51 protein-coding genes, 1 tRNA gene and 3 pseudogenes (2 of these 55 cut by a window edge) are annotated in these 57671 nt (G+C 62.8%); 36 read left to right on the top strand and 19 right to left on the bottom strand.

All coding sequences use genetic code 11. From position 1 onward, the window contains the following. From LJ655_RS12870 to LJ655_RS12860, 3 genes and pseudogenes are all read right to left on the bottom strand, one after another. Nucleotides 1-221: pseudogene (locus tag LJ655_RS12870) on the bottom strand (hypothetical protein) (its annotated part extends 208 nt beyond the left edge of the window); the annotation flags it as partial. Nucleotides 222-293: 72 nt separating this feature from the next. Further along, a pseudogene (locus LJ655_RS12865) lies at nt 294-842 on the bottom strand (tetratricopeptide repeat protein); the annotation flags it as partial. Between the two features lie 313 nt (nt 843-1155). Then, nucleotides 1156-2085: a LysR family transcriptional regulator gene (locus LJ655_RS12860; RefSeq protein WP_230561624.1), complete on the bottom strand. Its 930-nt coding sequence runs from the start codon at nt 2083-2085 to the stop codon at nt 1156-1158. A 97-nt stretch (nt 2086-2182) separates the two neighbouring features. Between LJ655_RS12860 and LJ655_RS12855 the strand changes: the two genes are divergently transcribed. After that, nucleotides 2183-3196 (top strand): zinc-binding alcohol dehydrogenase family protein, encoded by a 1014-nt coding sequence (locus LJ655_RS12855; RefSeq protein ID WP_230561623.1) that lies wholly within the window; start codon nt 2183-2185, stop codon nt 3194-3196. A 21-nt stretch (nt 3197-3217) separates the two neighbouring features. Continuing rightward, nucleotides 3218-3643 (top strand): GlcG/HbpS family heme-binding protein, encoded by a 426-nt coding sequence (locus LJ655_RS12850; RefSeq protein ID WP_230561622.1) that lies wholly within the window; start codon nt 3218-3220, stop codon nt 3641-3643. Nucleotides 3644-3670: 27 nt separating this feature from the next. Here LJ655_RS12850 and LJ655_RS12845 read toward each other — a convergent pair whose 3' ends face one another. Beyond that, the gene (locus LJ655_RS12845) at nt 3671-4609 is read right to left on the bottom strand and encodes a LysR family transcriptional regulator (protein WP_230561621.1); all 939 of its coding nucleotides are present in this window, start codon (nt 4607-4609) and stop codon (nt 3671-3673) included. Nucleotides 4610-4767: 158 nt separating this feature from the next. Between LJ655_RS12845 and LJ655_RS12840 the strand changes: the two genes are divergently transcribed. Then, the gene (locus tag LJ655_RS12840) at nt 4768-5751 is read left to right on the top strand and encodes a DMT family transporter (protein ID WP_230561620.1); all 984 of its coding nucleotides are present in this window, start codon (nt 4768-4770) and stop codon (nt 5749-5751) included. Nucleotides 5752-5827: 76 nt separating this feature from the next. Here the strand turns inward: LJ655_RS12840 and LJ655_RS12835 are convergent, their stop codons facing one another. The 3 genes from LJ655_RS12835 to LJ655_RS12825 are packed head-to-tail and all read right to left on the bottom strand — an operon-like array spanning nt 5828 to nt 8560. Beyond that, on the bottom strand, nt 5828-6691 hold the full coding sequence (locus LJ655_RS12835; protein ID WP_230561619.1) for an ABC transporter permease: 864 nt from the start codon (nt 6689-6691) through the stop codon (nt 5828-5830). A 16-nt stretch (nt 6692-6707) separates the two neighbouring features. Then, complete coding sequence (locus LJ655_RS12830; RefSeq protein ID WP_230561618.1) at nt 6708-7502, bottom strand: ABC transporter ATP-binding protein; 795 nt, start codon at nt 7500-7502, stop codon at nt 6708-6710. A gap of 38 nt (nt 7503-7540) precedes the next feature. Beyond that, nucleotides 7541-8560, bottom strand: coding sequence for an ABC transporter substrate-binding protein (locus LJ655_RS12825; protein WP_230561617.1), 1020 nt, complete (start codon nt 8558-8560; stop codon nt 7541-7543). A gap of 292 nt (nt 8561-8852) precedes the next feature. Between LJ655_RS12825 and LJ655_RS12820 the strand changes: the two genes are divergently transcribed. From LJ655_RS12820 to LJ655_RS12800, 5 genes are all read left to right on the top strand, one after another. After that, nucleotides 8853-9530, top strand: a complete 678-nt coding sequence (locus tag LJ655_RS12820; RefSeq protein ID WP_230561616.1) for a response regulator — start codon at nt 8853-8855, stop codon at nt 9528-9530. A gap of 2 nt (nt 9531-9532) precedes the next feature. Then, a complete protein-coding gene (locus LJ655_RS12815) occupies nt 9533-10912 on the top strand; it encodes a sensor histidine kinase (protein ID WP_230561615.1) in 1380 nt (459 codons plus the stop codon). 126 nt (nt 10913-11038) lie between these two features. Further along, nucleotides 11039-12079, top strand: a complete 1041-nt coding sequence (locus LJ655_RS12810; protein ID WP_230561614.1) for an ABC transporter substrate-binding protein — start codon at nt 11039-11041, stop codon at nt 12077-12079. 50 nt (nt 12080-12129) lie between these two features. Next, nucleotides 12130-13512, top strand: coding sequence for a sensor histidine kinase (locus LJ655_RS12805; RefSeq protein WP_230561613.1), 1383 nt, complete (start codon nt 12130-12132; stop codon nt 13510-13512). Nucleotides 13513-13545: 33 nt separating this feature from the next. Then, the gene (locus LJ655_RS12800; protein ID WP_230561612.1) at nt 13546-14247 is read left to right on the top strand and encodes a response regulator transcription factor; all 702 of its coding nucleotides are present in this window, start codon (nt 13546-13548) and stop codon (nt 14245-14247) included. Here LJ655_RS12800 and LJ655_RS12795 read toward each other — a convergent pair. After that, nucleotides 14244-15032: a DNA-binding transcriptional regulator gene (locus LJ655_RS12795; protein WP_230561611.1), complete on the bottom strand. Its 789-nt coding sequence runs from the start codon at nt 15030-15032 to the stop codon at nt 14244-14246. The two genes, LJ655_RS12800 and LJ655_RS12795, sit on opposite strands and share 4 nt — an antisense overlap. Before the next feature lie 220 nt (nt 15033-15252). Here LJ655_RS12795 and LJ655_RS12790 point away from each other — a divergent pair, with 220 nt between their 5' ends. The 5 genes from LJ655_RS12790 (at nt 15253) to LJ655_RS12770 (ending at nt 22405) form a co-directional block, all read left to right on the top strand. Beyond that, nucleotides 15253-17073: a bifunctional 3-(3-hydroxy-phenyl)propionate/3-hydroxycinnamic acid hydroxylase gene (locus LJ655_RS12790; RefSeq protein ID WP_230561610.1), complete on the top strand. Its 1821-nt coding sequence runs from the start codon at nt 15253-15255 to the stop codon at nt 17071-17073. 1 nt (nt 17074) lies between these two features. Beyond that, complete coding sequence (locus LJ655_RS12785; protein ID WP_230561609.1) at nt 17075-18025, top strand: 3-carboxyethylcatechol 2,3-dioxygenase; 951 nt, start codon at nt 17075-17077, stop codon at nt 18023-18025. A gap of 18 nt (nt 18026-18043) precedes the next feature. Next, complete coding sequence (locus tag LJ655_RS12780) at nt 18044-18856, top strand: 2-keto-4-pentenoate hydratase (protein WP_230561608.1); 813 nt, start codon at nt 18044-18046, stop codon at nt 18854-18856. A 23-nt stretch (nt 18857-18879) separates the two neighbouring features. Then, entirely contained in the window at nt 18880-19764 is an 885-nt protein-coding gene (locus tag LJ655_RS12775) for an alpha/beta fold hydrolase (RefSeq protein WP_230561607.1), read from the top strand. Between the two features lie 412 nt (nt 19765-20176). After that, complete coding sequence (locus tag LJ655_RS12770) at nt 20177-22405, top strand: NADP-dependent isocitrate dehydrogenase (protein ID WP_230561606.1); 2229 nt, start codon at nt 20177-20179, stop codon at nt 22403-22405. 175 nt (nt 22406-22580) lie between these two features. Here LJ655_RS12770 and LJ655_RS12765 read toward each other — a convergent pair whose 3' ends face one another. Both LJ655_RS12765 and LJ655_RS12760 read right to left on the bottom strand, forming a co-directional pair. Then, the gene (locus tag LJ655_RS12765; RefSeq protein ID WP_008920027.1) at nt 22581-22808 is read right to left on the bottom strand and encodes a hypothetical protein; all 228 of its coding nucleotides are present in this window, start codon (nt 22806-22808) and stop codon (nt 22581-22583) included. A gap of 410 nt (nt 22809-23218) precedes the next feature. Next, nucleotides 23219-24730 (bottom strand): DASS family sodium-coupled anion symporter, encoded by a 1512-nt coding sequence (locus LJ655_RS12760; protein ID WP_230561605.1) that lies wholly within the window; start codon nt 24728-24730, stop codon nt 23219-23221. Between the two features lie 96 nt (nt 24731-24826). Here LJ655_RS12760 and LJ655_RS12755 point away from each other — a divergent pair, with 96 nt between their 5' ends. Further along, complete coding sequence (locus LJ655_RS12755) at nt 24827-25033, top strand: hypothetical protein (protein WP_230561604.1); 207 nt, start codon at nt 24827-24829, stop codon at nt 25031-25033. A gap of 65 nt (nt 25034-25098) precedes the next feature. Here LJ655_RS12755 and LJ655_RS12750 read toward each other — a convergent pair whose 3' ends face one another. Then, nucleotides 25099-25809, bottom strand: a complete 711-nt coding sequence (locus LJ655_RS12750; RefSeq protein WP_230561603.1) for a FadR/GntR family transcriptional regulator — start codon at nt 25807-25809, stop codon at nt 25099-25101. A gap of 453 nt (nt 25810-26262) precedes the next feature. Between LJ655_RS12750 and gudD the strand changes: the two genes are divergently transcribed. Next, a complete protein-coding gene (gudD, locus tag LJ655_RS12745) occupies nt 26263-27612 on the top strand; it encodes a glucarate dehydratase (protein WP_230561602.1) in 1350 nt (449 codons plus the stop codon). A 259-nt stretch (nt 27613-27871) separates the two neighbouring features. Here gudD and LJ655_RS12740 read toward each other — a convergent pair. After that, a tRNA-Cys gene (locus LJ655_RS12740) sits at nt 27872-27956 on the bottom strand. Between the two features lie 192 nt (nt 27957-28148). After that, nucleotides 28149-29657: an MFS transporter gene (locus LJ655_RS12735; protein WP_230561908.1), complete on the bottom strand. Its 1509-nt coding sequence runs from the start codon at nt 29655-29657 to the stop codon at nt 28149-28151. Nucleotides 29658-29919: 262 nt separating this feature from the next. On the opposite strand from LJ655_RS12735, the gene LJ655_RS12730 reads away from it, so the two are divergent. From LJ655_RS12730 to LJ655_RS12720, 3 genes are all read left to right on the top strand, one after another. Continuing rightward, on the top strand, nt 29920-31080 hold the full coding sequence (locus tag LJ655_RS12730) for a porin (protein WP_230561601.1): 1161 nt from the start codon (nt 29920-29922) through the stop codon (nt 31078-31080). A gap of 620 nt (nt 31081-31700) precedes the next feature. After that, nucleotides 31701-32408: a dienelactone hydrolase family protein gene (locus LJ655_RS12725; protein ID WP_230561600.1), complete on the top strand. Its 708-nt coding sequence runs from the start codon at nt 31701-31703 to the stop codon at nt 32406-32408. Between the two features lie 194 nt (nt 32409-32602). Then, entirely contained in the window at nt 32603-33844 is a 1242-nt protein-coding gene (locus tag LJ655_RS12720; RefSeq protein ID WP_230561599.1) for a Zn-dependent hydrolase, read from the top strand. Between the two features lie 19 nt (nt 33845-33863). Here the strand turns inward: LJ655_RS12720 and LJ655_RS12715 are convergent, their stop codons facing one another. After that, the gene (locus LJ655_RS12715) at nt 33864-34487 is read right to left on the bottom strand and encodes a methylated-DNA--[protein]-cysteine S-methyltransferase (RefSeq protein WP_230561598.1); all 624 of its coding nucleotides are present in this window, start codon (nt 34485-34487) and stop codon (nt 33864-33866) included. Nucleotides 34488-34745: 258 nt separating this feature from the next. Between LJ655_RS12715 and LJ655_RS12710 the strand changes: the two genes are divergently transcribed. The 5 genes from LJ655_RS12710 to ilvD all read left to right on the top strand — a co-directional run bounded on the left by LJ655_RS12710 (nt 34746) and on the right by ilvD (nt 41234). Beyond that, nucleotides 34746-36113, top strand: a complete 1368-nt coding sequence (locus LJ655_RS12710) for a leucine-rich repeat-containing protein kinase family protein (RefSeq protein WP_230561907.1) — start codon at nt 34746-34748, stop codon at nt 36111-36113. Continuing rightward, on the top strand, nt 36110-37090 hold the full coding sequence (locus tag LJ655_RS12705) for a substrate-binding domain-containing protein (RefSeq protein WP_230561597.1): 981 nt from the start codon (nt 36110-36112) through the stop codon (nt 37088-37090). The genes LJ655_RS12710 and LJ655_RS12705 overlap by 4 nt, the downstream gene beginning before the upstream one ends. Before the next feature lie 129 nt (nt 37091-37219). After that, nucleotides 37220-37645 carry an NUDIX hydrolase gene (locus LJ655_RS12700; RefSeq protein WP_230561596.1) on the top strand — a complete coding sequence of 142 codons (426 nt, stop codon included), beginning with the start codon at nt 37220-37222 and terminating at the stop codon, nt 37643-37645. 305 nt (nt 37646-37950) lie between these two features. Beyond that, on the top strand, nt 37951-39096 hold the full coding sequence (locus tag LJ655_RS12695; RefSeq protein ID WP_230561595.1) for a branched-chain amino acid ABC transporter substrate-binding protein: 1146 nt from the start codon (nt 37951-37953) through the stop codon (nt 39094-39096). 275 nt (nt 39097-39371) lie between these two features. Then, nucleotides 39372-41234: a dihydroxy-acid dehydratase gene (gene ilvD, locus LJ655_RS12690; protein WP_230561594.1), complete on the top strand. Its 1863-nt coding sequence runs from the start codon at nt 39372-39374 to the stop codon at nt 41232-41234. 294 nt (nt 41235-41528) lie between these two features. On the opposite strand, the gene LJ655_RS12685 is transcribed toward ilvD, so the two are convergent. The 4 genes from LJ655_RS12685 to LJ655_RS12670 form a co-directional block, all read right to left on the bottom strand. Next, nucleotides 41529-42260: an immunity 52 family protein gene (locus LJ655_RS12685; protein ID WP_230561593.1), complete on the bottom strand. Its 732-nt coding sequence runs from the start codon at nt 42258-42260 to the stop codon at nt 41529-41531. 7 nt (nt 42261-42267) lie between these two features. Continuing rightward, nucleotides 42268-42651, bottom strand: a complete 384-nt coding sequence (locus LJ655_RS12680) for a restriction endonuclease fold toxin 5 domain-containing protein (protein WP_230561592.1) — start codon at nt 42649-42651, stop codon at nt 42268-42270. 366 nt (nt 42652-43017) lie between these two features. Next, nucleotides 43018-43197: a hypothetical protein gene (locus LJ655_RS12675; RefSeq protein WP_230561906.1), complete on the bottom strand. Its 180-nt coding sequence runs from the start codon at nt 43195-43197 to the stop codon at nt 43018-43020. A 701-nt stretch (nt 43198-43898) separates the two neighbouring features. After that, the gene (locus tag LJ655_RS12670) at nt 43899-45710 is read right to left on the bottom strand and encodes an FAD-dependent oxidoreductase (RefSeq protein WP_230561591.1); all 1812 of its coding nucleotides are present in this window, start codon (nt 45708-45710) and stop codon (nt 43899-43901) included. 39 nt (nt 45711-45749) lie between these two features. Here LJ655_RS12670 and LJ655_RS12665 point away from each other — a divergent pair, with 39 nt between their 5' ends. The 6 genes from LJ655_RS12665 to LJ655_RS12640 all read left to right on the top strand — a co-directional run bounded on the left by LJ655_RS12665 (nt 45750) and on the right by LJ655_RS12640 (nt 51188). Then, entirely contained in the window at nt 45750-46724 is a 975-nt protein-coding gene (locus LJ655_RS12665) for a GlxA family transcriptional regulator (protein ID WP_230561905.1), read from the top strand. 221 nt (nt 46725-46945) lie between these two features. Further along, nucleotides 46946-47395: an SDR family oxidoreductase gene (locus tag LJ655_RS12660; protein ID WP_230561590.1), complete on the top strand. Its 450-nt coding sequence runs from the start codon at nt 46946-46948 to the stop codon at nt 47393-47395. Nucleotides 47396-47550: 155 nt separating this feature from the next. Next, nucleotides 47551-48735, top strand: coding sequence for a thiolase family protein (locus LJ655_RS12655; protein WP_230561589.1), 1185 nt, complete (start codon nt 47551-47553; stop codon nt 48733-48735). A gap of 56 nt (nt 48736-48791) precedes the next feature. Then, on the top strand, nt 48792-49172 hold the full coding sequence (locus LJ655_RS12650) for a DUF302 domain-containing protein (RefSeq protein ID WP_230561588.1): 381 nt from the start codon (nt 48792-48794) through the stop codon (nt 49170-49172). 22 nt (nt 49173-49194) lie between these two features. Next, complete coding sequence (locus LJ655_RS12645; protein ID WP_230561587.1) at nt 49195-49857, top strand: response regulator transcription factor; 663 nt, start codon at nt 49195-49197, stop codon at nt 49855-49857. A gap of 14 nt (nt 49858-49871) precedes the next feature. Further along, a complete protein-coding gene (locus LJ655_RS12640) occupies nt 49872-51188 on the top strand; it encodes an MFS transporter (RefSeq protein ID WP_230561586.1) in 1317 nt (438 codons plus the stop codon). Nucleotides 51189-51221: 33 nt separating this feature from the next. Here the strand turns inward: LJ655_RS12640 and LJ655_RS12635 are convergent, their stop codons facing one another. Beyond that, nucleotides 51222-52448 (bottom strand): sensor histidine kinase, encoded by a 1227-nt coding sequence (locus tag LJ655_RS12635; protein WP_230561585.1) that lies wholly within the window; start codon nt 52446-52448, stop codon nt 51222-51224. 462 nt (nt 52449-52910) lie between these two features. Between LJ655_RS12635 and LJ655_RS12630 the strand changes: the two genes are divergently transcribed. The 7 genes and pseudogenes from LJ655_RS12630 to LJ655_RS12600 form a co-directional block, all read left to right on the top strand. After that, nucleotides 52911-53390: a DUF3331 domain-containing protein gene (locus LJ655_RS12630; protein ID WP_329959699.1), complete on the top strand. Its 480-nt coding sequence runs from the start codon at nt 52911-52913 to the stop codon at nt 53388-53390. A gap of 187 nt (nt 53391-53577) precedes the next feature. Continuing rightward, nucleotides 53578-53946 (top strand): response regulator transcription factor, encoded by a 369-nt coding sequence (locus LJ655_RS12625; protein WP_230561584.1) that lies wholly within the window; start codon nt 53578-53580, stop codon nt 53944-53946. 145 nt (nt 53947-54091) lie between these two features. Continuing rightward, nucleotides 54092-54946, top strand: coding sequence for an alpha/beta fold hydrolase (locus tag LJ655_RS12620; RefSeq protein ID WP_230561583.1), 855 nt, complete (start codon nt 54092-54094; stop codon nt 54944-54946). 97 nt (nt 54947-55043) lie between these two features. Beyond that, nucleotides 55044-55280: a hypothetical protein gene (locus tag LJ655_RS12615; RefSeq protein ID WP_230561582.1), complete on the top strand. Its 237-nt coding sequence runs from the start codon at nt 55044-55046 to the stop codon at nt 55278-55280. 48 nt (nt 55281-55328) lie between these two features. Then, nucleotides 55329-56382: pseudogene (locus LJ655_RS12610) on the top strand (alcohol dehydrogenase). Next, a complete protein-coding gene (locus LJ655_RS12605) occupies nt 56379-57098 on the top strand; it encodes a hypothetical protein (protein WP_230561581.1) in 720 nt (239 codons plus the stop codon). Before LJ655_RS12610 ends, LJ655_RS12605 begins: the two are co-directional and overlap by 4 nt. A 47-nt stretch (nt 57099-57145) precedes the next feature. Then, a protein-coding gene (locus LJ655_RS12600; protein ID WP_230561580.1) for an alpha/beta fold hydrolase crosses the window boundary here: on the top strand, nt 57146-57671 show its 5' portion. It continues 329 nt past the right edge of the window; only the first 526 of its 855 coding nucleotides appear in the window; its start codon is at nt 57146-57148; its stop codon lies beyond the right edge, outside the window.

The raw sequence follows: 57671 nt of genomic DNA, 5'->3' as shown, positions 1-57671 counted from the left end.
CCGATGATGCTGATCCACACGGCCCCCAACGCGCCAGCGATCACGTTGACGAGATCCTTGGTGGTGCCCGGCAGGGGCAGGAACGCCATCAGCAGCAGAATGCCGAAGAAGCCGGTTGCGACCGCCATCGCGAGGACCTTCGGAACCCAGTCGCGATTGGCGACGCCCACGGCCCTTGCGTTGGCGATATCGCCCGTGGCGAGCCGGGCTTCGACGCTGTCCATCGATCTGTCTCCTCTTCAGCGGTGTCGACTACTGAAATGGCGCATGCGCCCCGTTCAGGGCGATTGCGTCGCATGTCCCGCGAGCGCCCATTCGGTTTGCTCGGATGCGGGCAGCGCAAGGACTTCGTCATAGATTCCAGTGATCTCGCGATAGTCGCATTGCGCGTGCTCGCATCGGGTCTTTTGCACTTGCGCGAGCAGATGACCGGCGAGGATGTTCGGTTGTGCGTCGTTGCCGGTCATCGCGTCGTGTCGAATTGATTCGGCATCCTGTGCGATATCCGTCATGGCCGACATGATCCGCTCGGCGAGGAAGTTCGACGTATAGCCACGCGCGCTCAGCGTTTGCGGAGTCTCGACGGGCGGCACCAGCAATTGACGCGTGAGCACGCCCTTCAAGACGAGCCCGATGAAGACGATCGCAAGGATGACGAACACCCAAGGCAAGAGGTATGGCAACAGCCGTCTCGGTCCACCGCCGATCGTACCGGCGACGTGCCACCGGAATGGAACGAATCCGCTCGAACGACGAGGATGGCGGCGATGCGCGGCATTGCCGCGCATGAACGGGCCGCTGTACCCATTCGTTGACCGATGTTGACTCGGTGCACTCGACATGATCCACCTCGCTGTGCCTCGATCTGCGATCGAGGTTGGCAATCGCCTGAATTGCGCGGTGGTTATGCATCGAGCGTGCCATTGCCGCTGGCTCCGGCTGGTAGCCGGCTGTTGGCTTCGGGTGGGTGGGCCGAAGGAAAGAAATGTTGCGCGGCGGCCAACGTATCGGCGCAAACAGTTTGATGACGGGAGACAGGACGCGCACTGGTCAACACATGGATCTTCCCGGATTGCCGGGGACACAACTCGCGCACAGGCTGTAATCGCCCAGATGCGGCGGTCCGTCGAGACGATCGCGAAATGGCGAACCTCGTTAGGCAGTTCGGGAGCTACGGCAGGGGTAAGTGGCAAGCAGCGCCGAGCAACGCTCGCGCAGGAAGGCATGCAACTCGTTAATCGCCGGCGACAGTTGCGCACGGTGAGCACAGACCAGGTGCAGCGGCGCGGGCTCGCAATACTCCGGCGGAAACAACTCCACCAGTCGCCCTGCCTTCAGATCGTCGATCAGGTCCAGTCGCGACTTGTAGACAAGGCCTTCCCCGGCTATCGCCCAGCGACGAACTGCATCGGCATCGTCGCTGACGCGATTGCCGGTGACTGCGACGGTGCGCTCGCCGCCGGGCGGGGTAAAGCGCCAGCGTTCATGGATCTGCTCGCTCCAGACGTACCGAAGGCAGTTGTGTCGCCGCAGGTCCTCGACTTTGGCCGGTGCGCCATGCCGTTCGAGGTATGACGGCGCGGCACACAATGCGCGTCGGTTGTTGTCGACCAGTCTCATGGCCACCAGAGACGAATCTGGCAGCGCTCCGTAGCGCACGACTGCATCCAGCGGCTGGCGGATGAGGTCAGCCGCACGGTCGCTCATTTTCACGTGCAGCGACAAACCCGGGTGCCGGTGCTGGAATTCATCCAGCCACGGTAACAGCAGGTTTCGACCAAAGTCAGACGGAGCGGACAGCCGCAGCGGCCCGGCCAGCACCCCGCGGCCGTTGGCCAGGGCCTGCTGGCCTTGCTCCAGCGCCCCAATCATGACCCGCGCATGCGGCAGGTAACGCTCCCCGGCCTCCGATAGTTGCATGCTTCGCGTGGACCGCGTGAACAGGCGCGTGTCCAAAGCCTTTTCGAGCCGCTGAACTGACGCACTCGCGTGTGCGGGTGCGATATTCAGTTGGCGCGCCGCCTCCGAGAAGCTGCCGTAATCCACCGTGTGCACGAAGATCTGAACGTCATCGAGTCGAATCATCTTCTTTGAAACGCCGAAAGTGTTTGGTCGCGGCGGCTATTTATCCGCATATCGGCGAAAGATAACATGCGCTCAAACATCCTTGGAGAACCCGTACATGAAAGCCATTGGCTTCTATCAGAACCATCCCATCAGCCACCCGCAGGCACTGCAGGACATCGAGGTGCCGACGCCGGAACTGCGCGGCCACGATCTGCTGGTGGAAGTGAAAGCGGTGTCGGTCAACCCGGTCGATACCAAAGTCCGGCGCGGTGGCGACATTCCAGAGGGCGGTGCGCGCATCGCTGGCTGGGACGCCGCAGGAATCGTCCGCGCGACCGGTCCGCTGGCCACGCGCTTCAAGCCGGGCGACCGGGTCTGGTATGCCGGTGACATCAAGCGGCCCGGCAGCAACAGTGAACTGCACGCCGTGGACGAACGCATCGTCGGCCCCATGCCGACATCACTGGATTTCGCAGAGGCCGCGTCGTTGCCGCTGACGACGATCACCGCGTGGGAGCTGCTGTTCGACCGCCTGCGTGTTCAGACAGCGGACCCGGCCGACAACAACGTGCTGCTCGTGATTGGAGCGGCTGGCGGCGTCGGCTCGATTCTCACGCAACTGGCGCGCGAGCTGACGGGCCTGACAGTCGTCGGCACGGCCTCGCGACCGGAAACGCGCGAGTGGGTGCTGGCTCATGGCGCGCATCACGTCCTCGACCATCATCAGCCTTGGGCCCCCCAGTTGGCCGCGCTCGGCATCGAGCACGTGACCCACGTTGCCGGGTTGAACGACAGCGCAGCCTACGTGCCGCAAATCGCCGCCGTGCTGCGTCCGGAAGGCCAGTTCGCACTCATCGATGACCCGGTGGGTCTGGACATCGGACCGTTCAAGGGAAAATCCATCTCGATTCACTGGGAGCTGATGTTCACCCGCGCGATGTTCACCACCGACACAATCGCACGGCAACACGCCTTGCTGCGCCGCGCGGCGGAGCTGGTTGACCAGGGCCGCCTCAAACATACGCTGACCCGGCGCATCGACGGCCTCAACGCCACGAGCCTCATCGAAGCGCACGCGCTGGTCGAAGCGGGCAACATGATCGGCAAGGTCGTCGTTGCCAACCGCTGAACCCTTCTAACGAGCATCAACATGACACCGCACATCATCAGCACGGCAACGATCAGCCTGGAAGCCGCGCAAGCACTGCTGGCAGAAGCGCGCCGCGCCTGCGCCGCGCGCGGGTTCGCCGCGACGATCGCCGTTACCGATGCAGGAGGCCACCTGCGCGCTTTCGAACGCTCGGATACCGCCCCGTTCCTGACCGTTGACGTAGCCATCGACAAGGCATGGACCGCCGCGTCGTTCGGCATGGCCACGCATCAATGGAATCAGTACATGGCCGAGCCCGCTGTTGCCCCGCTGGCGCATCATCCGCGGCTGACGCCGGTCGGCGGTGGCGTACCGATCTTCCACGAAGGGCGTCTGGTGGGGGGTATCGGTGTTTCTGGCGGAACCTCGGTCCAGGACCATGAGGCCGCTGAGGAGGCACTGCGTCACGCGGGGTTTATGCAGTAAGCCTGGGCCGGTTCGTCGCGGTTCCAATCATGCTGTTGCCGCACGTTGCTCTATAGGGGGCAGCCGTTCAGCCAGCCAGTCGATCAGCACCCTGACTTTGGGCAGCAGGAAGCGGTTCGGCGGGTAGAGCAGCCAGATCGGGCCGCTGTATGCGCGCGGCTCGAACGACCAGTCGGGCAGGGCCTGCACCAGTGCGCCCGAGCGCAGATCGTCCGCGACGGCAAAGTCCGGCAGACTGGCGATGCCCAAATCGAGCAATGCGGCTTCGCGCCGCGCGCCCACGTCATTCGCCACGTAGCGGCCGCGTACCTCGACGGTTTGCGTCTGAGCGCCCTGCCTGAACGTCCAGCGGTGCTCGTCCGGCGCATCGCCGAGGCAGAGGCAATCGTGCTGCGCAAGATCGCCGGGTTCCCTGGGCGTGCCCCGCGCTTGCAGGTAGGCCCGCGACGCGCAGGGCATCCAGCGGACCGTGCCGAGCCGTCTCGCGGCCAGCCCTGACGGCGGCGTCGATGTGGGGCGCACGACAAGATCGACGTGATCGCGGATCGGATCGATGTCGCGGTCGTCGAACACGACCTGAACCTCGACTTCCTCATACGCGCTCAGAAAGCCCGGGATCAGCGGGTGAATCATGCTTTTCGCGAGCGAGATCGGCGCGCTGATGCTGACGCGGCCGCGCGGCTGTGCGCTCATCCGGCTCGCCGCGTCCACCGCGCCGGACGCCGCCTCCACCATCTCCCGGCAGTGGCGATAGACCTGCTCGCCGGACTCCGTCAGCCGGATACGGCGTGTCGAACGTTCGAGCAACCGTGCGCCGAGCGCGCGTTCGAGCCGCTGCATCTGCCGGCTGATGGTGGACGGCGCGGTGCCGAGCTGGCGTGCGGCCGACGAGAAATTGCCAGCTTCGACCACGCGCGCGAAGGTCGCAAGGTCCGGCAGGAGGGGAAGCAGATCGGCGGGGAGCATGGCGAGGGCGATAAGGGTGGTCGAGGCGGGGCGACGACGGGAGCCGTTCCGCGCAAAGCGATTTGTGCATTTGAAGCATGAAAGATGTACTTCGCAGGGGGATTATCGCCTCGAACGCCATACCGGACAATGCGGACATTCGTCGAAGGAGGGTTGTCATGCGTTCCCGGTTCAATGTTTCCGCCGACCTGCTGCTACTCGTCGTGGCATTCATCTGGGGTACGAGCTACGGCGTAGTGAAAAGCGCTCTGCTCGTCTACCCCGTGTTGGGTCTGCTAGCGCTGCGCTTCGGGATCACGTTCGTGCTGCTCGCGCCGGCGCTGCGCGCGTTGGGCCCATTGCGATGGCGGCAACGGTTCGGAATTGCCGGTGCCGGATGCGTGCTTCTTGGGATTTTCCTTGCCGAGACGTATGGCGTGCAGCTAACGCGCGCCTCGAATGCGGCGTTCCTCATCAGCCTGTGCGTGGTCATGACGCCGCTGGTCGAATGGGTATGGCTCAAGCGCTCGCCGCGCGGAATCGAGTGGCTGGCCGCAGGGCTGTCCTTGCTCGGTGCGTTCCTGATCGGCGGCGGCCGTCTCGCGTTGGCGCCCGGCGACGCGCTGGTAGTGCTGGCCGCGCTGCTGCGTGCAATCAACGTGTGCGCGACGAAGCGCGTGATGCAGGCGGGCGCCGTGTCGCCGCTGACGATGACTGCGGTACAGTCCGGTGTGGTGTCGCTCGGTTGCGCGGCGCTGGCGCTCGGCCTTGCGCGGGCGGGGATTCACTCGCAGTGGCAACCGTTGCCGCCGCTGCTCCGTCATGCGGGTTTCTGGGCGATCGTGCTGTACCTCGTGGCGGGTTGCACGCTGTTCGCGTTCTTCGTGCAGAACTATGCGGTGCATCGCAGCACGCCGACGCGCGTATCGCTGTTGATGGGCAGCGAGCCAGTGTTCGGCGCGCTGTTCGCCTGGGTGTGGCTGGGGGAACACCTGCCGCCGGTAGCGTGGGTCGGCGGCGGGTTGATCGTGCTGGGTTCGTGGCTGGCATCGTCGCTGACGGCGCATCATCCGAAGCGTATGGAAGCAGCGGCGCGTCCGGCGTCCGACGCCAGTCCAACCCACACAATCTCGCCGGACCTTCTGATGCAGCGAGAACCATAAAAAATGCCGCTCAGTCCGGAAGACTGAGCGGCATTCGTGAAGCGAATTTCTGTCGGGTGATTCGCGTCGCAGTGGTTTAGACCGAACTCGGCCGCCACTTCAGCAAACGATTCTCCACCGCGGTCAACAGATAATCGGCGGCAAGCGCGACCACCGCGAGCACGATCATCGCCGCGAACACGCCGCTCGCATTGAACGCGCCCTGCGCGGTGGAGATCAGCAAGCCGATACCCTGCTTCGAGCCGAGAAACTCGCCGACCACCGCGCCGACCAGCGCGAAGCCGAAGCTCACGTGCAGGCTCGCGAGAATCCAGCTCAGCGCGGACGGAATCACGACCGAGGTGGTCACCTGGCGGCGCGACGCGCCGAGAATCTGCGCATTGGCGATCATGTAACGGTCTGCCTCGCGCACGCCCTGGAACGCGTTGGCGAACACGACGAAGAACACCATCACGACCGCAAGCGCGACTTTCGACGCCATGCCGAGCCCGAGCGCGATCACGAACACCGAGCCGAGCACGACGCGCGGAATCGAGTTGGCGATCTTGATGTAGAGGCTGAATACGTCGGAGAGCAGCTTGTTGCGGCCCAGCACGATGCCGCAGAAGATGCCCGCGACCGAACCGATGATGAAGCCCAGCCCCGTTTCCTCGAGCGTGACCCATACCTGCGTGAGCAGCGGCCCTTGCGAGGTGCCGTTCACGAACCAGTCGACGATCTGTTCGAAGATCGCGCTCGGCATCGAGAAAAAGAACGGGTCGATCCATTTCAGGCGCGCGGACAGTTCCCAGCCGCCGAGCACGGCCACGAGCACGAGAATGCGCAGCGAAATCACGAGAACCTGGCGCTGGCGGATCTTCTTCTGCGCGATACGCTCGACGTGAGCGAGCGATGCGGCGTCGATGCCCGATGGCATCATCTGTTGAGAGGGTGTAGACATGTTTGCCGTTCCTTGATTAACCGATCTGCACTTCTTCGCGCAGGTCGTGCCAGATATCGCGCGAAATTTCTATGAAGCGCGGGTCGTAGCGGATCTCTGACGTGACGCGCGGCCGCGGCAGATCGATTTCGTAGACCTTCTTCAGCGTGGCGGGCCGTGCGGTCAGCACGAACACGCGATCGGCGAGCGCGATCGCTTCTTCGAGATCGTGCGTGACGAACACGACCGAGCCGACGCCGCCCCACAATTGCAGCAGCTCGTCCTGCATCAGCGTGCGCGTTTGCATGTCGAGCGCCGAGAACGGCTCGTCCATCAGCAGGATTTCCGGCTTGTTGATGAAGGTCTGCGCCAGCGCGACGCGCTTGCGCATGCCGCCGGACAATTGATGCGGATAGTGCTTGCCGAACTTGTCGAGGCCCACGCGGCGCAGCCATTCGTTCGCTTCGTCGTAGGCGGCCGACTTCGAGCGGCCGCGATAGAGCGGACCGGCCGCGACGTTGTCGAGCACCGAGCGCCACGGGAATACCGCGTCGGCCTGGAATACGAAGCCGATGCGCGGATCGATGCCGTCCACGGGCGCGCCCATCACGCGCACTTCGCCGGTGGTCGGCTTCAGCAGCCCGGTGATCATGCTGAGCGTGGTGGACTTGCCGCAGCCGGTCGGGCCGACGACCGCGACGAACTCGCCGCGTGCCACCGACATGCTGAAGTCGCGCAGCGCAATCGTGGCCTTGCCGTCCGGGGAAATGAAACGGCACGATACGTCGCGCATTTCGATCGCTGGCGTGTCGCGTGACATAGGTTGATTCATCGGCGGGTGCCTCGCAGTTCTGTGAATATAAAAAAGCGTTACTTCGACGCGGTCTTGACCGGCGCCGACAGGTAGTCGTTGCTGTACGTCTTGGCGAGATCGATGTGCTTGCCCTTCACCGACGGATTGAAGGCGGAGAGCACCTTCAGCACCGTATCCGGGCCGTCGGCGGGCATCTTGCCGTCCTTCGTGAACATCGGCAGCGACGCCTTCAGCGCGCTCACGTACAGGTCCTTGTTGTTTCCGTAGTAGTCCTTGGGCATCTGTGCGGCGATGTCCTCGGCGTTATGCGTGGCGATGAAGTTGAGCGTTTTCGCGAATGCGTGCGAGAGCTTGGCGGCCTCGTCCTTGTGCGCTTCGACCCAGGCGCGCTGCACGTAGAAGCTCGAAGCGGGGTAGGTGCCGCCGAGCGCCGCACGCGTACCTTCCACGTTGCGCATATCGACGAGCACCTTCGCGTCGCCGGTCTTCAGCAGTTGCGAGACGGTCGGCTCCGTGGTCATGCCGGCGTCGATACGGCTTTGCTTGATCGCGGCGATAAAGCTGTTGTCCGCGCCGACCGGCAACATCGTGTATTGCGTGGACGGCACGCCCGCGCGGTGCGCGAGGTACTGCGTGAGGAAGCTCGTCGAGGAACCGAGGCCGGTCACGCCAAGCGTCTTGCCTTTGACGTCGGCCATGCTCTTGAGCGAATCGGCCGCCTTGGTCGAGACCATTTCGACTTCGCCCGGCACCTGGCCGAAAATCACGAGCGCCTGCACTTCCTTGCCCTTGCTCTGCAGATCGATCGTGTGATCGTAGAAGCCGACCACGCCTTGCACCGCGCCTGCGAGCAGTTCGTTCTCCGCATCGACGCCGGCCGGTTGCGACAGGATCTCGACGTCGAGGCCTTCGTCCTTGAAATAGCCGAGTTGCTCGGTGAGCTTGGCCGGCAGATAGATGATCTTGGTGGCGCCGCCGACCATGATCGTGATCTTCTCGGCATGCGCGGCGGCCGAAGCGGCGGCAAGAGCGAACGCAACACCTGACACGGCGGCAATCTGGCGCAAGGTACGCATGAGGCAGTCTCCTAAAGTGTGTTCGCCGCGGCCGGGGCATGGCGGCGCTTTTCTGGGTGGATGGCGGCGATTATAGAAACGCGAAACCTTCTGCCAGCTTTCGGGGTTTGGCGTAAAACATGAGTGTTAACCCGACAGTGCGCCGACAGTGCGCCGACGCGGCGCGGAATCCGCGCGGGCATCGCCGCCGCGCTCGCGTCTGGCCCCGCACGTATGCGGCGAATCACACAGCACGCGCGCAGCCCCTTTGTTTTAAGGCACAATCGACGACCTGACTTTTGCCGTTGCCGCCATGAAGCTGCTGCTGATCGAAGACAACCCCACGCTTGCGCACTGGCTCGCGAAGATGCTGGAACAGGAAGCCTTCGCGCTCGACGCCGTCCAGGACGGCGACGAAGCCGACCGCCTGCTGCGCACCAACCACTACGACGTGATCCTGCTCGACCTGAATCTGCCGAAACTCTCGGGCAAGAGCGTGCTGCGCCGGCTGCGTCAGCGCGGCGACGCGACTCCGGTGCTGATCCTCACCGCGAGCGGCTCGATCGACGAGAAAGTCGAACTGCTCGGCGCCGGCGCCGACGACTACCTGGTGAAGCCGTTCGAAGTGCGCGAGTTGATCGCGCGCATCAAGGTGGCGATTCGCCGGCAGTCACCGTCGAAGGCGAGCGAAGTGGTGTGCGGTGATCTGTCGTTCGACATCGACACCCGCCAGTTCACGCTGAAGGGCGCGCCGCTGAACGTGACGCCGCGCGAGCGCTCGGTGCTCGAAGCGCTGATCCTGCGCCTCGGCAAGACGGTGACGAAGCCCGCGCTCGTCGATGCGATCTTCACGCTCGCGGACGAGCCGAGCGAGGATGCCGTCGAGATCTACATTTCGCGTCTGCGCAAGAAGCTCGATGGCAGCTCGGCCGCGATCGTCACGCTGCGCGGGCTCGGCTATCTGCTGCGCAAGAGAGAAGACGACCAGTAACGATGTCCAATAGCTTGCGCATACGCCTGCTGTGGTGGCTGCTCGTGCCGCTCGCGCTCTATGTGTTCGTGACCGGCAAGACCGAATACGACAACGCGCGGCGCACCGCGGATCTCGTGCAGGACAATCAGCTGGTCGCCTCGGCGCGGATGATCGCGGGCGAGGTCGAATGGCGGGACGGCTTTCTGAACGTCGACGTGCCGCCCGCCGCGCTCGAGATCTTCGCCTCGCCGTATCGCGACCAGGTGTTCTATAGCGTGCGCGCCGACGATGGGCGGCTGCTGGCGGGTACGCCCGATCTTCCGGCACGTCCGCTGCTGGCGCCCGACGTGCCGGATTCGTACGACACGCAGTTGCACGGCCAGCGGGTGCGTGCGGTCGACCTCGTGCGGCTCATGTACGACAACGGCGCGACCCGTCCCGTGCGCGTGACGGTCGGCAAGACCGTGCGCTCGCGCGATGCGATGACTCAACAGCTATGGCGGCCGCAACTCGTGCGCCAGCTCGAAATGATCGCGCTGGCGGTGGCACTCGTTTGCATCGGACTCACGTTCGAATTGCGCCCGTTGATGAAGGTGAAAGACGAGGTGGCCGACCGCGATCCGATGCAGCTCGAACCGATTCGCGTCGAGCGTCTGCATACGGAATTGCGGCCCATCGTCGACGCGATCAATCAGTGCATCGCGCGGCTCGGCGTGCAGGTAGCCGCGCAGCGGCGCTTCATTGCCGATGCCGCGCATCAGTTGCGCACGCCGCTTACGCTGCTCGGCACGCAATTGCAATTCGCGCGGCAGCAGGAGGGCCTCAATCCCGCGCTCGACGAAGCGCTCGCCGCGATGCATCGAAGCAATCGTTCGATGGTCGGGCTGACCAACAAGCTGCTGTTGCTCGCGCAGGCCGAGGCCGCCGACAACTCGCAGCTTGCAATGGAAGGCGTCGATCTGGTGCCGCTCGCGATGGAGGTCGTCGAAGATCTCGCGCTGCTCGCGCAGGCGCGCGAGATCGATCTCGGCGCGGAATTGCATGGCGCGGCGCCGGTGCTCGGCCATCGCGGCCTGTTGCAGGCGCTGATCGCGAATCTCGCCGAAAACGCGATTCGCTATACGGGCAGTGGCGGTCATGTGACGGTTGCTCTCAGCGCTACCACCGATACCGTGACGGTGAGCGTGATCGACGACGGCCCCGGCATTCCGGCCGAATCGCGCAGCCGCGTGTTCGAGCCGTTCTTTCGCGCGTCGAACGATACCGAGGGCACGGGCCTTGGCCTCGCGATCGTGCGCGAAATCGCGGACGCGCATCACGGCGAGATCACACTGAAGGCGGGCGAGGGCGGCAAGGGTGTGGATATCGCCGTGACGTTTCCGCGCGCGACGCCGAAGTGATCAGGAAAAACCCGAGGTTGGCGCCAAACACGCATGTCTGAAAGCATCGGGAAGGGTTCGCTTCTTCAGAATCGCGGGCAGGCGACCCGTGTGGCGCCCATAAGCAAGATCACGGAGACATCGGCAATGCAGCGTTCCTTGACGCGTTTCTCGCGGGCGGCCTACGCCGCCGTCGCCGCGTCGCTCGCGTTGTGCGCGCTCGCAAGACTCGCGACGCCCGCGCATGCCGCCGCGCCGGAGAAACTCGCGATCATGGTCGGCGGGACCAACAAGCTCATTTATCTGCCGGCGCGTCTTGCCGAACAGCTCGGCTATTTCAAGGCGGAAGGGCTCGACGTCGAACTGCTGTCGCAGCCGACCGGCATCGACGGCGAAAACGAAATGCTCGCCGGCGCGGTGCAAGGTGTGGTCGGCTTCTACGATCACACGATCGATCTGCAGACGCGCGGCACGGAGGTGAAGGCGATCGTCGTGTTCAGCCAGGTGCCCGGAGAAGTGCAACTGGTCGCCGCGAAGTCGGCCGACTCGATCAGGAGCATGGCCGACGTGCGCGGCAAAACACTCGGTGTGACCGGGCTAGGCTCGTCGACGAGTTTTCTCACCCAATACCTCGCGCGGCGCGCAGGCGTGCCGTCCACGCAATACACGCTGCTGCCGGTTGGCGCTGACAACAGTTTCATCTCGGCCATGCGGCAAGGACGGATTCACGCGGGCATGACCACCGAGCCGACCGTCACGCAACTTTTGAGGGCCGGTGACGCCAAAGTGCTCGTCGACATGCGCAACGTCGACGGCACGCGCGCGGCTCTCGGGGGCACGTATCCGGCCTCGAGCCTCTACGTGCAAAGCACGTGGCTCGACGCGCATCCCGACGAAGCCGCCAAACTCGCGCGCGCATTCGTGAAGACGCTGCGCTACATGCACAGCCATAGCGCGGAACAGATCGCCGCGCAGATGCCGGAAGAAGACATCGGTCACGACCGGGCGCTGTATATCAGCGCATTGCAGGCCTCGTTGCCGATGTACACCGTGGACGGCAAGATGCCCGCCGACGGTCCGCCGACGGTGCTCAAGGTACTGTCCAGTTTCAATCCGGCGGTGAAGGGGCGGCACATCGATCTGTCGCGCACGTTTACCAATCGGTTCGTCAATGACGTGAAGCCTTGAATGCGGTTTGACCGCGCAGGTTGCTTCGAACACCAAAGGATCGGCACATCGTGTTTTCAGGCAGTTTGCGCGGACGTTTGTTGTGGTGGCTGCTTCTGCCGCTGGCCGCGTTCGTCTCCATTTCCGTCGTCATTTCATATCGGTTCGCGCACACCACGGCTGATCTGGTGCAGGACAATGCGCTGCTTTCGTCGATGCGCATCATCGGCGAGGATATCGACTGGGACAACGGTTCTGTATCGATCCAGATTCCGCCGGCGGCGCTCGAGCTGTTCGAATCGCCGGAACAGGACACGGTTTTCTATCGCGTCGAGGCAAAGGGACATCGTCTGCTCGCGGGCAGTCCGGACCTGCCGCTGCCGCCGCATGTGAGCGACAGTCCCACGCTTTATTCGACGCATTTCGCCGATGGCCGCGCGGCGCGCGCTGTCGCTTACGTGCGGCAGCTCTACGATTCGGGACATACCGAGGAAGTGATCGTCGCGGTCGCGAAGACGGAGGGCTCGCGCGATGCGATGGTGTGGCGTCTGCTGCGACCGCAATTGTCCGGCGAAGTACTGACGCTGGTACTGGCGATGGTGTTCGTCTACCTCGGCCTGACCTTCGAACTGCTGCCGTTGATGAAGGTGAAGGACGACGTCGCGGATCGCAATGCGTCGCAACTCGAACCGATCCGCGTCGCGCGCCTGCACGTCGAGTTGCGGCCGATCGTCGAGGCGATCAACCAGTGCATCGCACGAATGGGCCAGCAGGCCGCTACCCAGCGGCAATTCATCTCCGATGCCGCGCATCAGTTGCGCACGCCGCTCGCGCTGCTGGCCGCACAGATCCAGTTCGCGCGGCAACGCGATAGCCGCGACGCCCCCCTTGCCGAAGCGCTCGCGGGGATGCACAAAAGCAGCCGCAAGCTGACCACGCTGACGAACAAATTGTTGCTGCTTGCGCAGGCCGAGTCGGCCGCGCCCTCCAACGCGCGCGAGCGGATCGATCTGAGCGCGCTGATCGCGGGCGTGCTCGAAGAACTGATCGCGTTTGCGCAGTCGCGGGAAATCGATCTGGGCGCGGAGCTGGAAGACGGCCTCTATGTGACCGGCGACGAAGCGTTGACGGCGGCGCTCGTGACCAATCTGGTCGACAACGCGCTGCGCTATACGCAGGCAGGCGGTCGCGTCACCGTGCAGACCCAGCGGCGCGCCGACATGGCGATCGTGCGGGTGATCGACAACGGACCCGGCATCACGGCGGATGCGCGCGAACGGGTGTTCGAGCGCTTCTATCGAGCGTCCTCCCACGCGGAAGGCACGGGACTCGGCTTGCCGATCGTGCGCGAAATTGCGCATCGTCAGGGCGGCAGCGTGGCGCTCGAATCGAATGACGGCGGCGCGGGACTTGTCGCGACCGTCGAGATGCGCTTATGGATGGGCGCGAGCTGACGCACCGCGCCACTCGCAATCGAAAGGACAACGATGAAACTGCTGCTCGTGGAAGACGACGCCGACCTCGCGCGCTGGGTGATGAACCTGATGCAGGCCGAGCAATTCCAGATCGACTGGGCGCAGAACGGCGAATGCGCACAGACGCTGCTCGATCTGCAATGCTATGACGCGGTGCTGATCGATATGCGCCTGCCCGGCATCGGCGGCAAGGAGGTACTCGCAAGGCTGCGCCGCAAGCGCAATAACGTGCCGGTGCTGATGCTGACCGCGAATGGCTCGACCGACGACAAGGTGGCCTGCTTTTCGGCGGGTGCCGACGATTATGTCGTCAAGCCCTTCGATGCGCGCGAGCTGGTGGCCCGCATCAAGGCGCTGATTCGACGGCAAGTTGCCGGCGACAGAGGGCAGTCGATCGAATGCGGCAATCTACGCTATCTGTTCGATTCGCGTGAGTTCGTGCTGCAGGACGAACTCATGCCGTTGCGCCGCCGCGAACACGCGATCCTCGAAGCGCTGATATTGAAGCAGGGCAAGACCGTTTCCAAAGCCACGCTGATGGATAAGGTCTTTACGCTCGACGAAGAGCCAAGCGCCGATGCGATCGATATTTATATTCACCGCCTGCGCAAACACCTCGCGGCATCCACTGCAAAGATCATGACGCTGCGGGGGCTTGGCTACATTTTGCGCGAAGAAGAACCGCGCGACGCATTTGCCGCGGCTCTGTCTTAAGACTCCGCCGCAAGCTCCTCGATCATCTCGCGCGCGGCCGTCTGCAACTCGGGCACATAGCGCCGCTTCGCTTCCGCGAGCGATACCGCCCGCGACAGAAACACCACGTTCAGGCTAGCGAGAACACGCTCCTCGAACACGATCGGGACGGCGACCGCGCCGATCTTGCCCTGGTCCGCCCAGTCTCCGTGATTCGAACCGAACCCATCCGCGCGTACGCGCCGAACCAGGCTGCGGATCAAAGCGTCGTTCGATGCGAGCGCCTTCTGCTCCTCGCCGCCCGCGCCCGAGCGCAACAGATCGAGGATGTCCTCGCGCTCTTCGTCGGGGCACATCGCGAAGTAGGCACGGCCCGCCGCGGTCAGCAGGATCGGCAAACGCCGGCCGACCATGGCGCGATGAAACGACAACGGACTGAAGCGATGCGTGGTCTCGCGGATGATCATCGCGTCGCCGTCGGGCGTGGTCAGATCCGACGGCCACGCGACGCGTTGCAGCAGACGCCCCATGACCGGCGGCGCGATGGTCGCGATCCGTTCATCGTCCGTAAAGCCTTCGCTCAGCGCGCGCACCTTCAGCGTGAGCCGGAAGCTGTCGTCCGACGCGCTGCGCCGCACGAAGCCTTCTTCCATCAATGTTTCGAGCAGCCGCCGCGCGGTGGTGCGATGCAGGCCGGTCAGCTCGCTGATCTGCTGGCTCGTGGCGCGGCCGCTGTCCATCGAGTTGAGCGCCTGCAGCACCTGCAAACCACGCGACAGGCCCCGCACGTTTGTATATTTGGTCACGCAAAACCTCAATTAAATCAAGTATGTGCATTGTATGCACAATTTCCAGATTTTGTTGAGCGTGCAAAGGGGCGGTTCTAGACTGCCAGCAAATCAACGATTTCATGGAGACGCAAGCTGTTGTGCGCGGGCGATATTTTCGCCGTGGCGGCAGCCGGTTCCCGCCTTTGCGCTCCTGATCGTCTCGATCCACTGACACTGGTCGAAACAAGGAGACAACATGCCCCAACCGCTCGACCCGGTGGCCGTCGAAGGCCACAGCGGAACGCTCACCACCGACGTCGCGATCATCGGCGCCGGCCCGGTCGGTCTGATGATCGCCAACTATCTCGGCCTCCAGGGCGTGCGCGTCGTGCTGATCGAAAAGCTCGACAAGATCATCGACTATCCGCGCGCAATCGGGTTGGATGATGAAGCGTTGCGCGTGTTCCAGTCCGTCGGTCTCGCCGATGCATTGCTACCGCACACCACCCCCGATCACTGGATGCGCTTCACGAGCAAGGGCCGTTGCTTCGCATCGATCGAACCGCGCACCGACGAATTCGGCTGGTCGCGCCGCAACGCGTTCATTCAGCCGCTGGCCGATCGCGTGCTGTACGACGGTCTGCAGCGCTTCGCGCACGTCGAGGTGCTGTTCGGCCATACGGTCAATTCGTTCACACAGGACGGCAGCGGCGTCACGATCGAAACCGAACACGCCGAGGGCGGCCGCCGGACGATCCGCGCTTCGTATATGGTGGGCGCGGACGGCGGCAACAGCTTCGTGCGCCGTACGCTCGACGTGCCGTTCGAGGGCCGTACGAAGCCGAATCAGTGGATCGTCGTCGACGTACGCAATGATCCGATCGGCTCGCCGCACGTGTACCTTCATTGCGATCCGCGGCGCCCGTATGTGTCGGCCGCATTGCCGCACGGCATTCGCCGCTTCGAATTCATGGTGATGCCCGGCGAGACCGAGGAAGAGCTGTCGAAGCCGGAGAACATGGCCGCGCTGATCCGCAAGGTCGTCGCCGATCCGGAGAAGGTCGACTACATCCGCAAGCGCGTCTATACGCACAATGCGCGGCTCGCGAGCAGCTTCCGCGTGAACCGCGTGCTGCTCGCCGGCGACGCCGCGCACATCATGCCGGTGTGGCAGGGCCAGGGCTACAACAGCGGGATTCGCGACGCGAGCAACCTCGGCTGGAAACTCGCGATGGTGGTCAAGGGTGTTGCCGGCGACGCGCTGCTCGATACCTACACCGCCGAGCGGCGTTCACATGCGCGCTCGATGATTCACCTCTCTGAAGTCGCGGGCGACATCTTCGCGCCGACGAGCCGCTTCGGCATCAAGTTCCGCGACGCATTCGTGCGTACGTTCAACTGGTTTCCGGCGGTCAAGCGCTACTTCGTCGAAATGCGTTTCAAGCCGATGCCGCGCTATGAAAGCGGCGTCGTACTGCTCGCACGCACGCCGCGCAAGCATGGCTGGCTCGCGCGCGTGCTCGAACGCTCGGGTCATTCGGCGCCGGGGCGTCTGCTCGGTCTGATGAGCGAGAAGCGCGAGTCGCGGCTCGGCCGCCTCGTGTATGGACGCGACCCGCACTGTCATTCGCCGGTCGGCCGCATGTTCATTCAGCCGCGCGTGCGCACGGTGAGCGGCGACATCGTGCGGCTCGACGACGTGCTCGGCAACCGCTTCGCGATCATCGGCTGGGGCGCGGAGCCGACCTTCGGTCTGTCGGAGCAAGCGCGCGCGATCTGGCAGCGGCTCGGCGGCTGCTTCGTGGTCGCGAAGCCGGACACGCAATTGTCTTTCCATGACGACGTGCCTGAACACGTCATCGCAATCGGCGACGCGAACACGCGGCTGAAGGACTGGTTTGCGCGTGTGCCTGAATCGGTCGTTCTATTGCGTCCCGATCGCTTCGTCGCGGGCATGAGCTCGCCGCAGCAGGTGTCGCAACTGATCATCGAACTCGCGCAGAAGCTGCATCTCGAAGCGGCGTTCGCGCCTGATGGCGTCGCTGCCTTCTCAATCCCTGAAACCGCCGGAGCCTGACATGCCGCTGCTGCTCGAATGCCTGTCACACACGCCCTTGCACGGCTACTACGATCCCGCGCCCGAAATCGTCGCGGAAGTGGAGCGCGTGCATGCGGCGGCGCGCGCGCGTGTCGTCGAGTTCGATCCCGAACTGGTCGTCGTGTTCGCGCCTGACCACTACAACGGTTTCTTCTATGACGTGATGCCGCCGTTCTGCATCGGCGCATCGGCGAGCGCGATCGGCGACTTCGAGAGCCTCGCCGGCCCGCTCGACGTGCCCGCCGATATCGCGCTCGAACTCACCGAAGCGGTACTCGCGAGCGACGTCGACGTCGCGCTGTCGTACCGGATGCAGGTCGATCATGGTTGCGCGCAAGCGCTCGAGATTCTGACGGGCGGCCTCGATCGTTATCCGGTCGTGCCGGTGTTCATCAATTCGGTGGCCGCGCCGATGGCTTCGTGCCGCCGTGCGCGTCTGCTCGGCGATGCGCTCGGCCGCGCGCTCGCACGCTCGAATAAACGCGTGCTCCTGATCGGTTCGGGCGGCATCTCGCATGAGCCGCCCGTGCCGGAGCTGGCCGGCGCGAGCGAGGAAGTCGCCGAGCGTCTGATCGCCGGCCGCAATCCGTCGGCCGAATCGCGCGCGGCGCGTCAGGCGCGCACGATCGCGGCGGCGCGCGCTTTCACCGCGGGCGACAGCCATCTGCATCCGCTCAATCCCGAATGGGACCGCGCGTTCCTCAAGCTGCTCGAAGACGGCGAACTCACCGCGCTCGACGGCCTGACGAACAACGCGATCACGCGCGACGCCGGCAAGTCCGCGCACGAAATCCGCACCTGGATCGCCGCGTTCGGCGCACTGAACGCGAGCGGCCCGTATCATGCGTCGCTCGATTACTACCGTCCGATCCCCGAATGGATCGCGGGCTTCGGCGCGATGCACGCGCGGCCCGCGACGGCCCACGTCTAACCCAATCAGGAACCCGCTATGAACACTCAGAGCAATGTCGACGCGCTGGCCCTGCGCCTGCGCGAGTCGGAACGCACGCGTCAGACCATCGCGCCGTTGCGCGACGACGCCCGCTTCGCCGAACTGTCGAACCCGGCCGAGGCCGAGCAGCTTGCGTACGCGGTGCAGCAGGCCAACGTGGCCGCGCGCGTCGCGGCGGGCGAGCGTATCGTCGGCCGCAAGATCGGGCTCACGTCGCCGGCGGTGCAGCGTCAGCTCGGCGTCGGCCAACCTGACTTCGGCGCGCTGTTCGCATCGATGGCGTATGGCGACAGCCAGCCGATTCCGCTCAACGAACTGATCCAGCCGAAGGTTGAAGCGGAGATCGCGCTCGTGCTCGAACACGATCTGCTGCAGGAGCGCCACACGTACGCCGATCTGATCCGCGCGACCGCCTATGCGGTCGCGGCCATCGAGGTGGTGGACAGCCGCATCGAAGGCTGGAACATCCGTTTCGTCGACACGGTCGCGGACAATGCGTCGAGCGCGCGCTTCGTGCTCGGCAGCCGCCCCGTACTGCTGCGCGAGATCGATCTCGCGGCTTGCGCGATGACGCTTTCAAATGATTCGGAAGTGTTGTCGCGCGGCAATGGCGGCGCGTGTCTCGGCAATCCGCTGAACGCGGCCGTATGGCTCGCGGACCGCATGGTCCGGCTCGGCACGCCCCTGCGTGCCGGCGACGTGCTGATGACAGGCGCTTTGGGCCCGATGGTCGCGGTCACGCAGCCGGGCACCTTCACCACGCAGATCGACGGACTCGGTAGCGTGCGCGCGACTTTCTCCGCAACTTGACCTTTGAAACAAAGGAATCCGACATGAGCAACACGAACACGCAGGCAATGGCGGTCACGGAAGCTGCAACCAGCCGGTTCGTCCGGATCATTGAAGACGGACGTGAGATGCAGCTCCACTACAACGATGTGGGGCAGGGCGCGCAGACGGTCGTGATGCTGCACGGTTCAGGACCGGGCGCGACCGGCTGGGCCAATTTCAATCGCAACGTCGAGCCGCTCGTCGCGGCCGGTTATCGCGTGATCCTGATGGACTGCCTCGGCTGGGGCAAGAGCGATCCGATCGTCTGCAAGGGATCGCGCTCGGAACTCAACGCGCGCTGCCTGAAGGCGCTGCTCGATGCGCTCGATATCGAACGTGTGCACATCATCGGCAACTCGATGGGCGGCCATAGCGCGGTCGCGTTCGCGCTCGCCGAGCCGCAACGTGTCGGCAAGCTCGTGTTGATGGGCGGCGGCACGGGCGGCCCGAGCCAGTTCGTGCCGATGCCGACCGAAGGCATCAAGCTGCTGCAAGGGCTGTACCGCAACCCGACCATCGAGAACCTGCAGCGCATGATGAGCGTCTTCGTGTTCGACTCGAAGGCGTTGACCGAAGACCTGATGCAGGCGCGGCTCGCGAACATGCTGGCCCGCCGCGATCACCTCGAGAATTTCGTCGCGAGCCTCGCCGCGAATCCGAAGCAGTTCAATGACTTCGGTCCGCGCCTCGGCGAAGTGGTCGCGCCGACGCTGGTGATCTGGGGCCGCGACGACCGTTTCGTGCCGATGGATATCGGTCTGAAGCTCGTCGCCGGTATGCCGAACGCGGATCTGCATGTGTTCGGCCGCTGCGGGCATTGGGCGCAGTGGGAGCATGCGGACAAGTTCAACCGCATGGTGGCCGAGTTTTTGGGGCGCGAGGCGTAAGCCGCGTCGTCGTTACGGGCGGCTGGCGCGACGCTGCTGGGGACGTTCCTGCGCCGGCCGTCGGCGGCGCCGGCGCGCGTCGCACGGCGGCAAATCGTGATTTGTCAATGCGAGAAATTCGCATTTAACCAAAAATAGGATCTCGCAAGTCCTCTATAAGATATCTGTCTTAAGACCCGGTCAATCGGCCGCAAAGCCTTATCCGGCGGGGATCCACCCCTTTGAGCTGGGTCTCGTGACCTGTTTGTTGAGTCACATTTAGTGGAAAACGCGCATATACTCTCGGTCGTGTCGCAAAACGAAGGCCGCGAGGTTGCGTCGTGCCGAACCGACGCCGTCGCCGTCGCGCCACGATTTGCGCTGGCCTCGACCGCCAACGCTCTGTCTACCACTTCCTAGCAAAGCATCAATCATGTCCACACCGCCGAAGATCATCTACACCCTGACCGACGAAGCGCCCGCACTGGCGACGTACTCGCTGCTGCCGATCGTCAAGGCGTTCACGCGCTCGTCCGACGTGCTCGTCGAAACGCGTGACATCTCGCTCGCCGGCCGGATCATTGCCGCATTTCCGGACTACCTGAGCGCGGAACAGAAGGCTTCCGACGATCTGGCGGAGCTCGGTGGACTCACCACGCGCCCGGAAGCGAACATCATCAAGCTGCCGAACATCAGCGCGTCGGTGCCGCAACTGAAGGCCGCGATCGCGGAGCTGCGCGACCAGGGCTACAAGCTGCCGGCGTATCCGGACGTCGCGACGACCGACGCCGAGAAGGATGTCAAGGCTCGCTACGACAAGATCAAGGGCAGCGCGGTAAACCCGGTGCTGCGCGAAGGCAACTCGGATCGTCGCGCGCCGCTGTCGGTGAAGAACTATGCGCGCAAGCATCCGCACAAGATGGGCGCGTGGAGCGCGGATTCGAAGTCGCATGTCGCGCACATGAGCGGTGGCGATTTCTACGGCAGCGAGAAGTCGGCGCTCATCGCGCAAGCCGGTAGCGTCAAGATCGAACTGGCCGCTGCCGACGGCACGACCACGGTCCTGAAGGCGAAGACGCCGGTGCTGGCGGGTGAAATCATCGACGCGTCGGTGCTCAGCAAGAACGCGCTGCGCAGCTTCATCGAAGCGCAGATCGCCGACGCGAAGGCGAACGGCGTGCTGTTCTCGGTGCACCTGAAGGCCACGATGATGAAGGTTTCGGACCCGATCATCTTCGGTCACGTGGTGTCGGTGTTCTACAAGGACGTGCTCACGAAGCACGCGGAAGCGCTGGCCAAGGTCGGCTTCAACCCGAACAACGGTATCGGCGACCTGTACGCGCGTCTGAAGGACCTGCCGGCGGAAACGGCCGCGGCGATCGAAGCCGACATCAAGGCGCAGTACGAACAGCGTCCGCCGCTCGCAATGGTCAACTCGGACAAGGGCATCACGAGCCTGCACGTGCCGAGCGACGTGATCGTCGACGCATCGATGCCGGCGATGATCCGTGAGTCGGGCAAGATGTGGGGCGCCGACGGCGCGCTGCACGACGCGAAGGCGGTGATTCCGGACCGTTGCTACGCCGGTGTCTACCAGGCGGTGATCGAAGATTGCAAGAAGCACGGCGCGTTCGATCCGGTCACGATGGGCACAGTGCCGAACGTCGGCCTGATGGCGCAAGCCGCCGAAGAATACGGTTCACACGACAAGACGTTCCAGATCCCGGCGAACGGCGTGGTCCGCGTGACCGACGAAGCCGGCGCAGTGCTGCTCGAACAGCCGGTCGAGCAGGGTGACATCTTCCGTATGTGCCAGACCAAGGACGCGCCGATCCGCGACTGGGTCAAGCTCGCGGTGAACCGCGCCCGCGCGACCAACACGCCGGCCGTGTTCTGGCTCGACCCGGCGCGCGCACACGACGCGCAGATCATCAAGAAGGTCGAGCAGTACCTGAAGGATCACGACACGAACGGTCTCGACATCCGCGTGATGACGCCGGTCGAAGCGACGAAGTTCTCGGTCGAGCGCATCCGCGCGGGCAAGGACACGATCTCGGTCACCGGCAACGTGCTGCGCGACTACCTGACCGACCTGTTCCCGATCATGGAACTGGGCACCAGCGCGAAGATGCTGTCGATCGTTCCGCTGATGGCCGGTGGCGGCATGTTTGAAACCGGCGCGGGCGGTTCGGCGCCGAAGCACGTGCAGCAACTGGTCGAGGAAGGCTTCCTGCGCTGGGATTCGCTCGGTGAATTCCTTGCGCTGGCGGCGTCGCTCGAGCATCTGGGCACGACGTACCACAACCCGAAGGCGCAGATTCTCGCCCGGACGCTGGATCAGGCCACCGGCAAGTTCCTCGACAACGACAAGTCGCCGGCGCGCAAGGTCGGCGGCATCGACAACCGCGGCAGCCACTTCTACCTCGCGATGTACTGGGCCGAAGCACTGGCCGCGCAAACCGACGACGCGGCGCTGCAGGCGCAGTTCGCGGGCGTCGCGAAGGCGATGGCCGACAACGAGGCGAAGATCGTCGCGGAACTCGGCGCGGCGCAGGGCAAGCCGGTGGATATCGGCGGCTACTACCGTCCGAGCGTCGAGCTGACCGGCAAGGCGATGCGTCCGAGCGCGACGCTGAACGCGATCGTCGATTCGCTGGCCTGAAGCCACGCAGGCGACTGAAGCGGTGAGCGCTGCGGCGGCCTTCGAAGCCACGCGGTAGCGCGCACTCCCACAGCGCTCAGAGCCGCAAGCAGGACCGCAAGTACGACAATGGCGCCTTCGGGCGCCATTGTCATTTCTGCTTTCACTGCTACGCCGCCGTCGGTCATAGTCGTCCTTATACGTGAACGATTTCCCAGTCGGCGAGCTTCTCCGGAATTTCCAGCGTCGACGTGTCGAGTTCAGCCAGATGCTCGCAGCTCAGACCGCGCGCCAGGTCGTCGGCGGCCTGTTGCGGGCTTGAGAACTCGCCGAGCGTCTCGTTGCCGTAAGTGGCTTCCCAGCCGTCCTGACCCGGCAGGATGTAGAACGCTCCCTGTGTCGAACCAAAGCGAAAGCCCTTCATTTTCAGTCTCCCAATTGCCAATAAAAAACCGCGGTTCGTGACGGCTTCTTCGCAATCTGTGGGATTTGGGCGGCCCCTGTCGTCAGGCCCGTCGAATCCGACTGCGTGAAGCGCGTGCTGTTGTGAAAGAGTCTACGTCAGCGAATCCTCGGGCAAGTGGGCGTCTAATCGTTCTTTATCTTGAAAATATTTTCATAAAAACAATGGGTTGCGTGTTTAGTTTCGCGATGTGCAACGGCGCCAAGCATCGTGAAATGGCCGGTTTGTGCCGCGCACCATGATTTTTTACGAAGCGCGGGATCGTTTCGTATCGCGAAAATTGGGGCCGTGCGTGCTGTGCAAAACGACGCTATGCGGCTCCATGCCGCGTCGAGGCGCATGCTTCCATTCCAACGGTTCCCGCTGAAGCATCACAACCAGCCGAGCCAGCGCCACCATGTCGCCGAGAACAGAAGCAGCAGCAGATACCCGACGATCGTCAGCACGATGCCGACGCGCGCGAACTGACGGGCTGTGAAGGTATCGGTGGCGAGGCACACCATGTTTTGCGGCGCGTTGATCGGCAGCACGAAGCCGAAGCTGACCACATAGCCGAGCAGCATCGTCATGCCGAGCCGGCTGAAGTCCGCTTGCATCGATAGCAGCACCGCGATCAGGATCGGCAGCATCGCCGAGGTCAACGCAGTCGCGCTCGCAAAGCCGAGGTGGATCACGATCAGAAAGGCCGCCAGGATCGCGAACGCGGTGAACGTGCCCGCATGATCGAGCCCGGTGTGATGCGCGACGAGATCGCCGAGCCACTGCCCGGCCGTGGTCGTCAGGAGCGTGGTGCCGAGGCTGATGCCGACGCCGAACACGATCACCGTGCCCCACGGAATGCGGTTCTGCACGGTCTTCCAGTCCATCACGCCGATGCGGGGCAGCATCAGGATCACGAGGCCGATATAGGTGACCGACGTGGTATCGAACGGGTGCAGCTTGCCTTCGGTCGCCCAGAAGAACAGCAGGCCGATCGCGACGCCGAGCAGACGCTTCTGCGGCCCGGTCATCGGTCCGAGTTCGCGCAGCGAGCGCGCCACGGCCTCTTTACCGCCTGCGATCTGATCGCTTTCCGGCGGCAGCATCTTCAAAACGATCGCGAGCAGCAGGACCGACATCACGATCGCCCACGGCGTGCCCGCGACCAGCCATTCCAGCCACGTGACACGCGCGCCGAGCATCTTGTCCATGAAACCGACGGTCAGCAGGTTCTGCGCGGCGGCCGTCAGAATGCCGACGTTCCAGATGCTGGTCGCCTGCGCGACGACGATCATGATGCCGGCCGCGATGTTCGATCGCTTGTCGACGCCGAACGCCGAGATCACGCCGATCATGATCGGCACGACGCAGGCGCTGCGCGCGGTCGCGCTCGGCACCACCAGCGACAATACGATCGTCACCGCGATCGAGCCGATCAGGATGCGCCGCGTGGTCGTGCCGATCAGCGACAGCGTGACGAGCGCGATGCGCTTGTCGAGACCGGTAATCGTCATCGCGGCGGAAATGAACAGCGCGCCGGTGACCAGTGCGAGCGCCGAGTTCGAAAATCCGGCGAGCGCCATGCCAATCCCGGCCGACGTGCCGTAAACGACGCTCGGGTCCTTGATGGTCGGCGCGGTGCCGATCAGGAACGCAATCAGGGAAGTGATGATGATGGCGCTCGCCTCGTACGAGACGGCCTCGGTCAACCAGACCACCACTGCGAAGGCGAGTATTGCGAGCATGCGGTGGCCGGCGGGCGGCAGCGTCGCGGGCAGCGGCAACAGCAGAACGACGATCAAGGCGACGACGCTCGCGATCAGGCCGATCGGCACACCCCGTTTAGCCGGGGAGGAGCCAGTCGGACCGGCGTTGGTTTGAGCTTCGGGTTTCGATGCGCTCATGCTGTTCGCTCCTCGGTGGGGTGAGGCCCGCCGCGATGACCGATGCGTGACACATCGGACCACCTCCCGCAGCGAGCTTCACGATGTCGCAAGGGGATGTCGCAAGCGCTGTTGTATCACGCCGACGGTGTCGTTGCGAAGGCAGCATGGGCGCCGCGCCGCTCGATCGGCATTGCGATGTGCGTTTCGGTGACCGAGGTACAGGCGCGCGAGCAGCGCTTCGCTGCGATCGGCGTGAATGCGCGCGATGCGCATGGCGGATCGCCAGGCTCCGCGTTGATGGATCTCGACCTGGAGGAGTGAGCGGATGTTGCTGGCGGCGTGACTTGCCGGGTTGCGTTGCGTGGCGCCGTCGGCCCCGCATGTCGTCAAACCCCGGCCTTCGTCAACTCATGCGCGCGGCGCAGTCGCTCGCGGCTGTTGCTCAGATGCATGCGCATCGCGGCGCGCGCGTCGTCGGCGTCCTGACGCTCGATCGCGCGGTAGATCAGCAGGTGCTCGCCGAGCACGCTGCGCAAAACCTCGATCTGGTCGAGCTCCGCGATCTCGGCCGAACCGAGCCGCGTGCGCGGGCTGACCGAACGGCCAAGCTGACTCAGCACGTCGAAGAAATAGCGGTTGCCGCTCGCGCGTGCAATCTGCAAATGGAACTCGATGTCGTGCGCGAGCGTGTCGGTGCTGCCACGCCCGAGTTCCGACTCGAAGCGATCGAGCGCGATGCGGATCTGCTTGAGATTCTGCTCGGTGCGCCGCGAGGCCGCTAGCGCGGCCGCGGCCGCCTCGACGTCGATGCGGAACTCGATGATCGCCATCACGTCGAGCATGCTGGTGAGGTCGGCGGCGGGCAGCTTCATCGGTTTTTCGCCGGCGGGCGCGAGCACGAAGGTGCCGATGCCGTGGCGCGTCTCGACGATGTTGGCCGCCTGCAGACGTGAAATCGCTTCGCGAACGACGGAGCGGCTCACGGACAGCTGCTTCATCATCTCGACTTCGGTGGGGATGCGGTCGCCTGGCCTCAGCGTGCCGCGGCGAATTTGATCGGAAAGGGTGGCCACCACCTTTTCAGTTAGGCTGCTCATTTTTGTGGCTGGTTGAACTGATGCCGCAGAGTATCGCACAGGAGGGCGAGTCCGGCAGGTGCAAACGGCGGGGTGCGATTGTAGACATCGGACGTCTTAGTTTGAACGGTCGCTTCGCTTTTGCAACAAGGTCTCGCAGCCAAGAATTTGCCACGATTTAAAGGCGGTTTAGCTAGCTACACAGGGTAAACACGCAGTTGGTTTTGTCGAAAATAACGAGGTAGACTGTCGTCAGATGACTGCTAAGGTTTTGCCGCATCGTGTTCATCGCGAACCATATCGACCGCGTGAACATCGGCTTCGTCAACGCGCACATGAAGACCGATCTCAACATCGCGCCGGCCAACTTCGGCTATCTGCAGCGGCGCCTGGGCTCGATCACGGGCGGGCTGTACGGTCTTGGCGTCGCGTCGCAGCGCGCGGCGGTTTACTACACACACAGGTGCTTTTCCCATGTCCACAAAACCTACCGAATCGAGCGTCACGCCGGTCGTCACCGAACTGCGCGTCGTGCCCGTCGCTGGCCGCGACAGCATGCTGATGAATCTGAGCGGCGCGCATGGTCCGTTCTTCACGCGTAACGTCGTGATCCTGCGCGACAGCGCGGGCCATACCGGCGTCGGCGAAGTGCCGGGCGGCGAGAACATCCGCAAGACGATCGACGACGCGCGGCCGTTCGTGGTCGGCCAGTCGATCGGCAATCTGCAGGCGGTCCTGAACAAGGTGCGCACGCAATTCGCCGACCGCGACGCGGGCGGCCGCGGCCTGCAGACCTTCGATCTGCGCACGACGATTCATGCGGTGACCGCGCTCGAAGCCGCGCTGCTCGACCTGCTCGGTCAGCATCTCGGCGTGCCGGTCGCGGCACTGCTCGGCGAAGGACAGCAGCGCGACGAAGTGGAAATGCTCGGCTATCTGTTCTATATCGGCGATCGCAACAAGACTGATCTGCCGTACGCGAACAACGCCGGCGCGCGTGATGACTGGGAGCGCGTGCGCACCGAAGAGGCGATGACGCCCGAAGCGGTCGTGCGTCTCGCCGAAGCCGCGCAGGCGCGCTACGGCTTCAACGACTTCAAGCTGAAGGGCGGCGTGCTGCCAGGCGACGCCGAGATCGAAGCGGTCACGGCGCTCGCCGAGCGCTTCCCCGAGGCGCGCGTGACGCTCGACCCGAACGGCGCGTGGTCGCTCGCGGAAGCGGTGCGCCTGTGCCGTGACAAGCACGACGTGCTGGCATACGCGGAAGATCCGTGCGGCGCGGAGAACGGCTATTCGGGCCGCGAAGTGATGGCGGAGTTCCGCCGCGCCACTGGCCTGCCAACGGCGACCAACATGATCGCGACCGACTGGCGCCAGATGGGTCACGCCATCCAGTTGCAGTCAGTCGACATTCCGCTCGCCGATCCGCATTTCTGGACCATGCAGGGCTCGGTGCGCGTCGCGCAGATGTGTAACGACTGGGGTCTCACGTGGGGTTCGCATTCGAACAACCACTTCGACATTTCGCTCGCGATGTTCACGCACGTCGCGGCCGCGGCGCCGGGCAAGATCACCGCGATCGACACGCACTGGATCTGGCAGGACGGTCAGTTCCTGACGCAAGATCCGCTGCGGATCGTCGGCGGCAAGGTCAAGGTGCCGCAGAAGCCGGGCCTCGGCGTCGAACTCGACATGGACGCGCTCGAGAAGGCGCACGCGCTGTATCAGCAGCACGGCCTCGGCGCGCGCGATGACGGCGTGGCGATGCAGTATCTGATTCCGAACTGGAAGTTCGACAATAAACGTCCGTGCCTCGTGCGTTAAAAACGCTTTGACCGAAATGATGAGCCTGGCGTGTCGCGCAAATAATGCGTGACCGCCGGGCTCTTTCAGTTCTTCGCGGATTTCCGCTCCCACCTGTCGTATCCGTCATCGGAGACAGATTTGCTATCTACTCCTCGCTATACCTCCTGACGAGCAATTCCCTGAAGCCAAGACCGATGTCGTCGGCCACCTGGCCATGCTTGCATCATCAGTACTGCGAACGTCAGCGCGGTGAATCAGTGCCGAAGCTGAGAGAGCCTGGAGCAGGTGGCAGGATTCCAACCTACGTGGACATAGTCCCTGGTTTTGCAGACCAGTGCCTTTGCGCGCTCGGCCACACCTGCATCGTGAATCAAGGCTACAAAGCCCAGCTTACGATTCGATCCCATCGACGTGCGCTCCCGCACAAATCGGGTTCGAATCATCCGGGCGAGTCAGGCGATTGGCCGCGAGACTCACTGCGAGCGCTTGGGGACGACCTTGTTGCAGTGCACATCGGTCGTCTCGTTGAGCGAAGAACTGTTTTGTTCGGATGGTCAGCTCTTGCGAAACACCACATGAGAGATCCGCTGCACCAGCAGCGCGGCCGCCAGCGACGCCACCGCCGTGAGCCACACGCCGATATGAATCGACTGCACGAGCGCATCGCGGGCGCTATCGATCAGCGCGGTCGTGTTGAGCCCCGTCGCCTTCATATCCGCGATCAGCTGCGTGCGCGACGCGTCGTCGATGAGGATGTGCAGATCGACGAAACGCGGCCGCCATTGCGACGCGGCCGGCTCGCCGAGCACGCTCATGGTGCGCGTGACGACGTTGCGATAGTGATGCTGCGCGACGGTCGCGACGATGCTGGTGCCGAGCATGCCGCCGACCATGCGCGTCGATTGGAGTAGCGCGGTCGTGATACCGAAACGCTCGCGTCCGGCGATCTCTTGGCCGAATACGTTCAAATTGTTCAGGATGAAACCGAGGCCGATGCCGACCGCCCCCATCGGCAGCACGATGCGCAAGTGCGGCGTGTCGGGATTCGCGAACGCGAGCGCGATCGACGCGAACATCAGCAGGCCGAAACCGATCGACAGAATGCGCGTTGGTTTCCTCATGTGAATCACGATTCGCGTGTTCACCAGACTGCCGATCGCGATGCACGCGGCGATCGGCGTCGCGAGCAGGCCCGCCTGCTGCGGCGACAGACCGAAGCCGCCTTGCAGCAGCAAGGGCGCGAAGAAAATCAGCGAGAACATCACGAAGCCGGACAGCATGCCGAGCGTGAAAAGCGTGACGAGCTGTGCGTCCTTGAACAGATCGAGCGGAATGATCGGATGCGTCGCGCGCTTTTCGCACAGAAAGAGCGCGACCGCGCCGGCGATCACGCACACGCCGAGCACGAGATTGCCCACGGTCAGGCCGTTCTTCGGCACCGCTTCGATAAATGCCTGCAAGCCGCCGAGCACGAAGGCGACGAGCCCCGCGCCGAGCCAGTCGATCTTCACTTCACCCCCATGCGGCCGCCGGAAACTCGGCAGATGCATCGAGATGAAATAGAGCGCCGCCGCGCCGACCGGCAGATTGACGAGAAACGTCGAGCGCCAGCCGAGGTGCTCGGTCATCCACCCGCCGAGCGACGGGCCCGCCGCCGTGCCGATGCCGTACGCGGCGGCCAGCACGACCTGCCAGCGCACGCGCGTGCGCGGATCGGGGAACAGATCGGGGATCGACGCGAACGCGGTGCCGACCATCATGCCGCCGCCGATGCCTTGCAGCCCGCGCGCCATCGCGAGAAACAGCATGCTGTTGGCGAGGCCGCACAACACCGACGCGACCGTGAACGTGATGACCGCGGCGATCACGAAGCGCTTGCGGCCGAAGTAGTCGCCGAGCCGGCCGAACACGGGCACCGTGACGACCGACGCGAGCATGTACGCGCTCGCGATCCACGCGAAATATTCGAAGCCGTGCAGCTCGGCGACGATCGACGGCAGCGCGGTGCTGACGACAGTCTGGTCGAGCGCGACCAGCATGTTGACGAGGCCGATGCCGAGCATCGCGTACAACGCGTGGCGGAACGGCAGGGCAGAAGCGGCGGGGCTAGCGGAGACGGTGGAATTCACGGATCGGACGGAAGGCGGTTCGGGTTGGATGCTGCGCTGCGGGTTGAGGTCAGGACCTGCGGATTTTACGCAAGTTGTCTGACCTCTTGGCGGATTATACGGGTTGTCCCTTGATCAAAAGTATTCGTCGCGCGAAACACGGCCTCGTTCAGATGTGCGCCAGCGAACGGGACAGCGCGCACGCGTCAGCCCGAACGTGGTAAGTTCGCTCGCGCAATATCCGATCGATGTGCCTGAGGAGGACCGCATCCTGCGTCACGCCCCGGTTTGCCCGCTCAACCGTGTCCGCGAAGCCTTGACGACCTCGGTGTGCGCATGGGGCGCGGCGCTGCTGCTCTACGCGCACGGTGCGGCCGCCGTCACCGACATCGACACAGGCACCGACGTCGCCACTCGCGTCAATACCGGCTTCATCGCGCTGTACGGCGTGATCGATACGAGCCTCGAAATCACCGACCCCGGTTCCGGCTGGACCCCGCGCCTGGACTCCGGCGCATATCGCGGCTCGCGCGTCGGACTGCATGGCGCGGAGCCGCTCGGCGGCGGCAACGCGATCGTGTTCACGCTCGAAAACGGCTTCAGCTCGACCGACGGTACCCAGCAGGTGCCCGGCTCGATCTTCAATCGGCAGGCATGGATCGGTGCGAGCGGCATTTGGGGCGAGCTACGCTTCGGCCGTCAGCACTCGCCGATCTATATACCGTTCAAGGGCGATCTCGACGCGTTCGGCGCGGGCACGATCGCCTCGGGGCTCAACAACCTGTCGAAGATCACGCCGTATGCGAGCAACGCGCTCGCGTATCTGTCGCCGAGTCTCGCCGGCTTCAGCACGACGCTGATGATGGCGACGCGCGATCCGTCCGAGCACGATGGCAATGGCATCGACGGTTACTACGTGACCACGTCGTATCGGCTCGACGGATTGCGCCTGTCCTACGCGCATCAGCAGACGCACGGGGCCGGGGCGCTGCGCGCGAATCTCGGCGGCGCGAACTATGCCTTCGGCAAGCTGCGCGTGTGGCTGTCCTTTTTCAACGGCGATGGCGGCACGCCGGTCTATCACGGCGCGGGCGGCTCGCTGTCGGCGCAGTATAGTTTTTCGACCAATGCGCGCGCGTCGCTCGGCTATGCGCACGTGCGCGACTACACGACGGCGGGCGGCAGCGCGGACCAGTTCAGCGCCGCATTCGAATACAACATGTCGCCTACGCTGCTGCTGTACTTCAGCGCCGCGTATCTCGCGAATCACGACGACTCGAGCTTCACGCTGCGCGGCGTCAACGTGACCGGGCTACCGGTCGCCTATCCGGGCGCGCCGGTGGCCGGCGTGCAATTCGGCGTGGTGGAGCGCTTCTAAAGCACTTCGTAATACGTCACGACTTCAGTCGAGCTGACCCAATAATTGGATAAAAGCGCTTAAATCTGTGCGCGTTAAATCAGGCGTGGTGCATGCCGGTTTGATACGGGATGTCTATATTTTTTTAAATCCGCACCGTGAATTGCTAAAAATATCAAGCGGTTCGAAATTAGAATGGGTCGCGCAAAAAAAAGGCCGACACAATGTGTCGGCTTAAAGATTCTGGCATCCGAGGGTGATTGCCAGAACCTGAGAGACGTGAAGCCACAAAGCAGCACATGTAGCGGATTTCAGGCCGCCGCCGCGACGCATGAATCGATCCGCACGCGCTTTAACGACGGTTTCCAACAGAAAATTGATAATGTGTTTTGCCGATAGCTCTGCGGTCGGGAAGTTGAACCAGAAAGCATGGCACTGAGTATAGCTTCGCAAACATATTTTTTGGAACCACTCGCCGGTGGACTGATTTGTGAGTTTTTCCGTAGGATTATCTTCATATCGTTGGATTGAAATAACGCGCGGAATCGTCGGACGCGCGCTTGCGGCGAGGCGATTGCGACAGGACATGGCACGGGGCAGTGGCGCTATGCTAGCGGTTTCGTCCACACGAGGAGCGACCCATGACACAGCACGCAGGTTCGATGATCACCTTCAACCGTCCCGACGGCAAGCAGCTACAGGGCTATCTCGCGAAGCCTGAAAAAACCGCGGGCGCGCCCGCGGTCGTCGTGATTCAGGAATGGTGGGGTTTGAATGACCAGATTCGCGGCGTCGCCGACCGCCTCGCGAAGGCCGGCTACTTCGCGCTCGTGCCCGATCTGTATCGCGGCAAATCGACGGTTGAACAGGAAGAGGCAAACCATCTGATGAGCGGCCTCGATTTCGGCGACGCGGCGACGCAGGACGTGCGCGGCGCGGTCCAGTATCTGCAGCAGCACGCGGCGAAGGTCGGTGTGACCGGCTTCTGCATGGGCGGCGCGCTGACGCTGCTCGCGCTTTGCAATGTGCCCGAGGCGGCGGCCGGCGTCGTCTGGTATGGCTTCCCGCCGCTCGACTATGTCGACGCATCGAAGATCAAGGTGCCGGTGATGGGTCACTGGGCTCTGCAGGACGAGTTCTTTGCAGCCGACACCGTCGACGCGCTCGAAAAGAAACTGACCGACGCGAAGGTCGAGCTCGAGTTTCATCGCTACCAGGCGCATCATGCGTTCGCGAACGAAGAGGCGGTCGGGCCGGGCCGCATCGCGGCGACGCAATACGATCCGGTCTGGGCACAACAGGCGTGGGATCGTACGCTGACGTTCTTTGGCCGCCAGCTGTGGAAATGAGCTGGTGAACGCGGGAAGCGGACGGCTAGTCCGCTTAGCGAGGGTGCCCGCCGTGGCGGCGCTATCGTGACATGGCCGCGCTTGGCAGCGCGGCGGTTTTCTCCATTTCAATCGGGCGGTCAGGCGCGCTTGCGATACGTCGCCGGGCGATTTTCGCGCGGGGGCATCGGCAATCCATTCCAGGAGACGACGACGTGGTGAAGATCGATCCAAACCGGCTGATGGCCGACCTCAAACGGCTGCGCGGTTTTGGCGCGACGGGACCCGGCGTGGTCCGGCTGGCGTTGTCGCCGGTCGATCTGGCGGCGCGCGAATGGCTGGTCGGCAGGATGACGGAGGCGGGGCTCGACGCACGCATCGACGGCGTGGGCACCGTGTTCGGACGCTCGCGCAATAGCGGTCCCGCGCTCGTGATCGGCTCGCATACGGACACGCAGCCGACCGGCGGCTGGCTCGACGGCGCGATGGGCGTGATGTACGGGCTGGAGATCGCCCGCGCGTTCGCCGAGCACGATGCGACGCGGCATCTCGCCGTCGACGTCGCGTCGTGGATCGACGAGGAGGGCACGTTCTCGGGCCTGCTCGGTAGCCGCAGCTTCGTCGGCGAGGCTGTCGACGAATCGATTCGCGGCGCGACGAACCGGCAGGGCGAGCGTCTCGCCGACGTGCTCGATGCGGCGGGACTCGCGCGCAGGCCGCGCGCGCGCTTCGAGGCGGGGCGCCAGGTCGCGTATCTGGAGCCGCATATCGAGCAGGGCGGGCGGCTCGAAGCGCTCGGCAAAGCGATCGGCGTCGTCACGACGATCGTCGGGCTGCGCGAATCGCGGCTGCGCTTCACGGGGCAGCGCAATCACGCGGGCACGACGCCAATGGCGATCCGCCGCGATGCGGGCGCGGCGCTGGTCGCGTTCATCACGCGGATGAACGACGTGTTCGCGCAACTGGCTGACGCGGATACCGTCTGGACCGTGGGCCGCATCGATCTCGACCCGGGCGCGATGAGCGTCGTGCCGGGCGCGGCCGAGATGGACCTGCAATTCCGCGACGCGAATCCGGCGCGGCTCAAGGCAATGGATCAGGCGCTTGCCGGTCTGGTGCGCGACTTCAACGCCAATAACGCGGTGAGCGTCGAATTACAGACTATCGAGGAGCCCATCGAGCCGGTCGGCATGGATGCCACGCTCGCGCAGCACATTGCGCGAGCCGCCGAAGCGATCGCGCCCGGGCAGTGGCTGCGCATGCCGAGCGGCGCCGCGCACGATGCGCAGGTGATCGCGCGTTGCATGCCGGCCTGCATGATGTTCGTGCCGAGCATTGGCGGCGTGAGTCACGACTTTATCGAGGACACGGCCGAGGAGCACATCGTGCTCGGCTGCCAGGTTGCGGCGACGGCCGCCGCTTCGATGCTGCTGGAGCTATCGGCCAGTCGTTCCTGAATGCCGGGTGTGTCTCGCGTCAGATGCCAAACAGGGAACCCTGCGTTCCTCGACTGGGCTGATGCTGCACCGGTTTCGCGGGCGCATCGTCTCGAGCCGCTGGCGGCGCTTCCCGCACCGGCGCGTGCGGTTGCGTATCATGCGCCGCTGCTTCGAGCGACGTCTGCCCCGCCTCCAGCGAAAGCAGCCGCATCTTGTTGGCCAGGCCGCCGGCGAATCCCGTCAGCTCGCCTGACGCGCCAATCACGCGATGACACGGCGCGACGATCGAGATCGGATTCCGGCCATTTGCCGCGCCCACCGCGCGCACGGCGTTGACATTGCCGATCTGCCGCGCGATCTCCGAATAGCTGCGCGTCTGGCCGAATGGGATGGTCAGCAGCGCGTGCCACACCTGCTTCTGAAACTCGGTACCCTGAAAATCGAGCGGCAGATCGAAGGCCTGCCGCGTGCCCGCGAAGTACTCGCGCAATTGCCGCTCGGTTTCGACTAGCACCGCCCGCTCGTTCGCCTCGGTCATTTCGCCGAGTCGCACGCGGCTCGGCTTGTCGTGCTCCCACAGAATCGCGGCAAGGCGTTCGCCTTTTGCCACGAGCTTTAACTGACCGACCGGCGAATCGATCAACTTGTATGCGTACGTCACTGTCCAAACTCCTGACAAGGTTGAGGCGCAAAGCTGCAAGAAGGCTGCACCGATATCCGGTAGTGTCTCGCTCGCGTGGCCTGAACGCACTTCGGATATTGCTGTCTCATTCGCAATCGACATGGCCGCGACGATCGTGACCATCGCGCCGCTGAAGTCACTGTAGCGCAGAAAACCCCAGATGCCCTGCGACTCAGTAAAATCGATAGCTTCGGGACGACGCGCCGTATGCGCAACCCGATCTACCTTCCCACGACTGTGACCACGACTTTAGAACAACTGCGGGCCGGGCATTTGGCGGGTGCGCGCGAACTCAAGCTCGCGTGCGGCCTGAGCGAATTTCCGCGCGAGATTTTCGATCTCGCCGACACGCTCGAAGTGCTCGACCTGTCGAACAATGCACTGACGACGCTGCCCGACGATCTGCCACGCCTGCGCAAATTGCGCATTCTGTTCGCGTCCGGCAACCCGTTCACCGAACTGCCCGCCGTACTCGGCGAATGCGAGCAACTGAGCATGGTCGGCTTCAAGGGGAATCGCATCCGCGAGGTGCCGGGGGGCGCGCTGCCGCCGCAACTGCGTTGGCTGATCCTGACCGACAACGACATCGAGCGTTTGCCGGCGGAGATTGGCCGTTGCACGCGACTGCAGAAACTAATGCTCGCCGGCAACCGGCTGCGCGCGTTGCCTGAGGAGATGGCTGCATGCAAGCGGCTCGAATTGCTACGGCTCGCGGCGAATCGTTTCGGCGCGTTGCCGCGCTGGCTGCTGCGTCTGCCGAGGCTTGCGTGGCTCGCGTATGCGGGCAATCCGTTCAACGCGGCGCTCGAACAGGCGGCGTTCAGTGATACGCCGATCAGCGGCATCCGCTGGCAGGCGTTGCGGCTCGAACAACCATTGGGCGAGGGCGCATCGGGCGTGATCTATCGCGCGACGCTGCAGATGGAAAACGAGCCCGCCCCGCGTGCGGTCGCCGTCAAGCTGTTCAAGGGCGCGGTGACGAGCGACGGTTTGCCCGACTGCGAAATGGCGGCTTCCATTCGCGGCGGCGAGCATGCGAACCTGATCCCCGTGCTCGGCAATGTGATCGGACATCCGTCGGACACGCACGGCCTTGTGATGGGATTGATCGATCCGCGCTTCGCCAATCTAGCCGGTCCGCCGAGCCTCGCATCGTGCACACGCGATATCTATCGCGATGACACAAGCTTCGACCTGGCGACGGTGCTGGGGATCGCGAGCGGCATCGCGAACGTCGCGAGTCATCTGCATCGGCGTGGCGTGATGCATGGCGATCTCTACGCCCACAATATCCTGCACGGCGGCGCGGGGCACGCGCTGCTCGGCGATTTCGGCGCGGCATCGTTTTATGACGCAGGCGATCGTGCGCTCGGTATCGCATTGCAGCGGCTCGAGGTGAGAGCGTATGGCTGTCTGCTGGAAGAGTTGCTCGAGCGCTGCAATGCGTTCGATGGGCTCGATACGGAACCGGTGATCGCCGCGCAACTGAGCGCATTGAAGACGCGTTGTCTGAGCGAAGACATCGACAGCCGGCCGCTCTTCGACGAAATTGCCGCCAGCGTCGCGTCGTTCGATCGGCACGCCCGCGAAGGAGTCGAACCATGACGCAGAACTTGCGCCGCCGCGTGCTGCTCGCCGGTGCGCTGGCCGCAACAAGTCTCATCGACATCGCGCGGTTCGCCAGCGACGCCCGTGCCGAAGTGCCGCCCGGCGCGAAGCCGAAGATCGCGCTGGTGCTGAAATCGTTGCCGGACCCGTTCTCGGTCGCGATGGTCAACGCCGCGCGCAATTACCAGGATCACTTCTCGACACAATTCAATCTGACGATTCGCGGCACGGTCAAACAGACCGACACCGGCGCGCAGATCCGCATGGTCGAAGAGATGATCAAGGCCAAGATGAACGCGATCGTGCTCGCGCCGACCGACTCGAAGGCGCTGATTCCGGTGGTCGCGCGCGCGATCAAAGCCGGCATCATCACGATTACGATCGACAACCCGCTCGACGACAAGGCGCAAGCGGCCGCCCGCATTTCGGTGCCTTTCGTCGGACCGAACAATCGCAGTGGCGCAAAGCAGGTCGGCGATTATCTGGCGAAGTGGCTGAAGCCCGGCGATCAGGTCGGCATCATCGAGGGCATTTCGGTGACCCGCAATGCGCAACAGCGCACGGCCGGCAGCCGCGACGCGATGGAGGCCGCCAGCATCGAGGTCGTCGCGGTCGAGCCGGGCAACTGGGAGTATGGCAAGGGCCGCGACGTGGCCGCGAAGATGCTCGCCGACCATCCGCAGCTTCGCGCGCTGCTATGCGGTAACGACAATATGGCGATGGGCGCGGTCGACGCAATTCGCGACGCGGGCCGTGAAGGCGGCGTCTACGTCACCGGCTACGACGCGATCGATGCAATCAAGCCGCTGCTCGCCGATGGCCGTGTGCTTGCCACCATGAACCAGTTCGCTGACCGGCAAGCGGTATTCGGCATCGACTTCGCGTTGAAAGCCGTGACCGAGCGGCGCAAGCAGCGCGACTTGTCGCCGCTCATCGAAACGCCGCTGCAACTGGTGACGGCCCCGAAGCGGTGAGGCGGCGCGCGGGGATCGTTTTCTGCCGTGGCATCATGTCCGGTCTGCCGGAATTCATTTACAACGAACCGCTGGGCTGACCGCGCATCGCACAGAGTCCGTCGGTTTGCCCCCACTCAAATGAGCCGAATGCAAAGCGTCGTCGACGTGAACGTGCTGTTTCTAAACGGGCAGGGCGAGTGCCTTTTCATCCAGCGAGCGAATACGGGTTTCAAGGACGGCCAGTACGCGTTGATTGCCGGTCATCTCGAACCGGGCGAATCGATCGAACAGTGCGCGATTCGCGAATCGAAAGAAGAAGCGGGCGTGACGATTGCGCCCGGCGCGCTCGAATTCAAGCTCGTGATGCGGCGCGATTCGGATACGAACCGTATCAGTTTCTTTCTCGCCTGCCGCTCATGGCAAGGCGAACTCGCGAACATGGAGCCGCATAAGTGCTCGGGCTTCGTGTGGGCGAAGCCGGACCATCCACCGGCACCGATCGTCGATTATGTGGCGGCCGCCCTCGCGCATATGCGGGAGGGCGTGATGCTGGCCGATTTCAAGCCTGGCTAAGCGCAGGCCCAGGACCGCAAGCGTTGAACCGCCACTCGTTCCGCTTTGCGCATTCGGCGAGAACGCCAGAACAATAGAGCGATGAAACGGTGGCGCGAAACCCGCGGCGCCGATCCCGGTTGCGCGGAAATCTGTCCCTTGCGCTGGTTTTGCGTTATCGTTCTGCACCAAAAAGCGGCGGACCCGGCGCAATGCCGGATTGGCGCCGTTTCAAATCATCCTGAATGGATGAATGGCAATGTCTCAGCGGTATCAGCAATCCCCAACCATCTGGTTGGCAAGGTAAGTAAGAGGAGATGTGTTGTATGTCGTTCAAGCTTCACAAACTGCTGCCGGTTAGCGCGGCAGTCGTCGCATTCGCAGGCTTCGCCGGCACGGCGAACGCCGATCAGGTCGTCAAGATCGGCCACGTGGGTCCGTTGACGGGCGGCTCCGCCCACCTCGGCAAGGACAATGAAAACGGCGCGCGCCTCGCCATCGAGGAAATCAACGCCAAGGGTCTGACGATCAACGGTCAGAAGATCACACTGGCGCTCGACGCGCAGGACGACGCGGGCGACCCGCGCCAGGCGACCCAGGTCGCGCAGAAGCTCGTCGATGACAAGGTCGTCGCGGTGGTGGGCCACCTGAACTCGGGCGCGTCGATTCCGGCGTCGAAGATCTATAGCGACGCGGGCATCGTGCAGATCTCGCCGTCGTCGACAAATCCGGCATACACGCTGCAGGGCTTCAAGACGACCTACCGCGTCGTCGCGACCGATGCGCAGCAAGGCCCGGCGCTCGCCACCTTCGCCGCGAAGAACCTGAACGTGAAGACCGTGGCCGTGGTCGACGATTCGACCGCCTACGGCCAAGGCCTCGCGAACGAATTCGAAAAGACCGCGAAGTCGCTCGGCCTGAAAGTCGTGTCGCACGACGCGACCAACGACAAGGCCGTCGACTTCCGCGCGATTCTGACGAAGATCAAGGGCGAGAATCCCGACGCGATCATGTACGGCGGCATGGACGCGACCGGTGGTCCGCTCGCGAAGCAGGCGCGTCAACTGGGCCTGCGCGCGAAGTTGCTGTCGGGCGATGGCGTGTGCACCGAAAGCCTCCCGGACCTCGCCGGTCCGGCGGCGGGCAACGTGGTGTGCTCGCAAGCCGGCATGGCGGTCGAGCGAATGAACGGCGGCGCGGAATTCGCGGCGAAGTACGCGAAGCGCTTCGGCCATCCGATCGAATTCGATGCACCGTTCACGTACGACGCGGTGTATATCGTCGTCGACGCGATGAAGCGCGCGAACTCGACCGACCCGGCGAAGGTTCTCGCGAAGGTGTCGGGCACCGACTACAAGGGCGTGACCGGCGAAACGACGTTCGACGCGAAGGGTGACCTTCAGCACGGCGTGATCTCGCTGTACGACTACAAGGACGGCAAGAAGACGCTGCTCGACATCGTGAAGATGTAAGAGCGGCAGAGGCGGTAAAGACACGAAGGGCCGATGAAGCATTGCTTCATCGGCCCTTTTGTCGAACGGCGGTTCGTCACGAACGCCTTCCCGATCATTGGCGCGCGGCGCGGATTAATATATTTTTCGACCTAATAGTGCCAAAAAAATATATTGGACGTCTTACTCGCGTTCTTGCACTATTCGTTCCCAGCGCCAGGTCCGCGCGCTCATGTGATTCCCACGCCCGCGCGGGCGCTCATCAATACCGATAACAGCAATTCCTGAGGATACAGATGCCCCACTATCGCTCACGCACTTCGACTCATGGCCGCAACATGGCCGGCGCCCGCGCGCTGTGGCGCGCGACCGGCATGAAGGACGACGATTTCGGCAAGCCGATCATCGCGGTCGTGAACTCGTTCACGCAATTCGTACCGGGCCATGTGCATCTGCGCGACCTGGGCGCGCTGGTCGCGAAGCAGATCGAAGCGGCCGGCGGCGTGGCGAAGGAATTCAACACGATCGCCGTCGACGATGGCATCGCGATGGGCCACGGCGGCATGCTGTATTCGCTGCCGTCGCGCGAACTGATCGCCGACTCGGTCGAGTACATGGTCAACGCGCACTGCGCGGACGCGATGGTCTGCATCTCCAACTGCGACAAGATCACCCCCGGCATGCTGATGGCCGCGATGCGCCTGAACATTCCGGTCGTGTTCGTGTCGGGCGGTCCGATGGAAGCGGGCAAGGTCAAGGCACCGACCGGCGGCCAGGTGATCGCGAAGGTCGACCTGATCGACGCGATGATCAAGGCCGCCGATCCGAAGATCAGCGACGCCGAAGTTGCGGAAGTCGAGCGCAGCGCGTGCCCGACCTGTGGATCGTGCTCGGGCATGTTCACCGCGAACTCGATGAACTGCCTGACCGAGGCGATCGGCCTCGCGCTGCCGGGCAACGGCACGATCGTCGCGACGCACGCATGGCGCAAGGGCCTGTTCGAACAGGCCGGCAGCCTGATCGTCGACCTGTGCCGCCGTTACTACCAGGAAGAGGACGCCTCGGTCCTGCCGCGCAACATCGCCACGAAGCAGGCGTTCGAAAACGCGATGACGCTCGACGTCGCGATGGGCGGCTCGACCAACACCGTGCTGCACTTGCTGGCCGCCGCGCAGGAGGCGGGCGTCGATTTCACGATGTCGGACATCGACCGGATTTCGCGCAAGGTGCCGTGCCTGTGCAAGGCCGCGCCCATGACCGACAAGTACCACATCGAGGACGTGCATCGCGCGGGCGGCATCATCGGTATTCTCGGCGAGCTCGCTCGCGCGGAGCTGCTCGACCTGTCGTGCGGCAACGTGCATAGCGGCACGCTCGGCAATGCGATCGCGAAGTGGGACATCGCCGGCGGCGCGGGCGAGCAAGCGCAGAAGTTCTTCCGCGCGGCGCCGGGCGGCATTCCGACCACGGTCGCGTTCAGCCAGGAAGCGACCTTCGCGACGCTCGACACGGACCGCAAGAGCGGCTGTATCCGCAGCAAGGCGAACGCCTACTCGAAGGACGGCGGCCTCGCCGTGCTGTACGGCAACCTCGCGGAGAAAGGTTGTATCGTGAAGACCGCGGGTGTCGACGAATCGCAGTGGATCTTCTCGGGCCGCGCGCGCGTGTTCGAAAGCCAGGACGACGCCGTTGACGCAATTCTCGGCGACAAGGTCGTACCGGGTGATGTCGTGGTGATCCGCTATGAAGGTCCGAAGGGCGGTCCGGGTATGCAGGAAATGCTGTACCCGACTTCGTATCTGAAGTCGAAGGGGCTTGGCAAGAGCTGCGCTCTGTTTACCGATGGCCGCTTCTCGGGCGGCTCGTCGGGTCTCGTGATCGGCCATGCGTCGCCGGAAGCGGCCGAAGGCGGCACGATCGGTCTGGTCGAAGACGGCGACGTGATCGAGATCGACATTCCGCAGCGCAAGATGCATCTTGCGGTCTCGGATGAAGAGCTCGCACGCCGTCGCGCGGCGATGGAAGCGCGCGGCGACGCCGCGTGGCAGCCGGCGAATCGCGAGCGTGTGGTGTCGCAGGCATTGCAGGCATACGCGGCGCTCGCGACTTCGGCCGATCGCGGCGCGGTGCGCGATATTTCGCAATTGAAGCGCAAGTAAAGCGGATCAGTGCGCTGGTCCCATTCGCGGTGATGCGAGTGGGACCGGGACTGACGCTACAGTTCTTGTCACATGTGCTGCTGCCTGCCAGACAATTCTCTTCAGACTTCCTTAAGAATCTGATTCATCGCGGGGTATGGGCATAACTAGCGCTTTCCCATACGTGCGCTCACTGCGCGACATGCTTCAAACACTCATCGAGGAATTCACACCTCATGCCAAGAATGAAGTCCGTTCGGCAAGGCTCGCTTCGGCTGCGGGTCTGCTTTGTATCCAACGGCTGACTCTGCGTGATTAAAGATCAATGAATCGCGGCAACAGGTCCTGGTCCGCAAGGCGAATTTCGATATCATTCGCGACCTTCACGTGCGCGCGGTTGTTCACGTCGAACACTTCATCCGTCACGCTGACGATGATCGTGCCTTGCTGCTTGCCATCGCGCATAACGGGAATCAGTGCCCGTGCTTCAGGAACCTGGGTCGGCGTGAGAACGTGCGGCAGGTAGAGCATCCAGCTTACGCCGGGACGATCGTCGAATACCTGCTTTTCGAAATACTTTCGAGGGCCGAACGTCACATAGAAGGGATCGTAAATTTCTGCGATCTTACCAACGACTTCGGCAACGGATCGGAATCCACCGAGCCGAGATGACACGTGGTTTTTTTCATCGATAGCTAGTTCAAAAGATTGGGGCAAAAGCCTGTCACCATCAATTGAAATCGAAAATGCTGCCCCGCTGTCATCTGATTGGATGCCATTCCAAATACCGATAGTCTTCGGCGCATTTTCACCTTTGCCCTTATAGCGATCAGCGACTTCATTCACTGCATCCTTTGTCGGACGATCGTCTTCGTAAGCTCGATACTTTAGCGCCTCCTCAAGATTGTCTCCTTTGAGATACCAGTTTTCAAGCAACCGGTCTTTCCGCACCAGCAATTCGATAACTGGCCGAAGACGTTCAAAATGGAAGAAAAATGCTCTGGAGGGAATGTTGTCAGGGTCTCGATGCTGCGAAAACAGATTCATGGCCGACTCACGGTTGATAGGTAGAAGAAACACCGTTGGCTGCGAGAGTTCGCAGCATGTAAGCGCGGGTCTTCGGCGTTTGAAAGTACCACATTAACCTCGCGGGAGGATTGGCGCGCACAATCGCCCCCTGCGTCTTTATCTGATCTTGCATCGAATCGAAACCCGCGAAGAAGCGCAACACTTCGCCGTCGTCCTTTATAAACTGATCGTAGTTTCCCTTCGCCTCCTGCAAGAGGCACTGCGAGTGCTGGAATCCGTCAAATTCCGTGGCAAACCATTCCCACTCCATATTCCAGCCCTGGCTGGTCTCACGGCCGTGTCCATCCGTGGTTATTCCATATTCGAATCCAGTAATGCGGGCCTGATAGCGTCGCGGCTCCGGGTTCATGCTGTGATTGCGTCTCACTTTCTCGCCCTTTTCTGGCGGGCACTTGCACGCTCTTTCACGCTCACGGGAGCGGTCACGCGGTAGCGAGCCCAATCCGCTATCAGCACCCACGCCCGGCCCCGTGCCATCCATCGGACCCGAAGTAGCTCCGGGGCGAGGCAAAGGAAGAGGCATGGGGACGGTCTGTGTCAGGGCATTGACTGCTGCAGCTAACGTGGCTGGTAAGGGAATACCCATCAATCTTGCTCCTTCATTTCGTGTTGTTTTCTACGCGTTAAGGCCTTTTCGCAGGAAAGTGAAATATCAGGGACTCGATCTCCCGACTCATTGACCCAGTAACAGAACCGCATCTTCGCGCCCACGCTTTCAGCGCTCTTTCAAATCCCCCCGGGGCAGTGCCAAGCGCTGTATCAGGTAGCGCAAATGCGGCTCCAAGCGCTCACTACGCACTGTCTTTTCGCTGTCAAGTCCCCACACGCCGGTTCGTCGTGCCGGGCTGCGGCCCTGTCCAGTCCGATCACGAAGCGGCTCCCCCTTGGTTACCACCACATCCGGCGCCACACCAAAATACTGTGTCCACCACTCTGGCACGACATGATCGCCCGTTTTGCGGGCCCTTGCGTAACCCAAGGCCTCGGCCATTCGGTACCCGGTTGAATACGACCGAAGCCGGTCAAACGAAACCATTCACCGGTTTCGACGTTCAGTGCTTTTGCGGATGGCATTGGCGGGAACCTGGAATATATTGAATAGGTTATGCCGCAGCACAGACATTCTTCCTCGTCCGTCATAAGCTCTCAGGTGCCTTCCTGTGCTTGTTGTTTCATTCGACGTATTCCGATCTGTGAAAAATGCCCGACAAATTGACCATCTAAACGGGCTGTGGTCAACAGTTTTAATTCGGGATAGAGCCGATTTGACAAATATTCACGATAATTCCAGACATCTCATTTTCAATCGCGTTTTTTTGATATTGCGGCTCAACAAAAAAGCGGCATTGCGCCGCCTTCGCCGTCAGGTATCGACGCAGGTCTGGGCTTCTTCTATGGCCGTCGGCTTTGCGTTCACGCCTTGCGCAGCGTCGGCCGGGTTGTGATCCGACTTGCGCCACCGCGGGTTGGCAATCGTATGCGTACCCGCTCCCACATCGGTCATGGATATGGCTGTACCGCCCGACGTGCCGGAAATCTGGAATGTCCCTTTATCCGCATCGAGAAGTGTCCGACGCTCGAATGCGCCGTCGACAACTAACTTATCCTCGCCGTTCGAGACGGCTTCACTCGCTCCAAATATTGGTGGATTTGAGCAACCACTGATGCGCCGTCGCCCACTGCGGCGGCAACTCGTTTGGCGGAACCTTGGCGAACGTCTCCCGCGCAGAAGACACCACTAACGCTGGTTTCTTGCTCCGCCGAGTGCGCAGAAGCCGCCGTGCCGGTAAGGACAAAGCCACTCGAACCTACCGCTACGCCGCACCCGTTCAGCCAGGAGGTATTTGGAACCGCGCCGATAAAAAGAAAAAGGTGCTCCGTCGCGCACGTACGATGCTGCGAGTTCTGAACAATGTTCACGGACTCGAGGTGATTCGATCCGTTGAGCGCGGTCACCTGGCTGTTGCAGTGAACCTCGATGTTCTTCAGCGATGCAATGCGTTCGACAAGGTACTGAGACATGGTGGCTTTCAGGCTGGGCCCTCTCACGATCATGCTCACTCGCCGTGCGAAAGATGCCAGATAGACCGCGGCCTGACCGGCTGAATTGCCAGCACCGACGAGAAAGACGTCTTTTCCGGTGCACATTTTCGCTTCGACGGCAGACGCCCAGTAATACGCGCCTCGCCCTTCGAAACCCGCGAGTCCTTCGACATTGGGTCTGCGGTATGCCGCACCTGACGCGATTACCACTGCGCGCGCGTGGATTTCCTTCTGGTTGCCTAACTGCAGCCGGAAGGGGGTCGATGCACAATCCAGGGAAGTCACCTCCATCGGAATTGCGGTGCGGGCTCCGAATTTATGAGCCTGCACAAATGCCCGAGCGGTCAGCGCATGTCCGGAAATGCCTGTGGGGAATCCAAAGAAGTTCTCGATTCGGGCACTGGCACCCGCCTGGCCACCAGGTGCCTGATGGTCCAGGACCATGACCCGGAGGCCTTCGGAGGCCGCATAGACGGCCGTCGCCAAGCCGGCGGGGCCTGCGCCGACCACAGCGACATCGAAAACCTCATCGGAATCAAACACGGGCAACCACCCCAGCGCCTCAGCCAACTGTGATTCGGTTGGCGCGTGAAGGACAATGCCGTCGGGGCTAAGCACAACTGGGTAGTCCGATGCATCGGGCGGGTATTTCTTCAGGTACTCGGATAATTCGCCGCCCGCCTCTGCATTGACCACAGTATGCGGAATATTGTTGCGAGAAAGAAAGGCTTGCAGAGCGTTTAATCTGGTGGTTTGTGAGTCCGTCACGAGCACAATCCCACTTCCTCTCTCGATGAGGCCGACGCGCCTGAGAATCAGTGACCGCATGATGCGTTCACCTAATTCTGCTTCGGCAATCAACAACGCGCGTAGTTGCTCCGGTCGAATATGGATGGCGCGGACCTCGCCAATGGCAAATCCATCTACGAGGCACCGTTGCCCTGAAATTTGCCCGGCTTCCCCGACAAATTGTCCCGCTCCCTGCTCGTTGAGCATAGTCGTGCGGCCCAATGCATCGCGACGGGTCACCCGTATCGCCCCAGCGAGCACGACATACAGCCCGAAGCCAGGATCCCCGATCTTGAAGATTGACGATCCATCTTGCCAATGACGCATCTCGCCGAAGCGTGCGATGCGGGTTATGTCCTCGTCGGGGAGTTCAGGATATATCTGTTCGCGGCGGCCGGAATCGAGCGGGGATTGCATCGTGTTCCTGGTAATAGAGAGAGTGCGGTATCGAGGCGGCGTTTCGCTTGCGCAACGCCGTTGGTAGTGGCAACGGATTCCAATACCATCGAACAGTGCATCAAGAACAACCGACGAGTGGCTATGATCCACTTTGATCACGGCATTTTTCAACGACATTTATAATCAGGTTTTCGGTCATGAAATGCGGTGAGAATGATGCATCGAATCGGCTATTTTTTGACTGATGGCTTCCAGGTCATGGCCATCGGGACGCAGACCGTCTTCGAGATTGCCAACGTGGTGGCGCGCGAGCAGCTCTACAGCGTCACCAACTATTCGCTCGAGGGCGGCGCAATTCGGGCATCGCTTGGCGTGTCCGTCAACACCCTGGCGGCCGATTCTGGCGCCGCGGCGGACACATGGATGATCAGCGGAATAGTCAATCCAATCGGTCAAACCACGGCTCCGGAAGAACTCCGATTTGTCAACGAAGCGTCGGCCCGTTCGCGTCGCACCGCGGGACTTTGCACAGGCGGTTTTGTGCTTGCCGAGGCGGGCCTGCTTGACGGACGGCGCGTAACGACGCATTGGGCGTTCGCGGCGGCGATGCAGCAGCGCTGGCCCAAGGCGCGTGTCGAGCCGGACCGCATCTTTATCGTTGATGGCCGGATATGGACTTCGGCAGGGCTGACCGCTGCGATGGATCTCGCGCTCGGCATGGTGGAAAAGGACCACGGCGGCGAGTTCGCCACCTCGGTTGCCCGTGCGCTCGTCATGCACCATCGTCGATCGGGCGGCCAGTCCCAGCACTCGGAAATGCTCGCACTCGCGCCAAAGTCGGAGCGGATTCAGGTGGCGCTCGAATATGCTCGTGTGAACCTATCAAAAACCCTGCGCGTCGACGATCTGGCGAAGGCCGCACATTTAAGTACTCGTCAGTTCGGCCGCATATTCCTCTCGGAAACCGGGGAATCCCCGGCCAAGGCGATCGAACGGCTTCGCCTGGAAACGGCGCGAAACATGATAGAGCGAGGCCGCCATCCTCTCGAAACGATCGCTCGGGAAACGGGATTCCGCGACGGGCGTCATCTGCGTGAAGTATTTGTCCGCGCATACGGCATAGCCCCTCAGTCGCTGCGAAGGGAGGCTCGTAGCAATAGAACGCCCCAGTCCATCGATATAGCTCAATGAAAGGACGCCGTGGCGATAGGTTGGCGACGGACGGAATCGTTTGCTCGCCGAAGCAGATCATCGATGCTCGACGCGTGTCCTGAAAGAACCGGAGCGCTCAAGTGGCGTAACCGGAAGCGATTCCGGAAACAATTGATGTGATGAAAAAAAACTTTTTGCTGTAACGCCAGGCAGTCACCGTGCGTCGTGTCTGAAAACCTGATCGTATATGTCGTTGCAGAATGGCGCTGACCGCGTGGATGATAGGGGCACGATACAACGCACTGTCGAGTATTCATACAGCTATGCCGCCTACCCCCGGAACCGCTGTTGTCAGCAGGGCGCTTTCAACCATAGGTTCAGCCTATGCGGAGTATCTGGCGAAAAACGGCTATGACCTCATCTTGATCGACGAGATTCGGCCATTGCTCAACGCCATGGCCGAACAATTGACGACGCGCTACCGGCGGGCCATGGAGGTTGTCGTGGCGGACCGCAGTTCCGAGGCGGACGTGGCTGCCGTCAAGGCGAAGATCGATGAGGACGCGAGTATCGTCCTCGTGGTCAATGTCATGAACGATAAAGGCTATCCGCTGCTTTCGGTCGTGCAGGCCAATGCGTTCATTGATTTTATCGGGCCGAGCTGTGCCATTCACGTTCGTTCGCCCGCGGCTTGCCCGGGACCGCTGTAGTCGAACGTAGTCGCAGGGCGCGGCCGGCACGCATCACTGCGCTGGCGCCCGTCGCGCCGCTCCTCATATGCCGCGCCGGGAGTTCGCGTCCCATTGGATCTGACACGGTGCACTCGGGACTCTTGATCTGTATTTCCTAAATAGGAAAAGTGACGATGAATACACGTGAGATTGTCTTGTGCCAGCCGGTGCGTACGGCGATTGGCGGCTTCAATGGCGCATTCAAGGATGTCCCTGCCACCGAGCTTGGCGCAGTCGTGGTGCGCGAAACATTGGCGCGCGCAACCCTCGATCCCGCGCTGCTCGGCTCCGTGGTGCTCGGCAATGTGATCCAGGCGGGTAACAAGATGAACCCGGCTCGCCAGGCGGAGCTTGGTGGCGGCGTGCCGGTGACGGTGCCGGCGCTGACGCTCAACCGCGTATGCGGCTCGGGTGCGCAGGCTATTGCCAGTGCGGCCCAGGAAGTGATGCTAGGTCTCACCGACGTCGCGCTCGCGGGCGGCATGGAGAACATGGACCGGGCGCCTTATCTGCTGGACGGCGGACGCTGGGGCTATCGCATGGGAAACGCCGAAATCCACGACAGCATGCTGCGCGATGGTCTCGTTGATGCGTTTTCCGCCCAGCATTCGGGCTGGCATACCGAAGACCTGGTGACGCAGGCCGCGCTCACGCGAGCCGAGCAGGATGACTGGGCGGTGCGTTCCCAGCAGCGCTTCGCCGCCGCGCAGGCGGCGGGGCGTTTCAAGGAGGAGATCGTGGCGGTCGAGGTGAAGGGCAAGAAGGGCGTGGAGCGCGTCGTCACCGATGAAGCTCCGAGGCCGGACACGACGCTGGAAGGGCTTGCCAGGCTGCGCCCAGCGTTTCGCCCCGATGGCACCATCACGGCGGGCAATGCGCCAGGCCTGAACAGCGCGGCGAGCGCCATGCTGGTGGCCGAGCGCGGCTTCGCCGAAGCCCGCGGGCTCGCGCCCATGGTGAAGCTCGTGTCGTGGGGCGTGGCGGCGGTCGAGCCGGGCCTCTTCGGTCTCGGTCCTGTGCCAGCCGTTCAGCTTGCGTTGCAGCGGGCGGGCTTGTCGCTTGGCGACGTGGACCGCTTCGAGATCAACGAAGCGTTTGCGGCGGTGCCGCTCGCGGTGATGAAGGAACTGGGCATCCCCGAGGACATCGTGAACGTCGAGGGCGGCGCGATCGCGCACGGCCATCCGATCGGCGCGACCGGTGCGATTCTTACCACGCGCCTGGCGTGGTCGATGCAGCGCGATGGGCTGCGCCGCGGCGTCGTGACTCTTTGCATCGGCGGCGGCCAGGGAATCGCGCTGGTGCTCGAGAAAGTGTGAGGGCTTTTCCGCGCGTGGCGCAAACGCACGAAGACGATGACGAGTCACAGGCCGCCGTGAAGCGACTGGAAGCGATGCAAGGGCCGTATGGGCTGATGCGTTTCGACAAGCTCGATCATGGCGCTCTTTTCGCCATGGCCGGCGCACCGCGTCTTTCTGTCAGATATAGCGTCGGCAATCCCCTCATCGCCTGGAGCATGACGCGCATCGACATGCGCGCCGCACTCCACGCGCCGTTGACGGTCCTGGTCTATGGCCTGAACGAGGCCCAAACCCGGATCGAGTACGACCTTCCTTCAGCCGCGCTAGCGCAGTTCGGTTGTGACGCTATCCACGATGTGGCGCTCGATCTGGATGGCAAGCTGAACGGGGTAATCGAGAGCGCCGCGCGATTTTCAGCTGTGATCGCCGCACCCATTCCGGCGCACGGCTGTTGATCGAATTGTGGGAGCGTCAAAGATGCCAGACTCAGTACCGAAGACCGATGCCAAGGCTGTCGTATACATCGTTGACGACGATCCGGCGATGCGGGCTTCGCTCGACACGCTGTTGCGTTCGGTGGGATTGCGCGTCGCTGTATTCGGGAGTACCGCCGAATTGCGCGCGGCAGAATGGGAGAACGTCGCGAGCTGCCTGCTCCTCGACGTCCGATTGCGCGGCGAAAGCGGTCTCGTGTACCAGCAGGCGGAAGACCGGCCGTCGATCCCCATCGTCTTCATGACTGGATTTGCCGATGTCGAAGTGTGCAGAAAGGCGCTGAAGGGCGGGGCGGTCGACTTTCTGGTCAAGCCTTTCGCCGACCAGGAGCTGATCGACGCCGTTAACTCTGCGCTGTCTCTGGACGCAAGGCGCCGGACCCAGGAGGATACCCGCAGTCGGTTGCAACAGTCCTTCGACCTTCTCACCCGCCGCGAGCGCGAGGTGCTCTCGTACGTGATAAGCGGAGCGTTGAACAAGCAGATCGCTTCATATCTCGGGCTGAGCGTAATTACCGTCAAACTGCATCGCGCCTCCGTGATGCGCAAGATGAACGCCTCCTCGCTCGCGGATCTGGTACGCAAGTCGGAGACTATCGGCGTGCGACGGCCAGCCGCCTCCCTGGATATGGCCACACAATACTAAAGAGGAAGTCTGATATGGCGTCTTCGTTCGATAGCATTCCGTCGCAGATACGAAGCGTCGAGGGCGCGGCGTCGCGCCCCATCCGCGCAGGATTGAGTGCCGGCCAGGTGTGCGCACTGGTCGCTGCAAACACGATCGAATTCTTCGACTTCTTCATGTACACCACGCTCGCGGCCTACATTGGCCGGGCGTATTTTCCCGCCAATGCAGCAGGCGGTGGCGCATTGCTGTCGCTCTCAGTGTTTGCCGTCGGCTACCTGTCGCGGCCAGTCGGCGGTGCGATTATCGGACGATACGCCGATGTCCGGGGACGAAAGCAAGCGATGCTTTTGACGGGGCCGTTGATTACGCTCGGTACGGTCGGAATCGCGATAACGCCTTCTTACGAGACGATCGGCCCATTGGCATCGGTTGCCATACTCGTATTCCGCACGCTTCAGGGCTTTGCGATCGGCGGAGAAATGGGCTCGTCAAGTGCGCTTCTGATCGAAAGCTGTCCTGCGCACCGAGCCGGTCGATACGGCGGGTATCAGATGGCAGGGCAGGGACTCGCACTGCTGCTGGCCGGCGCATGCGGACTTTCGCTTTCGGCTGCGCTATCTCCCGCGTTACTCTCGGACTGGGGTTGGCGCGTCCCGTTTGCCCTCGGTGCGGTCCTCGTTCCAGTTCAGTTATTCCTTAGAAGATCGGTCCTGGACCCGACGGAAAATCTTCGGCGTACTGCCTCCGGCGGCAAGCGACTGCGAGACTATGGTCCGCCGCTCATATTCTCGGTGTTCCTGATATTGGGCGGCACTGTACCGACATACGTGGTCATCTATGTCACGAGTTCCGGCATGGCCGGTCACGCGCCCTCTTCGGTGGAGTCATTCACAACGACGTGCGTAACGGGCATGGTCACGCTGGCAGCTTCCTTTGCAGGAGGCGCGCTTGCCGACAGATTTGGCATAAATGCGGTCGTGCTCGCTTCACGCCTCGCAACGGCGCTCGTCGTCTATCCCGCATTCTCAGTCGCCATTGCGCATGGCTCGGCGGCAATGTCGATGCTGATGATCGCGTTGATCGCAGGGGTGTCCGCGGTGGGCGCAGGGCCGACCATCACGTTGATTCTTCGGAAGTTCCGGCCGGAAAATCGGGTAACGGGTCTTTCGCTATCGTACGCAATCGGCGTCGCGCTGTTTGGAGGCACAGCGCCGCTCATCGCCGCAAGCCTTGTGCGGTGGAGCGGCAGCCAGCTGGCCACCGCGTGGTACGTGATCGTTGCGGCGACCCTCGCGGGCGTTGCGCAGCTCGTACTGATGAAGTACCGGAGCTATCCGTTGTCGTCGTGATAGGGCGCCGTTTCATGTTCGCCGCCGCCGGCTTCAAGGCTGCGAAGTCGCGGGAAGGGCGAAGCCAAAGCAGGTCCCTACTCCAGGTTCGCTGTGCGCCCAGATCCTTCCGTTATGAGCCTCGACGATGGAGCGCGCGACAGGAAGCCCCATGCCCATGCCGTCGGGTTTGCTGGTGTAAAACGGTTGGAAAAGCTGCTCGATCATCGCAGGCTCGAAGCCCGGCCCCGTATCGCGCACTTCGAAAACAACTTCGTTGCCGTCCTGCCTGACCGTCACCGTGAGCGTGCGTGCTGCAGAAGGGCCAGTCGCGATGGCCTGAATCCCGTTCAACAACAGATTTGCCAACACCTGCTGGATCTGGATCGGGTCGGCGAACACATGCACGTCGGCATCGGCCGAGCTGTCGACATGAATGTCCTTTGCGTTAGCCTCCGGCTTTATCAGAAATAGCGCGGCGTTCACCGATTCGGTAGCCGGAAAGCTGACCATCTGGACCGGTACTTTTCCAAGGAAGCCGCGGATTCTGCGGCATATCTCTGTCGCGTCGCGTGCCCAGCGGGCGGCGTCACGGATAGCGGCGGCAGCCTCATGGACGTCCGGTCGATCACGGGTAAGCCAGCGCAATGACGCATCGGCAGAGGCCCGCGTCGCCGAAAGTGGCTGACTGATCTCATGCAATATCGAAGCCGATACTTCACCAAACAGCGAAACACGTGACGCACGCGCCATTTCCGTGCGCATAGCCTCGAGCCTGTCGCTGTTTTCCTTCTGTTCCGTCACGTCGAACGCATAGAAGCAGAGGCGCCGATAACCTTCCTCGTTCTTCGGGAGCGAGCAGCGCCACACGATCGGCACGGTGCGACCGGTGAACGTAATCAGTGTGCGCTCTCCCTGACACGTCGGCCTGTTTTCGAACATGGCGCGAAACACGGCGCTGTTGCTGGTGCGATCGGCCGGCAAAAGCATCTTGGCGCGTTCCATGAACCGCTCCATCGAACCGGCCTCGAAGAGATTCACGACCGCATCGTTCGCTGCAACGAAGGAATGCAGGGCGCGAAGCTCCGCTACCGCTTCGGGACGCTCGTCGAAGTATTGGTCGATATCGCTGATGCCAATGGACTGCAAACTCTTGATGGCGCGATACACGCGCGACCAGTCCTCGATGAGAATCGGGATCGGTGCCGACAGAAACAGCTCGCTTTCTGCGAGAGAAGCGGACGCGGGCTGATCAGCTACGGGAATGTTGTGTGTCGACATGGGGGAACTCGTGCTCATTCCTGATACGTGTCATGCAGCGACCGGCAATGGAGAGCGAGGCGTTGACATACGTGCGCAGCGCGACGCTTCCACGGGATGTAGCCGCAACTATACGCGAGGTCAATGCGCGCCGTGCTCGCTCTCAGTGCCCTGCTATTGTTCCGGGCCAGCCATGGGACCTGGGCCTCTGGCGGTGCCTGACTGGCCGTAGAGCAGCGAAAACGCAAACCTTGGTATAGCCGGTCATCGACCATGGGCTGATAGTGCGGGAGGCGGTCATTAACTACACTCTATCCCAAGGGTGCTCGGTGTCGAGCAATGGTGGAAATGGCGATGGACAGAGTTCTTCAGGCAATGACGGTCGAAACGCGCTCCGCCACGAACGGATGTGTGACAGCCGCCTGAGCGGTGTGCTCGCGTGCGATAGACAATCTTTCTACAACCGGCTGGAGGCAACCTCCCATGATGCGTGTAAGCCCTGCGGAAGACGAAGTATTCGAAGGTGCGTTGATGTGCCTTCTCGACCCATCGCGGATTGCGACCGTCTGCGATGGTGTGTCGATGCACGGAGGCGGGCGAGGGCGCCGCGCTCGCGACAGCAAAACTGCGGTCGGGCGAGACGAGGTATCGCTTCGTACCTGGAAGGTCCAGATACTGGAGATTCTTTCCGCATCGTTGGTCAGCGTGCGGTGGAGCGACCCGCTTCGTGGCCATATGGGCGAACAGATCTGGCAACGCGTCGTCGCACGAGAGTCGTCACGCTGCGCATTGACCGGTATGCCTGTGAAACGTGGCGACCGCGTGTACCGACCTCGGGAGCGCGGAAGGTTGACAGCTTGTAACGGAGATCGCGTAATTCACGCCGCCGCTATAGAGCATTCGCTCGGCGATTCGCCGGCAAATGGCCTGACCGCACCGAGCCAAAGCCTGGCGTCGTCCTGAGCGACACCCGTCGGTTTCATATCGTGCGAACGGCCGGGTGCCTGCCAACGCGAACGGGCACGTGGTGTGTCGAAAAACCATACCTCGGGATGATTGTCACTGAAAGCGCACTGCGGATAAGCTGCCGGATACACAGTTACGCTTTAAAGCTCGGACCTGCGAGATTGAGCGTCACGCGAGACCATCCGTGCGCAACAAGACGGTTTGCATAATTGATGATGAGCTGGCAGTCAGGCAGTCGCTGGGGTCTCTTGTCCGGGCGATGGGAGCGCTGGCGCGTGAATATGAATCGGCCGAGGCGTTTCTGTCGCATGGCCGTCATCCGCCGGTGGATTGCGTCGTTTGCGATATACAGATGGACCATATGTCGGGCGTCGAATTGATTGCGCGGTTACGCGCCGAGGCTTGCGACGTGCCCTTCATTTTTGTGACTGGTCATTTCACTGAACGTCGTCGTGCGGAGGCCGAGCGGTATGGCGCTTTGTGTGTGCTGGAAAAACCTTTCGATCCCGAACAGCTGGTGCAGTGGATCGGCACGGCGCTGTGGGGCTGTTGATCCAGCCCAGTGCTGAATATCGAAACAGCAATCCGGCATCAGGCCGTCTTGTTGCCGTGGCGGTTTTGAGGATCGCATCGCCAGCAGCCCGGTCGGTGTGGTGAATCTCCAATCAAACATCTGTTTCCAGAAGATGAGTGCTCATATGACCAGCGTTTCTCCCATCCATAGCGCCAAAACCCAGTTCGTCGAAGTGGAAGGACGGCGCCTCGCCTATCGGAAATTCGGTAGCGGGACACCTCTCGTGCTCTGTGTGCGCTTTCGCGGCACCATGGATGCGTGGGATCCGCTATTTCTCGATAGTCTTGTCGAACAGGGGTTTGAGGTCACCGTATTCGATTACAGTGGTCTGGGGCAGTCCACGGGCGAGCGCACCTATCACCCCGTATCGCTCGCGAAGGACGCCATCGATCTGATCACCGCTCTGCAGCTGGGCAAGGTCGTCATCGGCGGATGGTCGGTTGGCGGGATGGCAGCCCAGATCGTGCTCACTCAAGCTCCGCAGCTCGTCTCCCATGCTGTCCTGATCGCGACCACGCCACCCGGGCCGCTAGTCAAACCGGGTGAGCAAGTGTTCTATACGATGGCGAAACGAGAGAACGACTTCGAAGACTTCGTCACGCTCTTTTTCGAACCGGCATCGCAGGCCAGCCGCGCCGCAGCCGAGCAATCGGCAAGACGGCTTGCCGAACGAAAAGACGACTTGAGCCCCGCCGTGCCGGTTGACTGGGCAGCCGCGCAACTCGGAGACGGACCTAAAAATCCGGTATTCCCGGTTGATGCCGTACTCCAAACGCTAAAGTCAACCTCGATTCCGGTCCTTCACCTGGGCGCGGACCATGACATCGTCTTTCCCGTCGAAAACTGGTATGCACTGAATGGTCAGTTGCCGACCCTGCATATCGTGACCCTGCCACGCACGGGGCATGGACCTCATCACGAGTATCCGCAGGCCGCTGCGCGCCATATCGCAGCGTTCGTTGGCCTGCACGCCCGGTAATCCTCGCCGGGACTTCGAGCGGGCGTAGCAGGCGCCCTGTTGAAGCGATTCTTACGGCAGTGGAGTCAAAGAATGCGTACATCAATCTGGAGTACGAATGGATGATCTGATCGATTTTGCCGTTGACGCAGCAGGTGGAATGGACCGCTTCAGAAACTTCCGAAGCGTGTCGGCGCAGTTGCACGAGCAATGCGTTTCGCACACGTCATTTGCGCCGACTAACAACTACTCGGTTTATACGCCTTCGCGGGTCGGGATCCGGCGGGACGACGGCAGCGTGGCTTCCGGATCTATCCGCGCACAGCCGAAAACGCGGCATTGCCGGGGCCGTTGATCGTCGGTGTGGATCTGTCCGATTTTTATTTCGAATGATGAGGAAACCATAGTGAATCGCTTAACCTACCGCGCAGCAGTAGTCAAGGCGCCGGGACAACTCGAACTGGTAGAGCGCCCCATTCCTGAACCCGGCTACGGACAGGTGCGCATCCGCGTTGAAGCCTGCGGCGTGTGCCATTCCGATAGCGCCACCGTCGAGCGTGCAGTGCCCGAAGGGGGCCAGCGGCGTGTGCCAGGCCACGAAGTCGTCGGCCGGGTCGAGGCGCTCGGCGCGGGCGTCGAAGGCTGGCGCATCGGCCAGCGGGTCGGCGTGGGCTTTCTCGCAGGTGAAGACCGTACTTGCCCATCGTGTCGGCAGGGCGACGTCGTGAACTGCGAAAACCCGGTGATTACGGGCATGACAACTGACGGCGGCTACGCGGAAGTCATGCTGGCCGAAGCGCGTGGTCTAGTGCGCGTGCCGGATGATCTCGACGCGGCAGAGGCTGCACCGTTGCTTTGTGCGGGACTAACGACGTTCAACGCGCTGCGCAATGCCGGCGCGCGAGCGGGCGACCCGGTCGCCATTCACGGCCTGGGTGGTCTCGGACACCTTGCCGTGCAGTTCGCCAACAAAATGGGCTTTTACACCATCGCGATTGCTCGCGGCGCGGACAAGGCCGAACTCGCCGTGCAACTGGGCGCGCATCGCTACATCGATGCGAAAGCCGAAGATGTCGCTGCAACGCTGCGTCGCCTGGGCGGCGTAAAGGTGGTGATCGCCACCGCCCCGACGGGAGCCGGCATGGCGGCGACCGTCCCGGGCCTCGCCCCTCGCCCCTCGAGGCAAGCTGGTGGTGGTCGCGGTACCGGGCGAGCCAATCAGCGTGGATGCAGTCGACCTGATATTCGGCGGCCGGTCGGTCGTAGGTGCGCTCACCGGCACTGTTACAGACAACGAACAGACGCTGGCCTTTGCGAAGCTCCAAGGTGTCCGCCCGATGATCGAGACGTTTCCGCTCGAGCAGGCACAGGCCGCCTATGACCGCATGATGCGCGCCGACGTGCGGTTTCGCGCCGTACTTGTCATGAATTCCGATAACCGTGGAGTCCACGCATGAACGCAATAGCCCAATCCATCATCGATGCCCATGGCGGCCTTGCTCAATGGCGCAAGTTCCACCAGGTTCGCGCTCGTCTCGTCCAGGGCGGAGCGCTGTGGGCGCTCAAGGGTCACGCTGGCGTGCTCGACAGTACGACGGTTACCGTGACCACCGACCGCCAATGGGCGTCGCACGCCCCGTTCGGAACGCTCGCCGCACGAAGCGAATTCACCGGCGATCGCATCGCGCTTCTGGACGAGGCGGGACGTTCCATCGAGGAGCGCCGCAGCCCCCGTGCGTCGTTTGGCGGACACACGCTGGAGACGCCCTGGGACGCGTTGCAGCTGGCCTTCTTCGCAGGGTGCGCGATGTGGACGTACCTGAACACGCCTTTCGTGCTCGCATGGGACGGCGTGAACTGCGAGGAGGAAAGCATCTGGAACGAGCGGGACGAGCAGTGGCGCAAGATCCGCGTACAGTACCCGGATAGCCTCGAGGTGTTCAGCAAGGTGCAGGCCATCTACGTTGGTCCGGACAATCTGGTCAGGCGTCTGGATTACGACGTCGAGGTTGCTGGGAATACCCCCGGTGCGCACTATGTGAGCGACTACACGACGGTGTCCGGAATCCGGTTCCCGACGAAGCGCCGCATTTACCCGCGCACGGCCGACGGACACGCACTGCCAGAGCCTCTCGTCGTGTCGATCGATCTGCACGAGATCGAGTTGAGCTAAGACCTGAGAACCGGAGCGCCTCGTGCGCTCATCGAGGATATCGAGACATGACCGCAATAACTTCATCCAACGCGCCGACGCGCTATATCGATGCGGCCGGCGTGCGCTACGCGTATCGTCGCTTCGGTAAAAGCGATGGCGGACTCCCGCTGCTCTGCCTGCAACACTTCACTGGCACGCTGGACAACTGGGATCCGGCCATCGTCGACCGCCTCGCGGAAGACCGCGAGATCATCCTTTTCGAGAACGCCGGCGTTGGTCGCTCGGGCGGGCATGTGCCTGGGTCCGTTCGGCAGATGGCGGAACACGCGCTGCACTTCGTCGATGCGCTGTCGCTCGCCAGACTGCACATCCTGGGATTCTCCCTCGGCGGCTTCCTGGCGCAGGAGATTGCGCTTGCGAGGCCAGAACTGGTCGAGCGACTTATCATTTCCGGCAGTGCGCCCGAAGGCGGCGAGGGTGCGGGCATGGACCGTCCTGAACTGCTCGCCATCTACACCGACGGTGAGATGCCAATGAGCGAGAAGCTGAAGCGACTGTTCTTTCCGGCGACGCCAGACGGCCAGGCGGCGG

It is taken from the genome of Paraburkholderia translucens (assembly GCF_020881035.1).
In the GTDB taxonomy this organism is placed as follows: Bacteria; Pseudomonadota; Gammaproteobacteria; order Burkholderiales; family Burkholderiaceae; genus Paraburkholderia; species Paraburkholderia translucens.
The sequence above is the reverse complement of the archived record's forward strand: the minus strand, read 5'-3'. Positions and strand labels throughout refer to the sequence as shown.

Excerpts from the sequence above, each read along its gene's own strand:
- LJ655_RS12860 (WP_230561624.1), bottom strand. The coding sequence starts at position 2,085 with ATGATTCGACTCGATGACGTTCAGATCTTCGTGCACACGGTGGATTAC.
- LJ655_RS12855 (WP_230561623.1), top strand. The coding sequence starts at position 2,183 with ATGAAAGCCATTGGCTTCTATCAGAACCATCCCATCAGCCACCCGCAG.
- LJ655_RS12850 (WP_230561622.1), top strand. The coding sequence starts at position 3,218 with ATGACACCGCACATCATCAGCACGGCAACGATCAGCCTGGAAGCCGCG.
- LJ655_RS12845 (WP_230561621.1), bottom strand. The coding sequence starts at position 4,609 with ATGCTCCCCGCCGATCTGCTTCCCCTCCTGCCGGACCTTGCGACCTTC.
- LJ655_RS12840 (WP_230561620.1), top strand. The coding sequence starts at position 4,768 with ATGCGTTCCCGGTTCAATGTTTCCGCCGACCTGCTGCTACTCGTCGTG.
- LJ655_RS12835 (WP_230561619.1), bottom strand. The coding sequence starts at position 6,691 with ATGTCTACACCCTCTCAACAGATGATGCCATCGGGCATCGACGCCGCA.
- LJ655_RS12830 (WP_230561618.1), bottom strand. The coding sequence starts at position 7,502 with ATGAATCAACCTATGTCACGCGACACGCCAGCGATCGAAATGCGCGAC.
- LJ655_RS12825 (WP_230561617.1), bottom strand. The coding sequence starts at position 8,560 with ATGCGTACCTTGCGCCAGATTGCCGCCGTGTCAGGTGTTGCGTTCGCT.
- LJ655_RS12820 (WP_230561616.1), top strand. The coding sequence starts at position 8,853 with ATGAAGCTGCTGCTGATCGAAGACAACCCCACGCTTGCGCACTGGCTC.
- LJ655_RS12815 (WP_230561615.1), top strand. The coding sequence starts at position 9,533 with ATGTCCAATAGCTTGCGCATACGCCTGCTGTGGTGGCTGCTCGTGCCG.
- LJ655_RS12810 (WP_230561614.1), top strand. The coding sequence starts at position 11,039 with ATGCAGCGTTCCTTGACGCGTTTCTCGCGGGCGGCCTACGCCGCCGTC.
- LJ655_RS12800 (WP_230561612.1), top strand. The coding sequence starts at position 13,546 with ATGAAACTGCTGCTCGTGGAAGACGACGCCGACCTCGCGCGCTGGGTG.
- LJ655_RS12790 (WP_230561610.1), top strand. The coding sequence starts at position 15,253 with ATGCCCCAACCGCTCGACCCGGTGGCCGTCGAAGGCCACAGCGGAACG.
- LJ655_RS12785 (WP_230561609.1), top strand. The coding sequence starts at position 17,075 with ATGCCGCTGCTGCTCGAATGCCTGTCACACACGCCCTTGCACGGCTAC.
- LJ655_RS12780 (WP_230561608.1), top strand. The coding sequence starts at position 18,044 with ATGAACACTCAGAGCAATGTCGACGCGCTGGCCCTGCGCCTGCGCGAG.
- LJ655_RS12775 (WP_230561607.1), top strand. The coding sequence starts at position 18,880 with ATGAGCAACACGAACACGCAGGCAATGGCGGTCACGGAAGCTGCAACC.
- LJ655_RS12770 (WP_230561606.1), top strand. The coding sequence starts at position 20,177 with ATGTCCACACCGCCGAAGATCATCTACACCCTGACCGACGAAGCGCCC.
- LJ655_RS12765 (WP_008920027.1), bottom strand. The coding sequence starts at position 22,808 with ATGAAGGGCTTTCGCTTTGGTTCGACACAGGGAGCGTTCTACATCCTG.
- LJ655_RS12760 (WP_230561605.1), bottom strand. The coding sequence starts at position 24,730 with ATGAGCGCATCGAAACCCGAAGCTCAAACCAACGCCGGTCCGACTGGC.
- LJ655_RS12755 (WP_230561604.1), top strand. The coding sequence starts at position 24,827 with ATGTCGCAAGCGCTGTTGTATCACGCCGACGGTGTCGTTGCGAAGGCA.
- LJ655_RS12750 (WP_230561603.1), bottom strand. The coding sequence starts at position 25,809 with ATGAGCAGCCTAACTGAAAAGGTGGTGGCCACCCTTTCCGATCAAATT.
- gudD (WP_230561602.1), top strand. The coding sequence starts at position 26,263 with ATGTCCACAAAACCTACCGAATCGAGCGTCACGCCGGTCGTCACCGAA.
- LJ655_RS12735 (WP_230561908.1), bottom strand. The coding sequence starts at position 29,657 with ATGCTCGGCATCGGCCTCGTCAACATGCTGGTCGCGCTCGACCAGACT.
- LJ655_RS12725 (WP_230561600.1), top strand. The coding sequence starts at position 31,701 with ATGACACAGCACGCAGGTTCGATGATCACCTTCAACCGTCCCGACGGC.
- LJ655_RS12705 (WP_230561597.1), top strand. The coding sequence starts at position 36,110 with ATGACGCAGAACTTGCGCCGCCGCGTGCTGCTCGCCGGTGCGCTGGCC.
- LJ655_RS12700 (WP_230561596.1), top strand. The coding sequence starts at position 37,220 with ATGCAAAGCGTCGTCGACGTGAACGTGCTGTTTCTAAACGGGCAGGGC.
- LJ655_RS12695 (WP_230561595.1), top strand. The coding sequence starts at position 37,951 with ATGTCGTTCAAGCTTCACAAACTGCTGCCGGTTAGCGCGGCAGTCGTC.
- ilvD (WP_230561594.1), top strand. The coding sequence starts at position 39,372 with ATGCCCCACTATCGCTCACGCACTTCGACTCATGGCCGCAACATGGCC.
- LJ655_RS12685 (WP_230561593.1), bottom strand. The coding sequence starts at position 42,260 with ATGAATCTGTTTTCGCAGCATCGAGACCCTGACAACATTCCCTCCAGA.
- LJ655_RS12680 (WP_230561592.1), bottom strand. The coding sequence starts at position 42,651 with ATGAACCCGGAGCCGCGACGCTATCAGGCCCGCATTACTGGATTCGAA.
- LJ655_RS12670 (WP_230561591.1), bottom strand. The coding sequence starts at position 45,710 with ATGTCGTTGAAAAATGCCGTGATCAAAGTGGATCATAGCCACTCGTCG.
- LJ655_RS12665 (WP_230561905.1), top strand. The coding sequence starts at position 45,750 with ATGCATCGAATCGGCTATTTTTTGACTGATGGCTTCCAGGTCATGGCC.
- LJ655_RS12660 (WP_230561590.1), top strand. The coding sequence starts at position 46,946 with ATGGCGCTGACCGCGTGGATGATAGGGGCACGATACAACGCACTGTCG.
- LJ655_RS12655 (WP_230561589.1), top strand. The coding sequence starts at position 47,551 with ATGAATACACGTGAGATTGTCTTGTGCCAGCCGGTGCGTACGGCGATT.
- LJ655_RS12645 (WP_230561587.1), top strand. The coding sequence starts at position 49,195 with ATGCCAGACTCAGTACCGAAGACCGATGCCAAGGCTGTCGTATACATC.
- LJ655_RS12640 (WP_230561586.1), top strand. The coding sequence starts at position 49,872 with ATGGCGTCTTCGTTCGATAGCATTCCGTCGCAGATACGAAGCGTCGAG.
- LJ655_RS12635 (WP_230561585.1), bottom strand. The coding sequence starts at position 52,448 with ATGTCGACACACAACATTCCCGTAGCTGATCAGCCCGCGTCCGCTTCT.
- LJ655_RS12630 (WP_329959699.1), top strand. The coding sequence starts at position 52,911 with ATGATGCGTGTAAGCCCTGCGGAAGACGAAGTATTCGAAGGTGCGTTG.
- LJ655_RS12620 (WP_230561583.1), top strand. The coding sequence starts at position 54,092 with ATGACCAGCGTTTCTCCCATCCATAGCGCCAAAACCCAGTTCGTCGAA.
- LJ655_RS12615 (WP_230561582.1), top strand. The coding sequence starts at position 55,044 with ATGGATGATCTGATCGATTTTGCCGTTGACGCAGCAGGTGGAATGGAC.
- LJ655_RS12605 (WP_230561581.1), top strand. The coding sequence starts at position 56,379 with ATGAACGCAATAGCCCAATCCATCATCGATGCCCATGGCGGCCTTGCT.